The 57,671-nt window shown below is 37.6% G+C and carries 52 protein-coding genes (2 of these 52 running past the window's edge); 30 read left to right on the plus strand and 22 right to left on the minus strand.

What is annotated here, in order from left to right; genetic code table 11:
• Window positions 1-863 carry the 3' portion of an ABC transporter ATP-binding protein gene (locus tag WG904_RS03720; protein ID WP_339577942.1) on the plus strand. Its footprint begins 43 nt before the window's first position, so only the last 863 of its 906 coding nucleotides appear in the window; the start codon falls outside the window, past its left edge; the stop codon is at window positions 861-863.
• A gap of 4 nt (window positions 864-867) precedes the next feature.
• Window positions 868-1,656, plus strand: a complete 789-nt coding sequence (locus WG904_RS03725; RefSeq protein WP_339577943.1) for an ABC transporter permease — start codon at window positions 868-870, stop codon at window positions 1,654-1,656.
• 547 nt (window positions 1,657-2,203) lie between these two features.
• On the opposite strand, the gene WG904_RS03730 is transcribed toward WG904_RS03725, so the two are convergent.
• Window positions 2,204-3,526: a M20/M25/M40 family metallo-hydrolase gene (locus WG904_RS03730; protein ID WP_339577944.1), complete on the minus strand. Its 1,323-nt coding sequence runs from the start codon at window positions 3,524-3,526 to the stop codon at window positions 2,204-2,206.
• 105 nt (window positions 3,527-3,631) lie between these two features.
• Between WG904_RS03730 and WG904_RS03735 the strand changes: the two genes are divergently transcribed.
• The 4 genes from WG904_RS03735 to WG904_RS03750 all read left to right on the plus strand — a co-directional run bounded on the left by WG904_RS03735 (window position 3,632) and on the right by WG904_RS03750 (window position 8,021).
• A complete protein-coding gene (locus tag WG904_RS03735; protein WP_339577945.1) occupies window positions 3,632-5,275 on the plus strand; it encodes a M28 family metallopeptidase in 1,644 nt (547 codons plus the stop codon).
• Window positions 5,276-5,479: 204 nt separating this feature from the next.
• A complete protein-coding gene (locus WG904_RS03740; protein WP_339577946.1) occupies window positions 5,480-5,971 on the plus strand; it encodes a hypothetical protein in 492 nt (163 codons plus the stop codon).
• Window positions 5,972-6,722: 751 nt separating this feature from the next.
• The gene (locus WG904_RS03745) at window positions 6,723-7,376 is read left to right on the plus strand and encodes a sensor histidine kinase (RefSeq protein ID WP_339577947.1); all 654 of its coding nucleotides are present in this window, start codon (window positions 6,723-6,725) and stop codon (window positions 7,374-7,376) included.
• A gap of 3 nt (window positions 7,377-7,379) precedes the next feature.
• Complete coding sequence (locus tag WG904_RS03750; protein ID WP_339577948.1) at window positions 7,380-8,021, plus strand: response regulator; 642 nt, start codon at window positions 7,380-7,382, stop codon at window positions 8,019-8,021.
• A gap of 2 nt (window positions 8,022-8,023) precedes the next feature.
• On the opposite strand, the gene WG904_RS03755 is transcribed toward WG904_RS03750, so the two are convergent.
• Window positions 8,024-9,424: an MBL fold metallo-hydrolase RNA specificity domain-containing protein gene (locus WG904_RS03755; protein ID WP_339577949.1), complete on the minus strand. Its 1,401-nt coding sequence runs from the start codon at window positions 9,422-9,424 to the stop codon at window positions 8,024-8,026.
• Between the two features lie 239 nt (window positions 9,425-9,663).
• Here WG904_RS03755 and WG904_RS03760 point away from each other — a divergent pair, with 239 nt between their 5' ends.
• Genes WG904_RS03760 through WG904_RS03775 form a run of 4 tightly spaced genes read left to right on the plus strand, consistent with a single transcriptional unit; the run spans window position 9,664 to window position 13,359 of the window.
• Window positions 9,664-10,041 carry a BlaI/MecI/CopY family transcriptional regulator gene (locus tag WG904_RS03760; RefSeq protein WP_339577950.1) on the plus strand — a complete coding sequence of 126 codons (378 nt, stop codon included), beginning with the start codon at window positions 9,664-9,666 and terminating at the stop codon, window positions 10,039-10,041.
• Window positions 10,038-11,984, plus strand: coding sequence for a TonB family protein (locus WG904_RS03765; protein WP_339577951.1), 1,947 nt, complete (start codon window positions 10,038-10,040; stop codon window positions 11,982-11,984). The genes WG904_RS03760 and WG904_RS03765 overlap by 4 nt, the downstream gene beginning before the upstream one ends.
• A 12-nt stretch (window positions 11,985-11,996) precedes the next feature.
• Window positions 11,997-12,542, plus strand: coding sequence for a TonB-dependent receptor plug domain-containing protein (locus WG904_RS03770; RefSeq protein WP_339577952.1), 546 nt, complete (start codon window positions 11,997-11,999; stop codon window positions 12,540-12,542).
• A gap of 25 nt (window positions 12,543-12,567) precedes the next feature.
• Complete coding sequence (locus WG904_RS03775; protein WP_339577953.1) at window positions 12,568-13,359, plus strand: energy transducer TonB; 792 nt, start codon at window positions 12,568-12,570, stop codon at window positions 13,357-13,359.
• 104 nt (window positions 13,360-13,463) lie between these two features.
• Here WG904_RS03775 and WG904_RS03780 read toward each other — a convergent pair whose 3' ends face one another.
• The 5 genes from WG904_RS03780 to WG904_RS03800 all read right to left on the minus strand — a co-directional run bounded on the left by WG904_RS03780 (window position 13,464) and on the right by WG904_RS03800 (window position 20,277).
• Window positions 13,464-14,522 (minus strand): IS3 family transposase, encoded by a 1,059-nt coding sequence (locus WG904_RS03780; RefSeq protein WP_339578609.1) that lies wholly within the window; start codon window positions 14,520-14,522, stop codon window positions 13,464-13,466.
• Window positions 14,523-14,905: 383 nt separating this feature from the next.
• Window positions 14,906-15,676, minus strand: coding sequence for a succinate dehydrogenase/fumarate reductase iron-sulfur subunit (locus WG904_RS03785; protein ID WP_339577954.1), 771 nt, complete (start codon window positions 15,674-15,676; stop codon window positions 14,906-14,908).
• Between the two features lie 169 nt (window positions 15,677-15,845).
• Complete coding sequence (locus WG904_RS03790; protein ID WP_339577955.1) at window positions 15,846-17,825, minus strand: fumarate reductase/succinate dehydrogenase flavoprotein subunit; 1,980 nt, start codon at window positions 17,823-17,825, stop codon at window positions 15,846-15,848.
• 31 nt (window positions 17,826-17,856) lie between these two features.
• Window positions 17,857-18,531, minus strand: a complete 675-nt coding sequence (locus tag WG904_RS03795; RefSeq protein ID WP_339577956.1) for a succinate dehydrogenase cytochrome b subunit — start codon at window positions 18,529-18,531, stop codon at window positions 17,857-17,859.
• A 201-nt stretch (window positions 18,532-18,732) separates the two neighbouring features.
• Entirely contained in the window at window positions 18,733-20,277 is a 1,545-nt protein-coding gene (locus tag WG904_RS03800) for a S1C family serine protease (RefSeq protein WP_339577957.1), read from the minus strand.
• A gap of 215 nt (window positions 20,278-20,492) precedes the next feature.
• Here WG904_RS03800 and dapF point away from each other — a divergent pair, with 215 nt between their 5' ends.
• Window positions 20,493-21,272: a diaminopimelate epimerase gene (gene dapF / locus WG904_RS03805; RefSeq protein ID WP_339577958.1), complete on the plus strand. Its 780-nt coding sequence runs from the start codon at window positions 20,493-20,495 to the stop codon at window positions 21,270-21,272.
• Between the two features lie 50 nt (window positions 21,273-21,322).
• Here the strand turns inward: dapF and WG904_RS03810 are convergent, their stop codons facing one another.
• Entirely contained in the window at window positions 21,323-23,602 is a 2,280-nt protein-coding gene (locus WG904_RS03810; RefSeq protein ID WP_339577959.1) for a helix-turn-helix domain-containing protein, read from the minus strand.
• Between the two features lie 400 nt (window positions 23,603-24,002).
• Between WG904_RS03810 and WG904_RS03815 the strand changes: the two genes are divergently transcribed.
• Both WG904_RS03815 and WG904_RS03820 read left to right on the plus strand, forming a co-directional pair.
• A complete protein-coding gene (locus WG904_RS03815) occupies window positions 24,003-26,789 on the plus strand; it encodes an outer membrane beta-barrel family protein (RefSeq protein WP_339577960.1) in 2,787 nt (928 codons plus the stop codon).
• A 4-nt stretch (window positions 26,790-26,793) separates the two neighbouring features.
• Window positions 26,794-27,570, plus strand: coding sequence for a GLPGLI family protein (locus tag WG904_RS03820; protein WP_339577961.1), 777 nt, complete (start codon window positions 26,794-26,796; stop codon window positions 27,568-27,570).
• On the opposite strand, the gene WG904_RS03825 is transcribed toward WG904_RS03820, so the two are convergent.
• The 3 genes from WG904_RS03825 to WG904_RS03835 all read right to left on the minus strand — a co-directional run bounded on the left by WG904_RS03825 (window position 27,567) and on the right by WG904_RS03835 (window position 30,628).
• Window positions 27,567-28,259 carry a response regulator transcription factor gene (locus WG904_RS03825; protein ID WP_339577962.1) on the minus strand — a complete coding sequence of 231 codons (693 nt, stop codon included), beginning with the start codon at window positions 28,257-28,259 and terminating at the stop codon, window positions 27,567-27,569. The two genes, WG904_RS03820 and WG904_RS03825, sit on opposite strands and share 4 nt — an antisense overlap.
• A 4-nt stretch (window positions 28,260-28,263) precedes the next feature.
• The gene (locus tag WG904_RS03830; protein WP_339577963.1) at window positions 28,264-30,093 is read right to left on the minus strand and encodes a sensor histidine kinase; all 1,830 of its coding nucleotides are present in this window, start codon (window positions 30,091-30,093) and stop codon (window positions 28,264-28,266) included.
• Window positions 30,094-30,259: 166 nt separating this feature from the next.
• Window positions 30,260-30,628: a DUF3127 domain-containing protein gene (locus WG904_RS03835; protein WP_339578610.1), complete on the minus strand. Its 369-nt coding sequence runs from the start codon at window positions 30,626-30,628 to the stop codon at window positions 30,260-30,262.
• Window positions 30,629-30,835: 207 nt separating this feature from the next.
• On the opposite strand from WG904_RS03835, the gene WG904_RS03840 reads away from it, so the two are divergent.
• The 3 genes from WG904_RS03840 to WG904_RS03850 all read left to right on the plus strand — a co-directional run bounded on the left by WG904_RS03840 (window position 30,836) and on the right by WG904_RS03850 (window position 33,016).
• The gene (locus tag WG904_RS03840; RefSeq protein WP_339578611.1) at window positions 30,836-32,029 is read left to right on the plus strand and encodes a THUMP domain-containing class I SAM-dependent RNA methyltransferase; all 1,194 of its coding nucleotides are present in this window, start codon (window positions 30,836-30,838) and stop codon (window positions 32,027-32,029) included.
• 73 nt (window positions 32,030-32,102) lie between these two features.
• A complete protein-coding gene (locus WG904_RS03845) occupies window positions 32,103-32,351 on the plus strand; it encodes a helix-turn-helix domain-containing protein (RefSeq protein WP_339577964.1) in 249 nt (82 codons plus the stop codon).
• Window positions 32,352-32,368: 17 nt separating this feature from the next.
• Complete coding sequence (locus tag WG904_RS03850; protein WP_339577965.1) at window positions 32,369-33,016, plus strand: HD domain-containing protein; 648 nt, start codon at window positions 32,369-32,371, stop codon at window positions 33,014-33,016.
• Here WG904_RS03850 and WG904_RS03855 read toward each other — a convergent pair.
• Window positions 32,989-33,144: a hypothetical protein gene (locus WG904_RS03855; protein ID WP_339577966.1), complete on the minus strand. Its 156-nt coding sequence runs from the start codon at window positions 33,142-33,144 to the stop codon at window positions 32,989-32,991. The genes WG904_RS03850 and WG904_RS03855 overlap by 28 nt on opposite strands.
• 116 nt (window positions 33,145-33,260) lie before the next feature.
• On the opposite strand from WG904_RS03855, the gene WG904_RS03860 reads away from it, so the two are divergent.
• From WG904_RS03860 to WG904_RS03880, 5 genes are all read left to right on the plus strand, one after another.
• A complete protein-coding gene (locus WG904_RS03860; RefSeq protein WP_339577967.1) occupies window positions 33,261-34,517 on the plus strand; it encodes a putative DNA modification/repair radical SAM protein in 1,257 nt (418 codons plus the stop codon).
• Window positions 34,518-34,568: 51 nt separating this feature from the next.
• Window positions 34,569-35,345 (plus strand): TIGR03915 family putative DNA repair protein, encoded by a 777-nt coding sequence (locus WG904_RS03865; RefSeq protein ID WP_339577968.1) that lies wholly within the window; start codon window positions 34,569-34,571, stop codon window positions 35,343-35,345.
• 86 nt (window positions 35,346-35,431) lie between these two features.
• A complete protein-coding gene (locus WG904_RS03870; protein ID WP_339577969.1) occupies window positions 35,432-36,454 on the plus strand; it encodes a sensor histidine kinase in 1,023 nt (340 codons plus the stop codon).
• 96 nt (window positions 36,455-36,550) lie between these two features.
• Window positions 36,551-37,192 carry a DUF47 domain-containing protein gene (locus WG904_RS03875; protein ID WP_339577970.1) on the plus strand — a complete coding sequence of 214 codons (642 nt, stop codon included), beginning with the start codon at window positions 36,551-36,553 and terminating at the stop codon, window positions 37,190-37,192.
• A 9-nt stretch (window positions 37,193-37,201) separates the two neighbouring features.
• Window positions 37,202-38,503 carry an inorganic phosphate transporter gene (locus tag WG904_RS03880; RefSeq protein WP_339577971.1) on the plus strand — a complete coding sequence of 434 codons (1,302 nt, stop codon included), beginning with the start codon at window positions 37,202-37,204 and terminating at the stop codon, window positions 38,501-38,503.
• 88 nt (window positions 38,504-38,591) lie between these two features.
• Here WG904_RS03880 and WG904_RS03885 read toward each other — a convergent pair whose 3' ends face one another.
• The 3 genes from WG904_RS03885 to WG904_RS03895 are packed head-to-tail and all read right to left on the minus strand — an operon-like array spanning window position 38,592 to window position 41,258.
• Window positions 38,592-39,203, minus strand: a complete 612-nt coding sequence (locus WG904_RS03885) for an FMN-binding negative transcriptional regulator (protein WP_339577972.1) — start codon at window positions 39,201-39,203, stop codon at window positions 38,592-38,594.
• A complete protein-coding gene (locus WG904_RS03890) occupies window positions 39,203-40,690 on the minus strand; it encodes a carboxypeptidase-like regulatory domain-containing protein (protein ID WP_339577973.1) in 1,488 nt (495 codons plus the stop codon). The genes WG904_RS03885 and WG904_RS03890 overlap by 1 nt, the downstream gene beginning before the upstream one ends.
• Window positions 40,680-41,258: an RNA polymerase sigma factor gene (locus tag WG904_RS03895; RefSeq protein WP_339577974.1), complete on the minus strand. Its 579-nt coding sequence runs from the start codon at window positions 41,256-41,258 to the stop codon at window positions 40,680-40,682. Before WG904_RS03895 ends, WG904_RS03890 begins: the two co-directional genes overlap by 11 nt.
• Before the next feature lie 127 nt (window positions 41,259-41,385).
• On the opposite strand from WG904_RS03895, the gene WG904_RS03900 reads away from it, so the two are divergent.
• The 7 genes from WG904_RS03900 (at window position 41,386) to WG904_RS03930 (ending at window position 49,722) form a co-directional block, all read left to right on the plus strand.
• The gene (locus tag WG904_RS03900; RefSeq protein ID WP_339577975.1) at window positions 41,386-43,257 is read left to right on the plus strand and encodes a vWA domain-containing protein; all 1,872 of its coding nucleotides are present in this window, start codon (window positions 41,386-41,388) and stop codon (window positions 43,255-43,257) included.
• A 40-nt stretch (window positions 43,258-43,297) separates the two neighbouring features.
• Window positions 43,298-44,032: a DUF4197 domain-containing protein gene (locus WG904_RS03905; protein ID WP_339577976.1), complete on the plus strand. Its 735-nt coding sequence runs from the start codon at window positions 43,298-43,300 to the stop codon at window positions 44,030-44,032.
• A gap of 59 nt (window positions 44,033-44,091) precedes the next feature.
• Window positions 44,092-45,306 carry a DEAD/DEAH box helicase gene (locus WG904_RS03910; protein WP_339577977.1) on the plus strand — a complete coding sequence of 405 codons (1,215 nt, stop codon included), beginning with the start codon at window positions 44,092-44,094 and terminating at the stop codon, window positions 45,304-45,306.
• Window positions 45,307-45,381: 75 nt separating this feature from the next.
• The gene (locus WG904_RS03915) at window positions 45,382-46,662 is read left to right on the plus strand and encodes a replication-associated recombination protein A (protein WP_339577978.1); all 1,281 of its coding nucleotides are present in this window, start codon (window positions 45,382-45,384) and stop codon (window positions 46,660-46,662) included.
• Between the two features lies 1 nt (window position 46,663).
• On the plus strand, window positions 46,664-48,136 hold the full coding sequence (locus WG904_RS03920) for a DUF5687 family protein (protein WP_339577979.1): 1,473 nt from the start codon (window positions 46,664-46,666) through the stop codon (window positions 48,134-48,136).
• Between the two features lie 3 nt (window positions 48,137-48,139).
• A complete protein-coding gene (locus WG904_RS03925; RefSeq protein ID WP_339577980.1) occupies window positions 48,140-48,835 on the plus strand; it encodes an ABC transporter ATP-binding protein in 696 nt (231 codons plus the stop codon).
• Window positions 48,836-49,041: 206 nt separating this feature from the next.
• On the plus strand, window positions 49,042-49,722 hold the full coding sequence (locus WG904_RS03930) for a YiaD family glycine zipper/OmpA-like lipoprotein (protein ID WP_339577981.1): 681 nt from the start codon (window positions 49,042-49,044) through the stop codon (window positions 49,720-49,722).
• Between the two features lie 248 nt (window positions 49,723-49,970).
• Here the strand turns inward: WG904_RS03930 and WG904_RS03935 are convergent, their stop codons facing one another.
• Window positions 49,971-50,315, minus strand: a complete 345-nt coding sequence (locus WG904_RS03935) for a hypothetical protein (protein ID WP_339577982.1) — start codon at window positions 50,313-50,315, stop codon at window positions 49,971-49,973.
• 37 nt (window positions 50,316-50,352) lie between these two features.
• Here WG904_RS03935 and WG904_RS03940 point away from each other — a divergent pair, with 37 nt between their 5' ends.
• Window positions 50,353-51,366 carry a Gfo/Idh/MocA family oxidoreductase gene (locus WG904_RS03940; protein WP_339577983.1) on the plus strand — a complete coding sequence of 338 codons (1,014 nt, stop codon included), beginning with the start codon at window positions 50,353-50,355 and terminating at the stop codon, window positions 51,364-51,366.
• A gap of 22 nt (window positions 51,367-51,388) precedes the next feature.
• On the opposite strand, the gene WG904_RS03945 is transcribed toward WG904_RS03940, so the two are convergent.
• A complete protein-coding gene (locus WG904_RS03945; RefSeq protein ID WP_339577984.1) occupies window positions 51,389-52,375 on the minus strand; it encodes an alpha/beta fold hydrolase in 987 nt (328 codons plus the stop codon).
• Between the two features lie 110 nt (window positions 52,376-52,485).
• On the opposite strand from WG904_RS03945, the gene hutH reads away from it, so the two are divergent.
• Complete coding sequence (gene hutH / locus WG904_RS03950; protein WP_339577985.1) at window positions 52,486-53,973, plus strand: histidine ammonia-lyase; 1,488 nt, start codon at window positions 52,486-52,488, stop codon at window positions 53,971-53,973.
• A gap of 39 nt (window positions 53,974-54,012) precedes the next feature.
• Here the strand turns inward: hutH and WG904_RS03955 are convergent, their stop codons facing one another.
• The 5 genes from WG904_RS03955 to WG904_RS03975 all read right to left on the minus strand — a co-directional run.
• The gene (locus tag WG904_RS03955) at window positions 54,013-54,876 is read right to left on the minus strand and encodes a GIN domain-containing protein (RefSeq protein WP_339577986.1); all 864 of its coding nucleotides are present in this window, start codon (window positions 54,874-54,876) and stop codon (window positions 54,013-54,015) included.
• Window positions 54,877-54,880: 4 nt separating this feature from the next.
• The gene (locus tag WG904_RS03960; RefSeq protein ID WP_339577987.1) at window positions 54,881-55,255 is read right to left on the minus strand and encodes a GntR family transcriptional regulator; all 375 of its coding nucleotides are present in this window, start codon (window positions 55,253-55,255) and stop codon (window positions 54,881-54,883) included.
• A gap of 17 nt (window positions 55,256-55,272) precedes the next feature.
• A complete protein-coding gene (locus WG904_RS03965) occupies window positions 55,273-56,052 on the minus strand; it encodes a hypothetical protein (protein WP_339577988.1) in 780 nt (259 codons plus the stop codon).
• Between the two features lie 12 nt (window positions 56,053-56,064).
• Complete coding sequence (locus WG904_RS03970) at window positions 56,065-56,892, minus strand: ABC transporter ATP-binding protein (protein ID WP_339577989.1); 828 nt, start codon at window positions 56,890-56,892, stop codon at window positions 56,065-56,067.
• 521 nt (window positions 56,893-57,413) lie between these two features.
• Window positions 57,414-57,671, minus strand: partial view of a TonB-dependent receptor gene (locus WG904_RS03975; protein WP_339577990.1) — the end only. 2,040 nt of this gene lie beyond the right edge of the window; only the last 258 of its 2,298 coding nucleotides appear in the window; its start codon lies off the right edge, out of view; it ends in the stop codon at window positions 57,414-57,416.

The following is a 57,671-nucleotide window of genomic DNA, read 5'->3' on the forward strand; positions in this document are numbered from 1 at the left end:
TCGGGACACAAACCGTAGTTAAAAATTTATCGCTACAAGTGCCAACTGGAAGTATTTATGGGTTTCTAGGGCCAAATGGCGCTGGGAAAACAACCACCATAAAAATTTTGCTAAATCTGTTAAAGTCGCCTAGCGACCAGGTTTTCATTTTTGGAAACGACATTAACACCAATCGCATTGCCAGTTTAAAACGGATGGGTGCCTTAGTAGAACAGCCTGCTATTTATGGTCACCTAACGGGAAAAGAAAATTTGGTTAATCGCTGTTTACTTTTGGGCATCAAAAAAAGTAAAGCTGCCGAAATGCTGAATTTGGTTGGATTAACCGATGCAGCCGATAAAAAAGCGGGCAAATATTCTTTAGGCATGAAGCAACGTTTAGGTATTGCGCTTGCTTTGGTATCCGATCCAGAATTGTTATTGTTAGACGAGCCCACTAATGGCTTAGATCCAAACGGCATTATCGAAATAAGAAATTTGATGATCGAATTAGCTACTAAGCACAATAAAACCATTTTAGTATCGAGCCATTTGTTGGCCGAAATTGAACGTACGGCTACGCATGTGGGCATCATCAATAAAGGTGAGCTTTTGTTTCAAGGTACGATAGACGATTTGCATAACTTATCTAAACCTACCATCAAGTTAGAAATAGACGATGTTGAAAAAGCAACAGCGCTATTAACAGAAACTACCGAAATCCTTCACCAAAAAGGAAATACTATTACGCTAGCTTTTAATAGCAAAGATGATATCGCTAATCTTAACTCCATATTGGTTGCAAATGGCGTAAAAGTTTACGCTATTGGAACCGAAAGAAAAGACCTCGAAAATTTATTCTTAGACATTACTTCAAAAAAATAATATCATGCGCTCATTATTTGTTTCTTTAACTTCAGAATTTTATAAATCGAGAAAAACACTTGCCTTTTGGAGTGCCATATTATTGCCTTTAGTAATTTGTGTACTTATGAGTTGGGGCTTCATCAATCAAGCCACTAAATTAGCGAACGACCCGGCTATGGTATTATGGTTCAGGTACATTTCTGCAATTTTAGGGGTAATGGGGGTTTTGCTATTACCAATTTTGGTGATCTATAACACCTATGCCATTACCAATATGGAATACAAAGGAGATACCTGGAAAAGTTTGTTCTCTTTACCTCTCCCTAAGCTTTCGATTTATACCAGTAAATATATATACATTGTATTCCTAACGTTTTTAACCATGTGTCTCTTTGCGGTGTTCATTATTGGATCTGGACATGTGATTCAATTAATAAAACCGCAATTAGAATTTGGCGATTACAACCCAAACACCATTATCATTAAAGTTTTTGGAAAACTATTTTTATCATCTATCGGCATTATTTCTATCCAGTTTTTAATGAATTTAATGTGGAATGATTTCTTAAAACCCTTCGGAATAGGATTTTTAATGACCATCATGGGGATTATCACGGCTAGTGTAAACTGGAAATATGTAGATTATTTACCATATGCCTATCCAAATTTAACGGTTACGAAAATTATGGCCACCAAAGGTGACATCAGTAAAATGATAATATTTGATCAAGGGATTTACAATAGCTTAATTTACGGAGTAGTAGTTTTTGTAATTGGTTACTTCTTGGTCGCTAAAAAGACGATAAAATAAACTTGAACTTATTAAACACCAAAAATGGAAAGTTCGGTTGCGAATTGAGCGAGTAAAACGTTAAGAGAGTTAAGGCTTATTATCCTTAATTAACAAAATTCTATTGTTGTTATTTGAATTTCTATCATATAAACCATCAGTTATTTGAATTAATTAAGCTAACCACAACTTTAACCATTATTTCTTTCTCGTCTGATTTACTTTCTGCAATCATTAACGTTAATGCAACAAGCGCATTATCGGCTATCCTTTTTATACCTTGGGGTTTGATAAATTACGATTGGTTTTTGTTCCATATTGGAGAAAAGAGATTGCTTTATACTAATTGGCCGCAAACAAATGTGGGAAATACAAAATTGTTAGTCGGAGTTTATCCGGAAAATAACGGGTAAGTAGTTAACCTTCGCCAGCTACCATAAGCTATTATAACTTTGTAAACATAGGAGAAACGGAGATATTACACAGACAACTACGAATTGGTTTTGCCACTAAGACCTTGCCAGTACCCTCTGTGAAAGCCCCTCTGTGCACTCTGTGGTAAAAAAATTTATCTCCCCGGTTTCGGGATAATCACCAAACTTTCATGCCCCGCTTCATCAACTGATTGAACGCCAAAAAAGTAATTATCTTTTGAATAACCTAACGTTGCCGACGTTTCTTTCACAAAAAATTTACGCTCCCACACGGCGCTACTGGTTTCACGCATAAGCACATAATAGCCTGCCGGTGTTTTTCCTTTTGGTGCCTCCCATTTTAAAGCCGTTTTATTGGTGAGTCCAGAAGTTTGCACCACCACATTTTCGGGCTCTTGACAAGACCATGCTAAGTTGGCCATGACTGACAAATTCATTCTAGTTACTTTTTGCAAATAGGTATAATCTACATACTCGGGCAAATCCCCGAACTTAAAGCCATTTTCAGTTCGTACATCTTGGTGCTGACGGTTAAAATCTTCATTCATTTCGGTAATGCGCACTGCCGTAAAGCCTGCAGAAGAAAATGGAGTATGATCGCCCCCTCTTAAATAGCGATCTCTTCGGTAAATTAATTTAACATCGAGCTGATCTACATAGCGTTCTGCTACCTCCTTAATGTAACGTGCAGCCTGACGAGCCTGGCCATCGTTTTCTGCACCTGTTGCCCCCCCTTCACTAAACACACGTACGCTCTTATTATCTTTCAGATCCGTTTCCATTCCGTACGAATTACCTACAATATCGTTATTCATCAACAAATGAACATTCCATCCTTCTTCTTTTGCACGTTTGGCCAAATTAGTAGCACCATATAAACCTTGTTCTTCGCCCACCATGGCTACAAAAACAAGAGTGGCGCTAAACTTTTGCTTACTCATTATCCGACACATTTCCATTACTGCGGCTACGCCTGATGCATCATCATTAGCCCCAGGTGCAAAATCCTTAATGTTCATCACATTCGTAACTCGGGAATCGTAATGGCCCGAAAGCATTAGCATTCTTTTATCGGAAGGATCTGTTCCAGGTAAAATTGCAATTACATTTTTAAGTATAACGGGGGCCGTTATTCGTCGCCCATCAGCAGGTTGCATAAAGGTGTCGTAGCTTACTTGCAATCTTCCGCCACTGCTGGCGCCGTACTTTTCAAACTCAGATTTTATCCAAGTTCTTGCCGCTCCAATGCCTGTGGTTTTGCTAAGTGTATCGCTTAACGTATGACGCGTTTGAAAAGAAACGAGTTTTCTGATCACAGCTTCCAAATTCGTTGCCGAAACTTCGCTCAGCATAGTGCTGATATTGGAATCTTTGACCTCGGTTTTCTGTGCAAATAGGTTAAATCCCAAAAAAAGTGACGAAAAAAATAAAACGGTGGTGAATTTTCGTTTAATCATAAAGACATGTGTAAAAATATGAATAGAAAGGTACAACTATTTAGCAATACCTGTAAATTCACCAACAACAACGTTACTTAACTAAAACTAAAAAACTAATTAATTATGAATAAACATTTTACTTTTAGCGCATTGGCCATAGGCTTATGCTTTTCTGCTTTTGCACAAGAGCCCGTAAATTCGGCAGCTGTACAAAAAATCAGAACCGAGGGCTTAGAGAAATCTAAAGCCATGGATATTGCTTATCACATTACTGATGTATCTGGACCACGTTTATCGAATTCTCCGGGCTTAAAAAGAGCACAAGATTGGGCAGTGAAATACTTTAACGAAATCGGACTTAAAAATGTGCATCTAGAAGCTTGGGGCGAATTTGGTAAAGGATGGCAAGTTGATAAATATTATGCAGCAACTACGCTTCCTTATTATCACGCTATGATTGCCTCACCAAAAGCATGGACCCCTGGAACTAAAGGCCCAATTAAATCGGAAGTAATTTTGATTAAAGCGGATACCATTACCGATTTAGCAAAATATAAAGGAAAACTGGCAGGTAAAATTGTAATGATCGAATCGGCTTTAACACAGCCTTTAAAAAATTCATATACTGCTGATGTTGTACGTTATGATGACGCTGCATTATACAGAATGGATACCACAACCTTAAGAGCCGGAGGAGGTGGTCGTTTTGGGGGCAGACCAGGTGCTGCTGGCAATGGTGCAAATCAAAGGGCAATGATGTTAAGATTAGGTGCGGTAAGAGCTGCAATTGATAGTATGTTATTGGCCGAAAAAATTGGCTTAAGAATTACAATGGCAAGTAGAGGAAGTTATGGTACATTCTTTACTAGCAATGGTGCATCATACCGTTTAGATGCTAAACCGGTTAATCCAGAATTAGAAATGGCTCCAGAAGATTATTTACACATGTTGCGTTTATTAAGAGGTGGTGAGAAAGTAGAAGTAGAGGCTGATATAAAAACTTCATTTTATGACAAAGACCCTAAAGGATATAATGTAATTGGAGAAATACCAGGAACAGACCCTACCCTAAAAAGTGAAATTGTAATGTTAGGTGGCCACTACGATTCGTGGCATTCGGGAACGGGAGCAACGGATAATGCTGCAGGTTCTACCGTGATGATCGAGGCGATGCGGATTTTAAAAGCAATAGACTTTAAACCGAAACGAACCATCCGTATTGCGTTATGGAGTTCAGAAGAACAGGGTTTATTTGGATCGAGAGGCTATGTTGCTGAACATTTTGGCACCCCGCCATCACAAGCTACACCAGCGTTTAATGGTCGCCCAGCAAGCCCGGCAAAAGAGCTTGTGGTAAAACCAGAACATGAGAAATTAAGTGCATATTACAACTTAGATAACGGCACAGGAACCATTCGTGGCGTATATTTGCAAAGCAATCCAGCAGTTAGAGATATTTTTAAAGCTTGGTTAGCTCCTTTTGAAGATTTAGGTGCGAAAACAATTAATGTTGGAAACACGGGGGGTACCGATCACCAATCGTTTGATGCGATGAGTTTACCAGGCTTCCAATTTATTCAAGACCCGATGGATTACAATACCCGTACACACCACTCGAACATGGATACATTTGATCGTTTGGTAGAAGATGATTTGAAAAAATCTGCAACCATTGTAGCTTCTTTCGTATATCATACTTCAGAACGCGCAGAAAAATTACCACGCAAGCCAATGCCGGTAATGCCAGCTCCACGTCCAGGAAATTAACATTTAGATTTACGAAGGTTAGATTTTTTACGTTTTTCCTTTTCATAAACCAGCCCAGTGAGTTTAACTTACTGGGCTTCTTTTATACTTTAAAAAAAAGGTAATTTTACGGTAATAATTAGGGTAATTTTACGGTACACGATAGTTAGCGATTTAACGAATTTTAGCATTAACAAATCCTATCATTTAATTAAAACGCGTATCATGGAAAAATTAAGATCAACCGAAAAAAGTGTATTATTGAACATTCCATTTTTGGAAGCTAAAGAAATGGTAAATAATTACATCGATACTATTGGTAGAGATGAGCAGGGGCAATTGAACAATACCGTTTCTGTTTGGTTTAGCCTCGAACAGTTAAATGATATTACAGATTTGCTAAATGCTGAGCGAGAGGCAAGCTCCCAGCAAACACCAAATGAGGTAACTGATGGTTTAAGAATCTATTTCGCCAATTATGGCGATACTCCTCCAGAAGGACATGAGAACTATGCAGATAAAAATACAGTGGTATTAATTTCAACACATAGTGTAGAAGGCCGTCCTGAAAAACATAACGACTATTTTCAAAATATTGAAGTAGAAGTTAGAACTGAACCCTTTAATCGAGGAGGGCTTTGTCCACCCGAAAGCGGATGCGATTGTTCAAGTGATATTTTTAATGATGAAAATCTACCCCTATGTGAATTTCCATGACCCATATCATAAACATTCTTATTGAGATGAGTTGTTTGACTGCTTCGTTGTTCTTTTTGAGGAGCGATGGCACAAAATTTTCTTACCTTACGGTAAGCTACTTAACCATTGTATGTATTACTGAAATTCTTGGATTGCTGTATGTTAATTCCTTCCACAAATCGAACGCATGGATCTACAATATTTTTATCCTTTTCGAAGCTACTTATATTTCTTATGGACTATATGTAGCTTTAAAACCATTAATTTCTAATGCCATCGTTATTTGTGGTTTTGCCCTAACTATATTCTATGTTAACTATATTTTTGAAATTTTCAGGCACAGTTTCTTGAAATTTCAGACTTTAAGCATAACTATAGTGTCAGTACTATTCGTATTTATTAGTTTAATTTATTTTTATTTACTTATTAAGCAAAAAGACCCTATTAACTTAAAAATCCACCCTCAATTTTGGTGGATTACAGCAGTATTATTTTATTATTTCGGAAGCACCATTTACAATCTATTTATTCACTTTTTATATCAACATTTTCCAAAATCTTATGCCGTTTTAATTTATATTATGCTTGGTTTAAACTTACTACTTTATAGCATTTGGATTTATTCTTTTATATGCAATTCTCGTCAACGGAAATTATTGTCATCATTCTCCTAGCCACTTTTATTTTTTTGCTGGCACCGCTATTTCTTTTAATTTATATTAAGGAATACAATTCTTTAAAAGCAAAAGACTTGGAAGAAAAGCATAATATGGAATTAAAATTTGAAGCTGAAATTTTAAAAACACAAATTGAAGTACAAGAACAAACCATGCAAACTATTGCAACTGATCTTCACGACAACATTGGGCAGTTATTAAGTTTAACCACATTAACATTAAGTTCTATTAAGTTAAATGAGGCAGAAAAATCTGAAAAAAAGATAAATAATTCGTTAAGTTTACTTCACCAATCCATTAAAGAGCTACGCGATTTGGCGAGGCTGTTACAAGGCGAGCAATTGGTAGGAATTGGCTTGGGAGAAGCTATTAAGCAAGAGTTAGATCGGTTAAGAAGCGTTAGTGGTTACAAGCTTATAGTTAAAAATCAATTATTAACTAGTGAAGTTTCATCGCCAACGAAAGATCTCATTATATTACGCCTACTCCAAGAAATTATCAATAACATTATCAAACATGCAAGAGCTACCCAGGTAAACATTAGCACTTCGTTAATGAAGGAAATACTTTATTTGCACATAGCCGAAAATGGTGTTGGGTTTAATTACGAAGAAATAAAACACCAGAAAAGAGGAATTGGACTCTATTCCATCCACAAACGCATTGAAATGATTGATGGAAAAATAGAAATAGATTCGAAACCAACCCAAGGCACATTAATTACCATCGAAATCCCTTATCCCTAGGTTATGCTCCACAAAAAAACAGCCATCGCTATTGTCGATGACCATACTTTATTCCGTTCGGGATTAGCAAACTTATTAGAAGAGTTTGATGAAATTGAGGTGGTTTTTGAAGCCGTACACGGATTAGATTTTCAAGAGAAATTAAACTCCTATAGCCCTGTTAAAGTAGTATTAATGGACATCAGCATGCCCATTATGGATGGTTATACAACTACAAGGTGGTTAAAAACAAATCATCCAGACATCAATATTTTAGCACTAAGCATGTTCGAAGATGAAAAAGCAATTATCGAAATGCTTAAAGCTGGAGCAGGTGGTTATTTGCTTAAAGAATCGAAACCATCAGACTTGCTAATGGCCATCCAAACCATAAAAGAAAAAGGATTTTACATTAACGACCTTGTATCGGGCAGGTTATTGTCTTCTATTAAAAAAGACCCTATTAAAATCGTATTCACAGAAAAAGAACTCACCTTTCTGCAGCTTTGCAGTACTGAATTTACCTATAAGGAAATTGCTATTCAAATGAACGTTAGTCCACGAACAGTAGATAATTATCGAGAATCCCTGTTCGCTAAGCTTCATATTAAATCGAGAACGGGCTTAGTGGTTTATGGGATAAAGAATGGGTTGATCAGAATATAGAGCTAATCTAACTCGAACTCCTCATGAAGAGCCGGAATCGAAATATGACTAAATCCTTTATTCCTTAATTGTTGTGCAAATTTTTGTTGAACCTCATACTCTCCATGTACCAAAAACAAACGTTTAACCTTCGCAGGATCTTGGCAAGATAAAAACCTTAACAGGTCTTCATAATCACCATGTGCACTCATCGAGCGAATAGATTGCACTTCGGCTTTAACTTCATAATCATCCCGAAAAATTTCTACCACTTTTTGCCCTCCAATCAATTGCCCACCTAAAGAAGAAGGTTCACAGTAACCCACCATCAAAATGGTATTTTTCGAATTGCTGATGTTATTTTTGATATGATGCCTAACCCGGCCCCCTTCGGCCATACCTGAAGAGGATATAATTACACATGGACGAGGGTCGGCATTTAGGGCCTTTGATTCCTCTGTACTTTCAATAAATTTTAATCCTTTAAAAGCAAAAATATCATGGTCAACCGCCAACACTTTCATTACATTATGGTTATAGACTTCGGTATGGCTTTTCAGTACCGCAGTAGCTTGGGCGGAGAGCGGGCTATCTACATAATAATTTAAGTCGGGTAGTTGATGCTTTAATTCCAATCCGTTTAGCGCATATAAAAGTTCTTGCGTTCGCCCAACGCTAAATGCAGGGATGATTACTTTACCATTTTTAACTTTACAGGTGTGATTTATAATTTCGAGCAGTCTCTTTTCGATAGGTTCTAAATCCTTGTGCAACGAATCGCCATAGGTAGATTCGAGCAAGATATAATCAGCCTGGTTAAACACTGCGGGGCTTCTAAGTAGCATATCACCATAGCGCCCAACATCGCCACTAAACGTTAATTTTGTTTCCTTACCGTTTTCTCTAAGCGTTAAATGTACTGCCGCGCTCCCCAAAATATGCCCTGCATCAGTAAATTTCAAAACAATATCTTCGCTTATCCGATAATTTTCTTCATAAGCCACAACCTTCATCAATCCCATTGCTTTAATCGCATCTTGATCAGTATACAATGGTTTCTCCTCTTCTTCACCTGGGCGTAAGTGTCTATTAGCAAATTCACTATCCTGCATTTGTATCTTAGCCGAATCGAGCATTAAAATTCTCGCTAAATCCATGGTAGCTGGCGTACAATAAATAGAGCCATTAAACCCTTCAGCTACAAAACGAGGCAATAAACCACAATGGTCGATGTGCGCATGAGAAAGCACAACATAATTTACCGTAGAGGGGTGAAAGCCGAAATGTTCATTTAATCCATCTGTAATTCGGCCCATTCCTTGGAATAAACCACAATCTAAAAGAATTTGAGTGCCATTTGCTAAGGTTACCAGATGCTTGCTTCCTGTAACCGTTTGAGCCGCACCATGAAAGGCTATTTTCATATGTAGATAATATTGTTTTTAATTGTCATATGGAATACGCCATGTATCTTCATTTGTGTTTGTGCGTTTCGGCACATGGCTATTTCATATTAAAAATTGACGTTTGAAAATAAATGAAAAAAAATTATGTAAACTAAAATATTAGTTTTAGATTTATATTAATTATTTGTTTAAATTACTCAAATAATAACACCCAATTCTATAAAAACGCTCAATTAATATAAAAAACAACAATTATCATGGAAATTAAAGATTTAACAAAGGCAGAGGAACAAATCATGCAAATTGTATGGCAACTAGAAAACTCGTTCGTAAAAGAGGTAATGGATTATTTGCCTGAACCGAAACCCGCCTACAATACCGTTTCAACCATTATCAGAATACTCGAGGTTAAAGGTTTTATCGGTCACGAAGCATTTGGCAAAGCCCATAAGTATCATCCACTGATTAGCCGCGAAGAATATAAGCGTCATGCAACTGAGAAATTATTAGGAAATTATTTCGAGAACTCCGTAGAAAGCATGTTCTCCTTTTTCGTTAAAGAAGAAAAGCTTGATTTAAGCGATGTGGATGAAATTTTAAAAATGATCAATAAATTCAAAAACAGACCAAAATGAGTTGGGCGCATTATTTGCTACAGGTAAACATTTACCTGATTGTATTTTTCTGCTTTTATAAACTGTTATTGGATAGAGAAACTTATTTTATCTTAAACAGAATATATTTGATTGCATCTGGTGTGCTATCCTTAGCTATCCCCTTTTTGCGCTTCGAGTGGTTAACTACTCAACCCGTTTCGCAACAAGTATATCTCGGTGTTGATCAAATAAGTGGTTTTGTATCTCAGGCAAGTGTAATTCATCCTAGTGCAGAGAAATTTAACTGGGGTAATTTAATTGTAGCAATATATGCGTGTGGTATTTTATTTTTTATCTGTCGATTTATTTATCAGTTAATTGCAGTTCGAAAAATGTTTTATAATGTAAGTAAAGGTGCAGCATTTTCATTTCTTAACAGGAAAGCAATAGCAGATGATGTACCCGAACCTGAAACTATCGACCTTCATGAAGAAATTCACATTAAACAAAAACACACAATTGACGTGCTCTTTTTTGAGTTCTTAGCCATATTTACATGGTTCAATCCAATTATTTACGCTTACAAATACACAGTTAAAAACATCCACGAGTTCTTGGCCGATGAAGCAGCAGCAAAATTTCAGGGGGATAAGGAAATGTATTCTCTATTGCTATTAAGTCAGGCCTTTGGCACTAGGCCGAGTACCTTAACCAATGGTTTTTTTACCAAATCGTTAATCAAGAAAAGGATATTTATGTTGCACAAGCAACGTTCTAAAAAAACCGCCATCTTAAAGTATGGTTTGTTCGTTCCCCTATTTGCATTAACCCTTATTTTATCATCAGCCACTATTCGTAAAAATGATAATTTAATTGCTGTTTCCGAACAAATTCCGCTTAACAATATTAAGACTGTTGTAAGTGAAACCATTGAGGCGCCGTTACGAATTACAGCTCTTGAAATTGCTCCAACAACCTTTGATGCGACTGCATTTGGCACTACAAAAAGCTATTCAACTCACAAAAAATGGGATAATTTCTACAGATTTTTATCCAATAATATAATGTACCCAAAAGATGCGATCGATCATCAAATTCAGGGGAACGTACGTGTTAATTTCGATATAGAAGCGGGTAAAATTAATAAAGTAGATGTTGTTGGCTCTTTGGGCCACGGTACTGAGCAAGAGGTAAAGCAGAGCATTTTAGCTTTTACTAAAGACTTACCTGCTGAAGATGGAAATTATAGTTTCGTTACTGCTTTCAAGTCAAATCAGCTTAGTAGTAAGGAAGAAGCTATGGCCAATGAAGCACCTAATGGATACAATGAGCTTCCAAAAATTACGATTTCCAGCTATCCAGTTTCGGCGGTGCCAAAAAATGATAATGTAGATGATAATACCATTTATGACCATATTTCGGTAATTAACCCACCAACATATCCTGGAGGAATTGCAAAATTATATGCTTTTCTAGGCAATACCATTAGATATCCTATAACCGCATCCGAAAATAACATACAAGGAACGCTTTATATTGCTTTCACAGTAGAAAAAGATGGCGCGTTAAACGACGTTAAAATTGAAGGCAGAAAGCTTGGATATGGACTTGAAGATGAGGCCATTCGCGTAGTTAAAATGAGTAAAAAATGGAATCCCGGCATGCAAAATGGTAAACCCGTTCGTGTTAAATATAACATTCCTATAAAATTTACCATGCCAGCAGAAACGGCGAAAATAAAAGCAGCTGGAAATAAAGCTAACATCAGTGTTGCTGCCACTTCGGTTACTTTAAAAGAAAAAAATTCTACTGAACGAGCAAAGCCAATCTATATCATTAATGGTAAGAAAGAAGCTGAATTTGCTTTTAATAATTTGAAAGCTGCAACAGTTATGAGTGTAGAAATTCTTAAAGATGCCAGCGCAATTGCGCTTTATGGAAAAGAAGCTGAAAATGGCGCCATATTAATTACCACTAAATAAACCAAATAATTTATGAAACGACTTACATTCCTATCGTTAACTGCATTGATGTTTTGCATTACCACAGGTGTTAATGCACAAATCAAGAGTAGTACACCAGAGAAACCGATAGCGATTAACGTTGAAGGTGCTAAATCTTTCGGTAAAGAACCGCTTTATGTGGTAGATGGAAAAGTGGTAGGCGTTACGCTTAGCGGTTTAAGTCCTGACCAAATCGAATCCTTAACCGTTCTTAAAGATGCCTCAGCTTTTGAACAGTACGGAAAAGAAGGCGGCAACGGTGTAATTTTAATTACAACTAAAAATAAGCCCGAAGAAAAAATCGATTTAAACAATATAATCATTCGAGGAAATGGCGTCTATGGCAAAAAGCCCCTAATGGTTTTAAATGGAGAAATACTTGATCAAACTGGCATCAATGAATTAGATCCAAATAAAATTCAATCTGTAACCGTTCTTAAAGATGCTTCGGCCATAGCCTTATACGGGAAAGGGGCAGAAAATGGTGTAATTGTAATTGTTACCAAGAAAGAAACGCCCGCAATAATTAAAAACTAGTACGCTAAACTAAAACCTAAAAAAGATGAAATTAAAAATTTTCTCATCGCTACTAGCGGTGTTACTGCTCAACGTATGCGTTAGCAAAACCAATGCACAAGACAACAAAGTATACGATCATGTATCCTTAAAAAACCCGCCTACATACCCAGGCGGCATTCAGAAATTTTATGAATTTTTTGGATCCAATTTGAAGTACCCCAAGTCTGCAGTCGAAAATAACATACAGGGAACCGTATACATAACGTTTGTGATCGAAAAAGATGGTTCTTTAACTGGTATAAAGCCTGAAGGTAGAAAGTTAGGATATGGAATAGAAAACGAAGCCATTCGGGTACTTACATTAGCTAAAAAGTGGAATCCCGGAATGGTTGCAAGCAAACCAATTCGGACACAATTCAATTTGCCCTTAAAGTTTACTATCCCCAATAAGAAGCCAAATGTAAAAACTGCCACAGCCACAGCCAAAGCAACGCCCGCCCGTGTAGAACCTAATACGGTATACGACCAGGTCGCTATGGAAACACCACCAACCTATCCGGGTGGGATTGCAGCATTGTATAAGTTTTTAAGCAGCAACATGGTATATCCAAAAGCTGCAGCAGAGGCTAAAGTGAAAGGAACAACCTATGTGACCTTCACTATCGAAAAAGACGGTTCACTTACAGATATTAAAGCGGAAGGAAGAAAATTAGGCTCTGGATTAGATGAAGAAGCAATAAGAGTAGTTAAATTGTCTAAAAAGTGGAATCCTGGCCTAATTAACGGGATGCCTGTTCGCGTTAAATACAATATCCCTGTTAAATTTACGATGTAATTAAGGCTCGATTACTACTCAAAAACAAGGCAAATAGCCTGTGAAGTCCTGAAATAGGTTGACTATTTTCTGATTTTCAAATTTGATGAAAAACCTTGAACAAACTAACACTTGTTCAGGGTTTTTTTATAAGTTTTCAGTTCTACCTCCTGTTGCCCATGCATCTGTATCGGAGTCAGCATTTTGCAGCTCAGATGTGGCCTCAGACTATTATAGATGGCTATGCTCTGTTTGGCCAGTACCTTTGCTTCAGAAAGATTGTTCAGTACATCTCCGAGTCCGAATTCGCTCTTCAGTATACCATTGATGCGTTCTGCAGTCGCATTTTCATACGGATCGCCATTTTCTGTCATACTTATCATTATGCCATTCCTTTCAAGTTCATCCACATATATCCTGCTGCAGTACTGTAGTCCACGGTCTGAATGATGTATAAGCGGATGGTCATATCTGCGATTCCCCAAAGCCATTCTTAGTGCCCTGAGCGTAGATTTCGATTCCATATCGCCACAAAGTTCATAGCCCATTATCTGTTTTGAATACGCATCGGTTACAAGGTGAAGATAGCTGTTGCCGTCCTGCGTCGTATCTACATAGGTGATGTCGGAAACCCAAAGCTGTTCCGGACGTGTAAGTTTCAGGTTTGCCGTTAGGTTTGGATACTTGCGCATCCAGTGGCGGGAATTGGTGGTCTTGGTATACTTTTTCCGTTTGAATATCAGCAGCCCCTGCTCCCTTAGAAGATGGAACAATCGGTCTCTGCCAATACCTATATCCGATCTCAGCAGATAATGCAGCTTTCTGCTGCCAATCTTTGGCATCAGGCGTCTGACCAACAGTACCCTTCTCCTCACTTCCAGTTCCGTTGATTGCGATTTAAGATGTTGCTGTCTATGTTTGAAATAAGCTTGTTTGCTAAAGCCAAACAATGCACAAAACATACTCACTTTTCTGGAGTAGGTCTTGGCAAGCTCGTCAATTGTTTGGCTACGTCTTTTTTTAGGATGCTTATCCCTTCCTCTTTTTCGGCGATGGAGATCAGCTTTTGGTAGGCCAGTACCTTCAGCTTTTCTTCTGCCAGTTGTTTTTCGAGTTCTTTGATACGCTGCTTCTGTGGATCTTTCATCGGTCTGCCCAAGCTGCCTTTTTTCGGGTAGTGCAATTTACCATACTTCCGGCACCATTCCAAAACCCGGCTGTTGCCTCCAATGCCATATTTCAACTGTATCTCATCCTTGTTCAAAAGCCCGCTCTCGTAATCCTGGACTACCGCTTTTTTGAAACTCTCACTGTACTTGGGATTGGGGACAGTGATCTTCACCCTAACTTCCTGTATTTTCATATCGTTGACTTTTAATTGGTCAACTTTTTTCAGGACGGGACAGCCTTACAAAAAAGCCCTACCAAAATGGTCGGGCTTTTTTGTTTAATGTCTCCTCTGTCTCGGACATTTAAATCTAGTGATTTAATAGTTTAAAAACAAATTATTCAGTTCAATAGTTCATTTGTTAACATCATGACTAATGAGCGAATACCAATGAACCAACTACCCTTCTTCCTCACTAACAAATTTCGCCGAGTAATAATCTCTATTCATCCTGGCAATATTTTCAAGTGAAATTCCCTTTGGACATTCAGCCTCGCAAGCACCCGTGTTGGTACAGTTCCCGAAACCTTCGGCATCCATTTGTGCAACCATATTCTGTACACGTTTATAACGTTCAGGTTGGCCCTGAGGCAATAAAGCTAATTGCGAAATTTTTGCCGAAACAAACAACATCGCTGAAGCATTCTTACACGTGGCAACGCAAGCACCACAACCAATGCATGCAGCAGCCTCAAACGCAGCATCGGCTTGTGCTTTTGGTATAGGAAGGTTGTTCGCATCTTGTGCATTGCCTGTATTTACCGAAATAAAGCCTCCAGCCGCGATAACACGGTCGAACGCCGACCTATCTACAGTTAAATCTTTAATTACCGGGAAAGCCTTTGCTCTCCATGGCTCCACTACAATGGTATCACCATCTTTAAACGAGCGCATATGAAGCTGACAAGTGGTAACCGCATCTTTGGGACCATGTGGGCGGCCATTGATAAACATCGAGCACATACCGCAGATTCCCTCACGACAATCGTGATCAAATACAATAGGGTCGTCACCTTTGGTAATCAAATCTTCATTTAAAACATCAAACATTTCTAAAAAAGACATATCTGGTGAAATGTTAGACACTTTATAGTCTACCATTGCTCCTTTAGCTTGGGTGTTTTTCTGACGCCAAACTTTTAGCGTTAAATTCATGTTTCCTGTACTCATTTTTTTTAGTATTGAGTATGGAGTATTGAGTATGGAGATTAGCAGTAAATCCCTGTACGCATTACACCTTACTATTTATATCTTTTGCGCATTAATTTCGATTAAATTGAGATATTGCTATTGAATTCGTCTCAATACTCATATCTCAATACGCTATACCAGCGCCCTTCTATTTATAACTTCTTTGTGCGATTTTTATATTTTCAAACTTCAGCTCTTCCTTATGAAGTTCAAACGTTCCATCTCCTTTATTTTCCCATGCAGCTACGTAAGCGTAATTTTCATCATCACGTAAGGCCTCTCCCTCTTCGGTTTGATATTCTTCACGGAAGTGACCGCCACAACTTTCGTTACGGTTTAAAGCATCGATGCACATTAATTCGCCCAACTCGATAAAATCGGCTACACGGCCAGCTTTTTCTAATTCTGGATTGTATTCGTTTGCTTCTCCCGGAACACGTACATCGCTCCAGAAGTCCTTTTTCAATTGTTGAATTTCTGCGATAGCAGATTTTAATCCATCCGCATTACGTGCCATTCCACATTTATCCCACATAATTAAACCCAATTTTTTGTGGAAATGATCTACGGATTTAGTACCCTTAATACCGATTAATGTATCTAATATACCTTTTGCCTTGGCTTCTGCTTCAGCAAATGCTGGATGATCTGTTGGGATTGCTTTTACCGAAATTTCTTTTGATAAATAAGCACCGATAGTATATGGCAATACAAAATAACCATCTGCCAAACCCTGCATTAGCGCCGATGCGCCTAAACGGTTTGCACCGTGATCGGAGAAGTTTGCCTCTCCAGCACAATAAAGGCCTGGAACGGTAGTCATCAAGTTATAATCTACCCATAAACCACCCATGGTATAGTGAACCGCCGGGTAAATACGCATTGGGGTTTCATAAGGATTTTCGCCCGTAATCTGTGCATACATATCGAATAGGTTACCATATTTTTCTTTCACTACTTCAGTACCCAAACGCATGCACGTTTCTTTGTCGGGGTTGTGAATACCTGCTTTAGAAGCTTCGATTTTACCATAACGTTCGGTATTGGCTTTAAAGTCGAGGTATACAGCCAATTTTGATGTACCTACTCCATAACCTGCGTCGCAACGCTCTTTAGCTGCACGAGAAGCTACGTCACGCGGGACTAAGTTACCGAAAGCAGGATAGCGACGCTCTAAATAATAATCTCTTTCGTCTTCAGGAATTTCTGAAGCCTTACGGCTATCGTCTTTCTTTTTAGGCACCCAAATTCTTCCATCGTTACGTAACGACTCAGACATTAAGGTTAATTTAGACTGATGATCTCCCGAAACCGGGATACAGGTTGGGTGAATTTGTGTATAGCAGGGATTTGCAAAAAATGCACCTTGCTTATTGGCTTTCCATGCAGCAGTAACATTGCTTCCCATGGCATTGGTAGATAGGTAAAATACGTTCCCATAGCCACCTGTTCCTAAAACTACAGCGTGGCCAAAGTGGCGCTCCAATTCGCCTGTGATTAAATTACGGGCAATGATACCACGTGCTTTTCCATCAATCTTAACAACCTCAAGCATTTCGTGACGGGTAAACATTTCTACCTTACCCATTCCTATTTGGCGCTCAAGAGCAGAATATGCACCTAAAAGTAATTGCTGGCCAGTTTGACCAGCTGCATAAAATGTACGTTGAACCTGAGTACCACCAAAGGAACGGTTATCTAATAAGCCACCGTATTCACGTGCCAATGGAACACCTTGAGCAACGCATTGATCAATAATGTTTGCACTTACCTCGGCTAAACGATGAACATTTGCTTCGCGTGCACGGTAATCGCCACCCTTAATGGTATCATAAAATAAACGATAAGTACTATCGCCATCGTTCTGATAGTTTTTTGCAGCATTGATACCACCCTGTGCAGCAATGGAATGCGCTCTACGAGGTGAATCTTGAAAACAGAAGCACTTTACTTTATAGCCCATTTCGGCCAATGTAGCAGCGGCTGATGCTCCAGCTAAACCAGAACCTACTATAATTACTTCTAAACTTCTTTTGTTAGAAGGATTAACCAAAGGCACAGACGATTTAAATTTCGTCCATTTATGGGTTAATTCTCCTTCAGGTATATTTGAATTTAATGCTGACATTATCTTTAGCTTTATTCGTTCAAAAATTATTTTAAAGACCTAAGTAGATCCAAACTGGCATTGCGGCAAAGATTAAAGGGATAAGGATGGAGAACCAAACGCCTACTGCTTTAATAATTGGGGTATATTTTTTATGATTCCAACCTAAGGTTTGAAAAGCAGAAGCAAAACCATGTAATAAATGGTAGGCTAGTGATATCATCGAAAGCACATAAAGTACTACAAACCAAATGTTACTAAAGGTGCCTTTCATTACTGCATATAGATCTTCATGCCCTGCGGCATCAGTTGTTGGGATACCGGTAAAGCGAGAAACCGTCCAGAATTGCGAAAGATGTACAATTAAGAAAATTAGCAATAAGGTTCCTAAGAGGCCCATCGACCTTGAATACCATTTACTGTTGGCATTGCCATTGTTGTAGGCATATTTTTGTGGTCTAGCCGCTTGATTTTCGAAAGTTAATCGTGCGCCTTGTACAATGTGCAGTAATAAACCCGCCATTAACACGACTTCCATCGCCCGGATGATCCAATTAGTGGCCATAAAATGAGCGCCTTCATTAAAAAGTACGCCCGTATTATCAAAAAATACAAAGGAGTTTAAAAAACAATGTACCACTAAAAAAGAGATTAGAAAAAGGCCCGTGATGCCCATTATTAGTTTTTTTCCTATGGATGAGGAAAAAGCGTTTGCAATACTACCCATTAGCTTTTATTTTTTTATTCAGTTGGTACAAAAGTATTTAAAATATGATTCAAAATAAGAATACGAAATACAAAATCATCAGAAAGTGGTTATTTAGAAACATTCTAAAAAAATTGCATGTTTTCAGCTGTTCGGCGCAAGATTGGGCGCATAAAAAAACCCCGATTTTACATCAGGGTTCCTATTAACAAGTTTAAAATTTTAATTAAAAGAGAACGTATAAGAACCGTTTTCACCAACTCCAGTGATTGTAGTTTTACCATTCCCAGAAACAGTGATTGCTTTTTCTACATCGGCAGCACTATTTACTGGCTTACCATTTATCTGTGTAATTAGCAAGCCTTTTTTTACGTCGAAATAATCGAACATCTTACCAGGTTCTACATTGGTTACCACCACACCATTTGTTACCTTATATTTTGATTTCAATTCTGCTGATGCTGGCGCAAAGCTCGCACCAAGCTTAGCTACTGTAGTTCCTGTAGGCACTACTGCCATTTTTTTAGATGAGGCCAAACTAACACTACTTTCTGGCTTAAGCGTAACCACAACGTTTTTTAATGACCCGTCGGTTTTTAAAACACTTAAAGCTACCTTATCGCCAGGGCGTAGGCGACCTATTTTCTCTTGTAAATCAGGGGAATCATAAATTGCTATACCTTCTACTTTTTTGATAATATCGCCCTCTTTAATGCCTACCGATGCTGCAGCTCCATTTGGAGAAACACCGTTTACATATAAACCATTAATCTCTTTTGTTTTGTACTTATCTGCAACATCAGCATCTAAAGGCTCAAAAGTAACACCAATATAACCGCGTTTTACCCCACCATATTGCTTAAAGTCTTCCAAGATTTTCTTAGCAAGATTTACCGGAATAGCAAACCCATAGCCTTCATTTCTTCCGGTTTGCGAAGCAATTGCAGAGTTAATACCGATAAGCTCTCCATTGGCGTTAACCAATGCTCCTCCACTATTCCCTGGATTAATCGCAGCGTCGGTTTGAATGAATGCTTCTATAGATGTATTTGCAGGACGCTCAGGTTTTACTCCAGTACGTTGCATCTCCATCCATTCTTCGCGCGTCATTCCTTGATTTTGTCGATCTAAAATTCCAATACTACGTGCTTTTGCACTTACAATACCGGCCGTTACGGTGGTTTGCAAATCTAATGGGAAACCTACTGCAAGCACCCATTCGCCAATCTGTACATTATCAGAATTACCCATTTTAACAAAAGGCAAACCAGTTTCTTCAATTTTAATTAAAGCCAAATCAGTATTTGCATCTTTCCCAATTACCTTTGCCAGCACTTTACGTCTGTTCGCTAATACAACCTCGATTTTATCAGCATTATCAACTACGTGATTATTGGTAACGATATAGCCATCTGATGTTAAAATTACGCCTGAACCTGAAGCTGCCCTCGGAACACTACTTCTTCGTCCACCGCCACCAAAAAAGTCGAACAAATCTTCGAACCCGCCACCAGCTTGTTCATTGTCTACCGTTTTAGTTCCATAGGTAGTTTTAATATGTACCACTGCTGGCGAAACTGCTGCCGCTGCCTGTACAAAATCTACCGATCCTGTTGATGACACTTTAATTGGGTTATTAGCAAACATCATATTTTGCTTTTCGGTTAAAGAAAAGCTATCGTTGTTGCGCTCTAATAGTTTATAAGCGCCAATTGCAACTGCACCCCCTAAGAATGCAGTAAACACCATTAATCCTATTTTTTTCATATGTTAATATTTGTTTTTTAATTGTATTCAAGCTATCATAATCTGTGGTTACTCTTTTAAAAGATTATAATCGCCTTCAAGTTTTTATTATTCTATACCTTTACGAAAGATTTACTCAAATTTAATACCATATAAACGATATTTGTATACTTAGTATATCTGATTTTGTGTTAAAAAATGTTAAATCAAAAATAGCTCATAAAAATGAAGAATTCATGAACATGCAATTTTATAAATACCAAGGTGCAGGAAACGATTTTATTTTGATTGACCATCGTATGAGCAATTTAAAAACAATCGACAATAATCTCATAAAACAGCTTTGCGATCGCAGATTTGGCATTGGGGCCGATGGATTAATGTTTTTGCTAAAGCATGATAAATTTGATTTTGAAATGGTGTATTACAATGCCGATGGAAATCTGGGCAGTATGTGCGGAAACGGTGGGCGTTGTATCGTAGCTTTTGCAAAGTATCTAGGAATAATTGACAGTGAAGCTAATTTTTTGGCAGTCGACGGGCCACATTATGCCAAAATTTCAGCAGAAGGGAATTGGGTAGATCTACAAATGATTAACGTGAATCAAATTAATAAAGATGGAAATGCTTACGTTTTAAATACCGGTTCGCCACATTATGTAGAAGAAGTGGTGGGTTTAAAAGAGCTTGATGTCTACACAGCAGGGAAAAACATCCGAAATAACGAAACCTATAAAGAAAGAGGAATCAACGTTAACTTTGTAGAAGATAAAGGCGACCATTTATTTGTGCGCACGTTTGAGCGCGGTGTAGAAGATGAAACGTATGCGTGTGGAACTGGAGTTACCGCTGTTGCCATAGCAATGGCCAAGCACTTGCATAAAACAGGGCATATCGAAACGGCAATTGAAGTTTTGGGTGGCAACATCAATATTAAATTTGATTATGATGGGGCATCATTTACCAATATCTTTTTATGCGGCCCGGCGGAGAAAGTTTTTGAAGGGAAGTTGTAAAAGTAGTTGACCGCTATGGATCGGGCATTAAGGTGCTTCGTCTTATCGCGTTAATTACCTTCTGCCAAATGCGCAGCTATGCCAATTTTGATTTCACTGAACGAATAATCTCGCCCTAAATGATCACGCAGATCGTTAAGTTTAATCGATTTAAGTTCATTAATTGCGGTTAACAGTGTATTCAATTTTTTTGATGACATAAATAATTTTGGATCCAGCTCTTGTTTAGCCACAAAATGAGCAATGTGGGCTTCTATTGTTCCTAAAGTCATTTTACGTAATAGCGCAATTTCGTTAGGGGTTTTGCCATCCTTTATTAATCGAAAAGTGATCTCCTTTGTATCTTCTTTAATCACTTTTGGATTTTTTTGTTTTTTAGCTGCTTTTGTTTTAGCGCCAAGCTCTTCGTTATTTGGCAATCGATATGCCTTTTGAATTTGCTCAGCTCTTTTTGCCTCGTTGTATAAGCCTGTTAGGGTTTCTTTTGTTAATTCTTCACCATTTAAACTCGCCATTAACATCGCTTTAGCCTTCCGCACTTTCTTAAATTGCTCATAAGACATCGCTTCCATTTCTACCAATTCTATCAGGTATTCTTTGGTTTGCTTTTCTGCCTTGACGACTTCGATTAACTCAAATATAGAATCGCTGAGTTTTACAATTTGAGGATTAAAATAATTTTCGGCTGCAATGATTCTTTCTAAACGCAAGACTAAATTTTCGGGTGTATTTACGTGCGATAAACGTTCGATTTGCTTAAGGAACTTGTCTGCATCAGCTTTTAGAGAAATCAATTCTTGTTGCAGTTTCAGAGCCCAGGGCAAATGTTTTTGTTTTGTAGATCGCTTAGCATCTTTGGTATAGCTAAACACATGTTCGAAAACATAGTTGTCTAGCGTCTTAAAATCGAAACTTTGTAGTAGGTAATTCCTTAAAAAAGTGTCACTTTCTCTGGTTATTTGTAAGGAAAGGTTTTCTTGTTGGTCTTTTGTTCTTGCAAAGTGACTCACATTTGGATCTTGCCTAATCGTTCTTCCAGAAAGTTGAGAGGTTAACACTAATCCTTCTAGCGAGCGCAAGCGTGAAAGGGCTACATAAATTTGTCCGGGAGCAAAGGCATCTCCCAAATCAACAATGGCTTTATCGAAGGTTAAACCCTGACTTTTATGCACCGTAATGGCCCAAGCCAATTTTAAAGGAAATTGCGTAAAGGTGCCGATGAGTTCTTCCTCAATTTCGTTACTTACTTTATTGGTAGTATAGCGAATGTTTTTCCAGGTGTATTTTTCGATAAGAATGGTTTCGTTAGATCCATTGGCTTTTACTTTTATTACTTCATCGCTCAGCGAGACCACAGTGGCAATTTTTCCATTAAAAAAACGCTGTTCGCCGGTGGGGTCGTTTTTCATAAACATCACCTGTGCTCCCACTTTTAATTCGAGTGTGTGTTCTGCGGGATAAGCAGATTCGGGAAACTCCATTTCAATCGTTGCTCGATAATAATAGCTTTTTCCGTTTAGCTCATTTAGGGAACTTTTATTTAGCGCATCTGCTTTTTGATTGTGTGTGGTTAGCGTGATGTAATTATCGCTTAAGTTAGGTTTAAAATTTTCGCGATAATAATTTTGCAGTAAAGCAATATCTTCAGGCGTAACTTGATTATTTCTTAAATTATTTAACAAGTTAATAAATACTTCATCGGCTTGACGATAGATTTTTTCGAGCTCGATATAAACTGGAGGTTCTTTCTCCAAGGCTAAGGCGTCGAAGAAATAAATGCTTTTATAAAACGTACTTAATAAATTCCATTCATTCGGTTTCACAACGGGAGGAAGTTGATGTAAATCTCCTATAAATAAAACCTGTACACCCCCAAAACTTGATGCATTGTTTTTCCGAATGTAGCGTAACACCATGTCGATCGCATCGAGCAAATCGGCCCTTAGCATACTTACTTCATCAATGATAAGCAATTCTAGATCTAATAAAATGCGCCGCTTTGTCGCATTCATATTTAAATGCCTGATGATTGATTTCGGGGTATTAAAATGTTGATCAGCTGTTGCAAATTCTGCTGTTGGATTTCGAGGCAAATACGTGCCAAAGGGCAGTTGAAAAAGCGAGTGAATGGTTACGCCTGCGGCATTGATGGCTGCTATACCCGTTGGCGCCACAATTACCGCTTTTTTGTGTGTTGCAGCAATTAAATTTCGCAGAAATGTAGTTTTGCCCGTGCCCGCTTTTCCAGTTAGGAAAATATGACGAGAAGTTAAATTTATAAACTTTGCCGCAAGTTTTGCAGGCTGTTGGTCTTCAGATTCGTTTAACATTTTAAGTATACATCACAGGTTGGTGAAGATACATTTTTTGAGGCTAAACGCCTATTTTTGATCAAAAATATAGTTTTAGTGAAGGAGAATTAATGGAGATGTAGTTTTTTGTAATTTAAAGACAAATAACTTTAAAATTTACGGCCATGTGGTTGCCCGATTATAATCTGCTTCGGTAAAGGTGTAGGGTCTAAGCCTTGGCTGAAAGGTTTTAGAAAATGAAACGGCTAATTGGCTTTCATCTTGGCCAGGAGAATGATACGAATAAATCAAGAACCAAATTGAGCACTTTAGATACAATGTAACAAATGTTAAAGTTTGTTATCAAGTGTTAAATATTCACAACTAAATTTTTAGTATTAAAAGTTTAGTTATATATTTAGCCATCAAACAAACCTATATGAAGAAACTAAGCTTAGCGTTATTTTTATGCTTTTGCTGTACCTATCTATCTGCTCAAAGCCTTTTTCAAGTGAAAGGTATCGTTGCCGATTCTACAGCCAATTTAAAACTCAAAAACGCCACCATCAGCATTCTCAATGCTAAAGATTCTACCCTTTATAAATTCACCAGAGCTACGGTAAATGGCGAATTTAACATTCAGCCTATGCGGTCAGGAAATTTTATCCTATTGCTTACCTATCCTGATTATGCCGACTATGTGTACCAGTTTAAGCTAGACGAGGTTAATCCAAGTTTTAACTTTGGAACCATTAACATGCGAACTAAAGCGACCTTATTAAATGAGGTAATTATAAAAGGACAAGCCGCTGCTATAAAAATTAAGGGGGATACTACCGAATTTAATGCTGGAAGTTATACGATACAACCCAACGACAAGGTGGAGGATCTTTTGAAGAAAATGCCGGGCATTCAAATCGATAAAGACGGAAAGATAACCGCTCAAGGCAAAACAGTTGAAAAGGTTTTAGTGGATGGGGAAGAATTTTTTGGAGACGATCCCACCCTGGTAACAAAAAATTTGCGAGCAGACATGATAGACAAAGTACAGCTTTTCGAAAAAAGTAGTGATCAAGCTGCTTTTACGGGGGTGGATGACGGTAAAAAGACGCAAACTATTAATTTAAAATTAAAAGAGGATAAAAAGAGTGGTTATTTCGGCAAAGTTGATGTTGGAGCTGGCACAGATGAATTCTACCAAGCGCAGGTAATGTTTAATAAATTTAAAGCGAAACAAAAATTTTCTTTGTATGGTACTGCGGGAAATAATGGAAAAACAGGATTGAATTGGGATGATGCCAGCAAGTATGGAGGTAGTGGGGGTAATATGGAAATTTTTGATGGTGGTATTTATTTTTCTGGCAGTGGCGATGATATCGATGGGTTTGAAGGTCAATATTATGGAGAAGGGATTCCGATAGCCCGTAATGGGGGGGCGCATTACGACACCAAATGGAACGCTGATAAAGAAACCATCAATACGAACTACAAATTAGGCTCATTGGGCATTAAGGCAAATAAAAATGTGATTAGCCAAAACAACCTACCTACTGGGATTTTTAATAACACAAGCGAAGAAATGTCGGATAAATACCTATTCCGCCAAAAATTAGATGCTACGTATACCATTAAGTTAGACACCTCATCGAACTTAAAAGTAATGGTTGATGGTACATTAAAAAATTCGGATAACGTAACCGATTATAACGCAATAAGCTTGCGTGGCGACAATTCATTGCTCAATACCAGTAAAAGATCTGTTGATAATCATAGTAAGGACCAATTGTTTAACATTTCAGCATTTTATACCAGAAAACTCAAAAAGCCAGGTCGAAATTTCTCGATCAATCTGAGTGAGAAATTGAGCGACAAAAATAGCGATGGCTATCTAAAATCTAAAAATGACTTTTATGACCCTTCAAGCGTGCTAACAAGTAGTGAAATTATCGATCAATATAAAACGAACGATACTAAAACTAGCTCATTTAACTCAAACTTTACATTTAATGAACCCCTCAGCAAATTATTAACTCTAGTGGTAAATTATGGTTTTAGTTTAAGTAGTAGTCGCTCGGATCGAAAATCTTTTAATGCTTCAACTCCGGGAAACTATACGATTTTAGATCCTGAATACAGCAATGATTTTGAGGCTACACAATATACAAATCAGGGTGGGGCAATGTTTAACTATAAAAAACTTAAAACCGTGTGGAGTTTCGGCACAAAAATAAATGCTGTACGTTTTAATCAATACGAAGCGCGCTCAAATCAGCGTTATAATAGAAGCTTCCTAAACTGGATTCCACAGATAAACTATCAATATAAATTTTCCAATCAACGCTCATTGCGATTTGGCTATTATGGCTATACTAACCAACCATCGGTTGATCAGTTGCAACCTGTAAAAGTAAATACAGACCCTTTGAACATCCCACTCGGGAACCCCGATCTGAAACCTTCATACAGTAGCAATATTAGTTTGAGCTATAATTCGTATAAGATGCTCAGCAATGAGTCTATTTATATAGGTACTAACTTTGGGTTTACAAATAATCAAATCGTGAACAATACAACTACAGACCTATCAGGGAAATCAATTAGACAATCGATTAACCTTAAAGAGAAAACACCTTTAAACTTTAATGTATATAGCGGAGTTAGCAGAAAAGTTAAAGCATTAGGAGTGGACGTAGGACTGAACCTAAATGCAAGCGGAAGTACAAATTACAGCTACATTAATAGTGAACTGAATAAAACAACAAGTAGTAGATTCGGCCCACAATTTAGAGTAAGTAGATATAAGGATAAATTTGAGTTAAGTCTTAATTTTGGCCCGAGCTACAATGGACAGGAAGCATCGCTGCAAAAAGACAGAAGTAACAAGGGATGGGGAAAATCAGGATATGGAAATTTCAAAATTATACTTCCTAAAAAAGTGACCATTCAAGCCGATGCCCAATACACGTACACACCAGCTTCTGCTTCATTTAATACCAGTTTTGAGCAGGCGATTGTTAATGCATCGATAACAAAAAGTTTCCTTAAGAAGGAAGAGTTGAAAGCAATGATCAAAGTAAATGATTTACTAAACCAAAACAGTGGCTTTAGCAGGTATGCTAGTGCAAATATGATCACTCAAACCAGTTACAATAACATTAACAGATATTTTATGTTCTCACTCATTTGGGACTTTAACAAAATGGGTGGCGCACCCACTAAAAACTAAAAATATGAAGATCAAAAATATAATCACTTTAGCCTTGGCATCCATAATCTGCCAATTTAGTTATGCACAAAATATCCATTTTACAACTCAAGGAACAATAACTTTTGAGAAAAAGGTAAATATGTATGCTTTAATTACTGAACAGATTAAAAAATATCCAGATGATACTTTCGGCCCTAAAGTATTCGAAGACTATAAAAAGAATAATCCTCAATTTAAAACACTAAAAAGCACATTAACTTTTGATAAAGATCAAACTTTATTTACTCCAATTCCAGAAACAGTAATGCAATCTGGATGGTTTAATTTTCCTATGGCGCAACAGAATAACACTATTTATACACAAACAACGAATAGAACAGCTATTGCACAGAAAAAAATATATGAAGAAACCTATTTATTAAAAGATAGTACGCGAAAAATTAACTGGAAAATTACAGATGAGATTCGTACTATAGCCGGCTTTGATTGCCGTAGAGCAAATGCATTAATTATGGATTCGATTTATGTAGTGGCATTTTATACCGATAAAATTCCAGTTTCTGGCGGACCAGAATCTTTTAGTGGCTTGCCAGGCATGATATTAGGGGTTGCCCTTCCATACGAACACGTTACCTGGTTTGCAACTTCAGTAGTTGATCAACCTATTGCCGCTAATAAGTTAATTGCACCCATAAAAGGAAAAGTAGCTGATCAAAAAAAGTTGATGGATATCTTAAAGGAAGCACTTAAAGATTGGGGGCAAAGTACCCAAGAAATGTTGAAAGTGTTTACGCTTTAGTTCACCAACAACTTATACCCTTTACCATGAACATTGAGGATCTCTACTTTGGGATCCTCTCTTAAATATTTCCTAAGTTTACTCAAAAACACATCCATGCTACGGCCGTTAAAATAATTATCGTCGTGCCAGATGCTTAACAAGGCCTCTTCTCTGGTAAGCACAGTATTCTTCTTAATACAAAGCAATTGTAAAAGTTCGGCTTCTTTGGTCGACAGCTTTTGTTGCTGTCCGTTAAAATGAATCAGTTGCGTAGTATAATCAAAGGCGTACTTTCCAATCTCAAACTGAGTTTGTAACGGTTCTATAGCGGTGTTATCTTTCGAAACGCGTTTCAATAAAGCATTTATTCTTAACAGCAACTCTTCTATTCTAAAGGGTTTGGTAATATAATCATCACCCCCTAGATCATACGCCGAGGCTTTATCTTCCATCATCGCCTTCGCCGTTGCAAAAATAATGGGCACATGCTCATTGGTCTTTCTTATCTCTTTCCCTAGGGTGAAGCCGTCTTTCTTGGGCATCATTACATCCAAGATACATAGATCAAAACTATGTTTATTAAACGCTTTTAATCCTTCTTCACCATCGGCGCACAGTATCACTTCAAACTTGCCTTTTAATTGCAAGTAGTCTTGTAATAACAATCCGAGATTAGGATCATCTTCAACCAATAAGATCTTCTTCATAATTTTAATTGCTGTGTTTAAATGGTAGTGTGATTTCGAAGGTGGTGCCTTTTTCCCTTTCGCTATTTACCTTAATGGCTCCTCCCATTTTGGTTACAATATCCTGAACATAATTCAATCCTAAGCCAAAACCTTTAACATCGTGTAAATTGCCGGTTGGCACTCTATAAAACTGGTCAAATATTCGTTTGGTATGATCTCTGGACATGCCAATACCTTCGTCGGTTATGGTTAAAAAAAGCTGCTTAACGGTATTCCTAGTGCTAATGGTGATTCTAGGTGCATTGTTGCTGTATTTATTGGCATTGTCTATCAAGTTATAAATTACATTCGAAAGATGCAGTTCATCCCCCATAATCACTGCCGGTTTGGCGGCCAAATTCAACGTTACGATTGCCTCTTTCTTTTTCAACTGCAAATCCATACTATCCACTACAGCGCTCACTAGATCATTTAGATCAACAGGATTGAGGTCGAGTTTCAAGTCTTTTTTTTCAAGTCTTGCAACACTTAATACACGTTCAATATGATTACCTAATCGCACATTCTCATCATAAATAATACCGGCAAGCCTTTTTATTCTACTTTTATCTTCAGTTACTTCTGGGTCTTTTAAGGCCTCGCTCGCTATCATAATCGTTGCCACTGGAGTTTTAAACTCATGGGTCATGTTGTTGATGAAGTCTGTTTTCATTTCAGACAGTTTTTTCTGCTTGATGATGGCTAAAATTGTATAGGTAAAAATAAAAATTAGCACCAATAAAAGTCCAGCAGACGAGGCCATCGTGGCAAATAGATTTTCTAAAAGAGCAGAATTTTTATTTGGGAAACTAATGTATAACATGCCTGGGTCGCGAATTAAATCGTTGCTAAACAGGCTATGTTCGTAGGCATTATCCGCCAATGGCAATGCATCGGTATGGGATACATTTTGGTAAATGATCGTATTTTTCTCACGAACCGGGGTAATCCAATACGCATAACTAAGTGTAATGTCTTTGTTAAGCAGTTCTTTTTTGATGAGGGTATCTAAAAATTCTTTTGACGGAATTCGTTGTTTTAAGGGAATATTTGGATCGTCCATTTCAGATGCGACATCCTTTACCAGATTTAAACTTTCTTCGCCGTAAAGATTGAGGGTGTCTGCATAAAGCTGATTTAATTCCATCTGATACTTGCGTTCCGCTTTTGCATCCTCGATTTTAAATTTGGCGATTAGATCAGGGTCTTTTGATGGAAAGCCTACAAATGTTGGAAAAAAATCTTCAGGACTAAATGCAAAATATCTTATTGTATCTGGTAAGTTCCCAATTTCTAAATTTATTTTAAGTCGAGGAATATGTACGATAACATTTAATTTAACTCGGTTGCCATTGATGTCTCTGATATCCTGTATCTCCCCTAGCTCTTTCTGCTTACCTTTGGCATACATTCGATACTGTTCCTCAGTGATCATGAAAGGCTTATAAAATGTGGCTTTTATTGCGCTATCTTGAAAAACCAAGTATTCATACGCCTGCTTCTCTTGCTTAAATTTTCTTTGATTTTCATTTTCCTTAAATTTAAGTTTAAAGGCAACGATGGCATCCATCTGTCTTTTTAGTCCTTTTTCTTTCTTTTTTTGTATTTCATCGCCCCTTTTATTGATGTGAACAAAGGCATTTTTCTTTTGCACTTTATTTACTACAGCACTTAATGCAGCATTTACGTTTTGATCAAAAAGTTCGGATTTTAATTTATACGATTCCTTAATGTAATACAATTGCATTACAAAAACGCCTAGCAAAGCTAGTGTCATGAGGGCGGTTATGATCCAAAGACTTCCTTTTTTCATTCTTTCTGCATCGTAGGCTATTCAAAAATAGTTGATTAATAAAGAAACGCCTTTGTTTTAACACTTTTTAACACAGCAGCTGGCATTAAAATCGCGAAATCTACATAAAAAAATGCCGCTCCTCCTCAGAAACGGCATTGCCTAAATTGTTTTCTTAAAAAAGATCTTAGAATGGAAGGTCATCTTCCTCACCTGCTGTAGCATTAAGATCTACTGGTGGTGCATATTGTGGAGCTGCAGTTGCGGCAGCCGTATTGGTTAAGGTTGTTAAACGCCAAACCACTAAACTGTTAAAATAAGAAGTTACCCCTTCTTTATTGGTCCACGGTCTGCCACGCAGATTAAAAGAAACCTCTACTTCATCACCTTGTTTTAATGAGTCGAACAAAGCTGTTTTATCTTGCAAGGCTTCGAACCTAATGTACTCTGGATAGGTTGGGTTTTCTGCGTACTCTATAATCAAATCACGTTTTTTGAACGTTTCACTTACTTGTTGTAATGCCCCAACTTCGTGCACTTTTCCTTTAATTTCCATATCAATGCTAATAATTTCGTCTTCACTCAAATCTCCAAATTTTTATTGATATCTCAGAAGAAAAATGAATCAAGTTTTCCACAGTTTTTTTAGTATTTAGTACATTGTAAGTAGTATCCTGATTGGACGCATACCGATCTGCCAGTCTAAGCACTTCGTCTTACTACTAAATACTAAGTACTAAAACCCTATCTTTGCCCTACTATGATGCAAGTTTTCGAAACGAAAAGCAAGGTTATTATTACCTGCAATAAAAGGCTCTCGCCTTATTTACAAGATGAAGTGGTTGCTTTAGGCTATGAGATTGAGCGCTCTTTTCCGACCGGTGTTGAGTTAAACATTACGCTTACCGAGTGCATAAAATTAAACCTAAATTTGCGTTGCGCGAGCCAGATTTTGTATTGCATCAATAGCTTTAAAGCCAACACGCCCGACGAGCTTTACACGGCTTTGGTGGCTATAGAATGGGAAGAATTAATCGACTTTGCAGGTTATTTTTCAGTTACGTCGAACGTTGATAATCCTACCATCACCACCCCTCTTTTTGCCAATTTAAAGGTAAAAGATGCCATTGTAGATCGTTTTAGAGAAAAGAAAAATATCCGTCCAAATTCGGGTTCAGACGCCAATAAAACCGTGATCCATTTATATTGGAAAGACGACGAAGCGGATGTATTTATCGACACCAGTGGCGAAACCTTAGCTAAACACGGGTATCGTAAAATTCCCGGAAAAGCACCAATGTTAGAAGCTTTGGCCGCTAGCGTAGTGTTGGCCAGTGCCTGGGATCAAAAGTCTCCCTTTATTAATCCGATGTGTGGTTCGGGTACTTTAGCCATCGAAGCGGCTTTAATCGCCACAAACCGCCGACCTGGCCTGTTCAGAATGAACTATGGTTTTATGCACATTTTGGGTTATAATGAAGAAGTTTTTTTTGCGGAGCGAAGGCTATTGAAGGATCAAGTGATCAAAAATACAGCCCTCCAAATTATTGCAACCGATATTTCTGAAGATGCGATTGAAGTAAGTCGCCGCAATGCAAAAACGGCCGGTGTAGATACCTTAATTACCTTCGAAATATGCGATTTTGAAGATACTGATGTTCCAGAAGGCGGGAAAGGCGTTGTTGTTTTTAATCCCGAATATGGAGAACGTTTGGGGGTACACAGTAAACTGGAGCTAACCTATAAGCGCATTGGCGATTTCATGAAAAAGAAATGCAAAGGTTACTTTGGTTATATCTTTACAGGAAATCCCGATTTGGCAAAAAAAATCGGCTTAAAGGCCGATAAAAAAATAGAATTCTATAATGGTAAGTTAGACTGTCGCATGCTCGAATATGAGCTATACGATGGCAGTAGAAGGCCTGAAGAAGAGCGCCCTAAGCCATCTCAAGGCTAATTAACTAATTATTTAAAACCTTCTACCCCCTTTTTTCGTTAATAGGGCAAGATCATAGATTTTGCTTTATTTTATGAAAGAGAAATTAAAATTAGAGATGAAGGCGGTGGCCGGCAATATCCGTAAGGTCCGTGAGTATAGAAATTATACGCAAGACTATTTAGCCGCCAAATTAGAGATATCACAAAACGCTTATAGCAAAATTGAATTGGGCTATAGTAAAATTACATTAGACAGGCTTTTCCATATTGCCATTATTTTAGAAGTCGAAGTCATGGAACTTCTTCAATTTGATGCAGAAAAATACAATCGTCGCAGGTAAGTTTTCTATATTTGCGAATGCATCATTCTATTCAGCAAACCATCAACTTTGTTAAATTAACGCTAGCCAATGCCGAAGCTGGGCACGATTGGTTCCACATCGAAAGGGTGTTTAAAACCGCTTTAACCATCAATAGCATCGAAAAAGGTGATGAATTCGTGGTTTCATTTGCTGCTTTGCTGCACGATATCGCCGATCCAAAATTTAATGATGGTGATGAAGAAATTGGGCCAAACAAAGCGGAAGCTTTTTTAAATTCTATTAAAGTTGAGCGTGCTATTATCGACCATGTAAAACTGATTATCCAAAACATGTCGTTTAAAAATAGTTTTGATTCGGGCGGCTTTACTTCAAAAGAAATGCAAATTGTACAAGATGCCGATCGCTTAGATGCCATTGGCGCAATTGGTATTGCAAGAGCGTTCACCTATGGTGGATATAAAAATCGAGTTTTGTACGATCATGCTATAGCGCCCGTTTTAAATCATTCAAAAGAAAGCTATAAAAACACTACTGCCCCTACCATTAATCATTTTTACGAAAAATTATTGCTTCTAAAGGATACCATGAATACAGCAACAGGAAAGGCCATTGCTTTGGAGCGTCATCAGTTTATGCTTAATTATTTGGAACAGTTTTATGGGGAGTGGGAAGGTAAAAGATAAGCCAATGCACTTCCCATTCCAATACCATTTCCAATAACAGTATTAGTAGTTTGGCTATCAGCAAATAATGAAGTTGAATTTGCCATTAGTAAAACGGCAAGTAAAAGCAGTTTATTTAAAATCTTCATAAGTGGGTGTATTTAGTGAAGGTAATCATTTCCTACATCATTTTATAGCTCCAGGCTATATTTTATTTACTAATATTTTTAGTTTTAATTACTATTTTGTTAGTAAATTTTTTCCTATGTTTGATAGAATTCGTGAAAAGCTAAACCTATTAGCTGATGCTGCCAAATACGATGTGTCTTGCTCTTCGAGCGGAAGTGACAGAAAAAACACGAATAAAGGTGTTGGTAACGGGCATAGTTCTGGCATTTGCCATACCTATACTGAAGACGGCCGATGCGTTTCGCTATTGAAAATTTTATTAACCAACCATTGCATTTTCGACTGCGCATATTGCGTTTCGAGAAAAAGTAACGATATAGAACGCGCGGCATTTACGGTTGATGAGGTGGTTGCCCTAACCATGAATTTCTACCGCAGAAATTATATCGAAGGCTTATTTCTAAGTTCTGGCATTTTTAAGAATGCCGATTTTACGATGGAACGTTTATTAAGAGTGGTTAAAAAATTGCGTTTGGAGGAAAATTATAATGGTTACATCCATTTAAAAACCATTCCAGGCGCGAGTGAAGACTTGATTCGCGAGGCAGGTTTATATGCCGATCGGATGAGCATTAACCTCGAAATGCCAACTGAAGTTGGGTTAAAATTATTAGCTCCCGAGAAAAGTCACGCAGACGTGATTAAACCTTTAGATTTCGTAAACAAGCAAATTATCCAATTTAAAGACGAGAAAAAGCTGATTAAGCAGGTTCCAAAGTTTGTACCAGCCGGACAAAGCACCCAAATGGTAATTGGCGCCACACCCGAAACGGATAAAGATATTATGTATACTGCCGATGCTTATTACAAAAATTTTGCGCTGCGGAGGGTATATTATTCGGGCTATATACCTATAAGTAACGATACACGAATGCCAGTTTTAGGCACAAAACCTCCTTTATTGCGCGAAAATAGACTTTATCAAACCGATTGGCTAATGCGTTTTTATGGCTTTAACATAAGGGAGATTTTAAATGATGAAAATCCCCATCTCGAAACGGATATCGATCCAAAACTGAGTTGGGCACTAAAGAATTTACAGCACTTTCCGGTCGACATTAACACCGCAGCCTATCGGATGATCATGCGCATTCCTGGAATTGGCATTCAATCGGCCAATAAAATTATCCAAGCAAGAAAATTTGGGAAGTTAAGAATAGATCAGCTCAAAAAAATAGGTGTAGCTTATAATCGCGCTAAACATTTTATTAAATGCATCGACTCTCCTTTTCAGTTAAAGGATTTTCAAGCCCATCAAATTAAGGGATTTATCCTTTCAGAAAGTGAGAGTAAATATTTAAAAACAGCAGATAATCAGCTATTACTGTTTTAAATTTGAAAATGTGCCGATTTGAGAATTTGGAAATTAATTTTTCATGCACGTATGATAAATGAACTAATGAAAATATACCTATTCGACGGTTCCTTAGAAGGCTTACTTACTGCAGTATTCGAATGGTTTGAAAGAAAACCCGGAGACACTAAATTAATGCTAAACTCCACTCATCAGCCCGATGCCTTTTCTACTGAGTTAACAATTTATACAAATCGCGAAAAAGCAGACCGAGTATGGAAAGGCTTGCAGAAAAGGCTCGATAAAGCCTCTTTAAGAAAATTATATTGCAGCTATTTATCAGAAATTCCCGAAGCTTATAATCACATCTTCCATTTTATAGCCTACATCTTTAATCAGCCGCCCCAAGCAGAAAAAAACTACAGTAACGAGCACGTGCTTGCCATCTCGAAATATGCGAAAAGCGTTGAACGCGAAAAACACCGAATGGAAGCTTTTATCCGTTTCAAAGAAACCAAAGATGGTATTTTCTATTGTGGAATCGATCCCGATTTTAATGTACTGCCTTTAATTGTAAAGCACTTTAAAGATAGATATGCCGACCAGCATTGGCTGGTTTATGACATCAAACGAAAATACGGATTATACTATAATTTAAAAACTGTTGAAGAAGTTAATATGGATTTCAGCGATTTCGCTAAAAACAATCCCTCTTTAGTAATGGCCCCTAAAGAAAAATTGTACTCCGTCTTATGGAGAGATTATTTTAAAAGCACCAATATCGTTTCAAGAAAAAACACCAAACTGCATGTTAAACATGTACCAAAAAGGTACTGGAAATATTTAACCGAAAAAGAATTTAGTTAGATATTATCCTCAAATAGTCAAAATTAGAAAATACACTAAAATTTCCCTTTAACATTTTCTTAACCTAGAATCCGTAAATTAGCTTCATGAAACTAAGTGTACTTGTTTTAATCACAGCCCTTGCCGTGGGCCTTTCTATCGGCTTAGTTAATTTTCATTTTCAGGGTAGTTGGTATTATTTACTAATTTCATTCGGGGTCTCTTTTGTTACTAGTTTCTTGGTATTTTATTATTTATTAGAAAAATATATTTACACTAAAATTAAACTGATTTATAAGTTAATTCACAACCTTAAGCTTGGAAAAGATTTAAAAGAAGCGCTGGGCGAATATAAAAGCTCGGACCCTATAGGTGATGTAGAACAGGAAGTGAAAGAGTGGGCGGGCGCAAAAAAAAGAGAAATAGATTTGCTAAAAAAGCAAGAGCAGTTCCGTAAAGAGTTCTTGTCAAATGTTTCACATGAATTTAAAACCCCCCTTTTTGCCATTCAAGGTTACATCGAGACCTTACAAGATTGCTTAACAGACGATCCAGAAATGGCGATGAAATTTTTAAAAAAGGCCGAAAATAATGTAGAGCGGTTGAGTTACCTCATCAACGATTTAGATTCCATTTCTAAATTGGAAACGGGCGAGATGCCTATCAATTACGAAAAGTTTGATTTTGTACCCCTCGCCAGAGAAGTAATGGACGGTTTGGAAGATAGTGCAAATAGTCACCATATCAAATTATCATTTAAAGAAAAATATGCTACCCCAACACTGGTAAATGCCGACCGAGAAAAAGTGAGACAAATCTTAATCAACCTCCTTCAAAACTCCATCAAATATGGGAATGATAACGGCTCTACGGCGATTAAAATTTTCGAACTTCACGATCAGTACCTAATTGAGGTAACTGATGATGGCATCGGCATAGAAGAAAAACACCTTACTCGATTATTCGAACGTTTTTACCGCATCGACTCGCATCGTTCGCGAAAAGAAGGTGGAACAGGATTGGGCTTAGCTATTGTAAAGCACATTCTAGAAGCCCATCAACAAACCATTTCCGTTCGAAGTACACCAAATATTGGGACAACATTTGCGTTTACGTTGGAGAAGGGGTAAAAGGAGCTAACAAATCAAGTTTCGAAATTCATGTGTTTGTTAACATTAACTTAACATTGCGGTTGTAGCTTTGCAGCATATATTATTTAAATCAACATGAACAGTATTTTTAGCTTCTTTACTCCGAAAGATAAAAAATTTCAACCCTTGTTTGAACAAGCAGGAAGCAATGTTTTAAAAATTGCAGAGGCCTTATTAGTGGTAGTAACCACGAACGACATGGAAAAAAGGAAAGAAGCCATTAAAGAAGTTGAACGACTAGAACACGTTGGAGATGATATTACACATACCATCTTTATCGAATTAAGTAAGAATTTTATCACGCCATTTGATCGCGAAGATATCCATACCCTCGCCAGCGCAATCGACGATATTGCCGATTATATCCATGCTACTGCAGGTAACATCGAATTGTATCAGGTAACCAACATTGGCGATGCCATGATTAAACTCGCCGAACTGTTAGTTGAAATGTGCGGAGACCTTGAAAAGGCAATCAAAGAGTTAAGAAGCTTCAAAAACATCCGTGTAATTGCCGATGCCTGTGTAAGAATTAATAGTGCCGAGAACCAGGCCGATTATGTATGTAATCTTGCTATCGCACGTTTATTTGAATTCGAAACTAATGCTATAGAATTAATTAAGCAAAAAGAAGTTTTACAAACGATGGAGATTGCAACCGATAAATGTGAGGATGCAGCAAACGTATTGGAATCTATTTTGGTTAAAAACGCATAAGCTAAAAACATGACCTTAACCCTTTTATTTGTAATTATCGGTTTAGCACTGATTTTCGACTACATCAATGGTTTTCATGATGCGGCAAATGCTATCGCAACTATTGTAGCAACAAAAGTTTTAAGTCCGTTTCAAGCCGTAGTTTGGGCTGCATTCTTTAACTTCTTAGCCTATTGGGTATTTGGTTTTGGCGTAGCCGATACAGTTGCCAAAACTGCACATACCATGGATATTAATTTAGTGGTAATCCTCGCTGGTGTAATTGCAGCTATTATTTGGAATTTATTTACCTGGTGGTTCGGTATTCCATCGAGTTCTTCGCACACCCTAATCGGTGGTTTTGCGGGTGCTGCTATTGCGCATGCAGGCATAAATGTAGTAAATTGGTATAAAGAAGGTAAATCTGGTGAAATGCCAACAGGAGTATTGGTAATTATTGGCTTTATTGTGCTTGCACCTTTTATCGGTGCAATTGTATCATACTTTATCTCGATTTGGCTCCTGCACTCTTCGAAAAAAAGCATTTGGCCAAAAGTATTTACTTCGGTTTTAATTATAGCCACAGTATGGTTCGTTACTAAACAAATGCTTTTTTATAGCGAAATTGAAAAACCCCGTTTTGAATCCCATTTTTTAAGCGTAATACTAGAATCGCATAACATTAAATGGTTATTGGTTGCTTTTATTGTCTTATCGATAAGTTTCTTTTGCTTAATTTTTAGCAGCTTGAACTTATCGCAATCTACCGCTTGGTTACGAAAAATGCAGTTATTATCTTCTGCATCGTTTAGCCTAGGCCACGGTGGTAACGACTCACAAAAAGTAATGGGCATTATCGCTGCAGCAGTTGTGGTTTATATCCATACCAGTGGGGTAGCAATGGAGAGTTTACCAACCTGGCTTCATGTGGCCCTGCCTTCTAAAGGACCTAATGGTGAAGAAATTGCTGGACACATGCCTGCTTGGATACCCTTAGCTTGTTATAGTGCCATCGCTGCCGGGACTTTAAGTGGCGGATGGAAAATTGTGAAAACGATGGGCTCAAAAATAACTAAAGTTACCCCTTTTGAAGGAGTAACTGCTGAAACTGCAGGTGCATTAACTTTATATTTTACCGAACACTTAAAAATCCCTGTAAGTACTACGCACACCATCACCGGTTCGATTATTGGCTCGGGATTAACGAAAGGCGTTTCTGCTGTAAAATGGGGGGTAACGATAAAATTAATCTGGGCGTGGGTATTAACTATCCCGATCTCGGCTTTATTAGCAGCGATTATTTATTATATTTTGAGCTTTTTCTTGGGATAAAGATTATTTCGACTATCTCGTCTCCGCGCTCACTAGATATGACGATTTCTTCAAGTAGGAATAGACTCAAGACTATGTATTCCCGACTCTAGACTTTCTTCATGTCTTCCGCAACTTGCTGGTCGTTCGCATCGTTGCTCGAAGCTAAATGATTGATAATATTTTCCCTATTTACAGCGGGGTGGTTTTGGCTTAATTTGAAAACGCCAGTCATACTTTCTACTGAAATCTCGAAACCACTTATTGCTTTTAGGTTTTTCTCGATGTAGTCTTCGCTCATGTGATGAAATGCCGCCTTGCTTGTTTCAGGATTTTCGTAACTATTGGTTAATTCTTTAATTACTTCTCGGGTTTCTGCCTCGTTCAGCAACTTAATTTTTCCTTTAGCTTGTACAGCACTATAATTCCAGGTTGATGCAACTGCCGGATCTCGATAAACTGAAGCACTAATGTAAGCATGAGCCCCCGTAAATAAGGCTAACACATTTTCGTTTTTAGCACAGGCTTGATGATGATCCGTTTTTTTCATTACGTGACCGATAAGAACGATTTTATCTTCACGATTTTCAATTTTCACGGGAACTTGCGTAGCTACAGGATAATCGCCATCATAACCGATAAGGGTGATAAAAGAATGGGCTTGCATAAATGCGACAAGCTTATCTGTATCCTTTTCTTCGAATTGAGGGTTTTTATACATTAGAATTGAACAGATAGAGTAACAGCATTATGTCCGACTGGGCGAAAATTCCACTTGGGACCTTCTTTTACTAAACGAATGGCCTCTTCATCATGTATTTTATCTATGCCATATTGAACTTTTATATCTGAAGGACGCCCTTCCTTATCAATATCAAAACGAAGTAATACATCCTTGTAAATGTATCCGTTTTGTGTTAGCCTATTATTAGATTTCAAATACTTATTGTAAGAAGGCAAACCATCAATTGGTGTGGGTCCCCCTAACACAATGTGATAAGGTTCGGTGGGTTTTATGAGTTGCACAATAATTTCTTCGTTTGGAATCGCGTCTACTTGCTTAGGTAGATACCCCCCATGGAGAACATTAAGCTTTGGATTACCCGTGATACTATCTAATTTTAAACTAAATTCGCCATTTGAGTTCACGATTACCATTTTCCGACCTTCATTCAGCTTTACAACCGCGCCAGCAATTGGCCTATTATTTTCATCTAAAACAACTCCTTTAACAACTAGATTATTTTTTTGAGCCTCTAGCACCTTTTTATTAACCCCTTCTGCGTTAACAACCACTTCATTTAATGATTCAGCGCTTGGTCTTAATTCGATAGCAAGATTTTCATTATTTTTAACGCTTACCTCTTTAGGCATAAAACCTAAATATGCCACATTAAGTGTGGGGTTTTTTAATAGGCTATCTATTGCTAAATTAAAATGTCCTTTTTTATCTGTGGTTACGCTTTGCGAAGATTCTTTTAACTTAACCGTTGCCCCTGGAATAGGCATTTTATCGTCACCATAAACCACACCATTAATTAGATTACGTCTGTTAATTTGTATTCCCGCAACCTTTCCAGATAAAGCAGAAGCAGCTTGTTTCACTGCTAACTCCTTTTTTTTCTCCTGAGCCATTGTAGTACGTAAAGATATCTCGTCGTTTTTATTCTCCAATGAAGCTTTTGAAATATCGGCCGCTGAATTGATGGCCGTTAGGGTTGCTTTTGTGGGTTGCTTTGGTAATTTATTTGCATACCTATTCTTCTTTGTTTCACCAATCAGTTTTTCCACTTCTTCCTTTGCCTTTATGCTCGCCTTTTCCGGTTCATTCGTAGCTGCTATCGCCACTTCAACTTTTTTTGGTGCACTTGCTGCAATCTTTTCGCGGTTACTACTTTCCCTCATCCAAAACAATAAACTCACCGTTACAAAAAGCACAGCCGCAGCAGCTGCAATACTTAATCGTTGCGAAGTAATCTGCCAACGTTTAACTTCAATCGGTTTTTGAGCAATTCGCTCTTGCAATTGCTTTTGCAATAAAGATAAAGATTGCGTTCTTTTTGGCGACAAACTTAAGCCCGCTAAGGCTTCGGCCACAAATGGATCTTCGAGCGAAATTCGCTCAATCCGATGCATAGTTTTGGCATCAAGCTTACCATCCAGGTAATCTTCCAATACATCTATAGCTAACCACTCGTTATTGTTCACTGTTCTTTTCTATGCAAATTTTCAAATTCCGTTTTCCATTTTGGATATAACTCTTCACTTTTAACATATCATATCCTGTTATATCAGCAACTTCTTTGTAGCATTTTTCTTGTAAATAGAATAATTCTACACTTTTGCGCTGCTCTTCTGGTAAGGTTTCCATACATTTCTCCATCACCGTTAACTGTGTCTCTTTTGCATCGTCGATATCAAGATGCACAAAATCGTTGTTTTCCACAAAATTATCTTCTAAAGAAACGGTTGGATTTTTAGACGACTTCCGTAGGGCCATCAGACAATGATTACGCGAAAGAACATGCAGCCAACTTTTAAAGTTTTGTACCTGATGTACTTTTAGCTTTACCACCAACTCTTCAAAAATTTGCATTACCGCATCTTTACTTTGCTCTTCGTCTTTAAAATAGTTAAAGCAGACCCCAAAAACCAAATGCATGTATCGGTTATAAAGCACACCCAAAACCTCCAAATCGCCATTTAGCTTGTAGCTAGCAATAAGTGCAAGGTCGTCTTGCGTATTGTCTTTAGATGTGTTTTTTATAAACTTCAAAATTGGGTTTTTCCGAATTATTTGCTCAAGTATAAAAAATATTTTTCGATAAGGGTATGGAAATCTGATAAACCTTACATCACTATTAAAAAACCAATCACCTTTTATTCACTTAATAAACTCAATCATGAAGAAATTTTTGACACCCATTTTCCTGCTCATTCTTTTTGTAGGATTTAAAGCAGGTACGCTCCGAAACGTAAGCGGACAAGTGCTTTCTGATGCCGACGGACTAGCCATTGCTGGTGCCCATTTAAAAAGTTTTCCAAGTCAGACTTTGGCCGTTACCGATGGCAAGGGTAAGTTTACCATGCAACTACCTGAAACCGATACTAAATTAACTATCACCTATATGGGTTTTACGAGCCAGACCATAAAATTGGGGAACCAAAAGTTTATCGATGTTAAGCTTAAGGTAAACAACAACCACTTAAAGGAAGTAGTGGTTACAGCTGGGGGTATTATGCATCAAGAGGCTCTATCGTTTGTAGCTCAGAAGGAGAGTAAAAGGTACTCAGGCTTGCAAAGCAAAGTTGCAGGGATGCAAATATCGCCCGCAGCAACAGAAAGCTATGTCGGCATTAGCGAAAATGAATTCCATAACGTGAGCAAAAGCCCATTATCTACCTTCTCTATTGATGTTGATGCAGCGTCTTATAGCAATGTTCGAAGATTTATCAACAATGGCAACCTCCCTCCAAAAGATGCGGTTCGAATTGAAGAAATGATTAATTATTTTGATTACGAATACGAGCAACCAATTGGCAACAATCCCGTAAACATTGAAACGGAGTTAGCCCCTGCCCCATGGAATAACAAGCATAGATTGGTTAAAATTGGCTTAAAGGCTAAAAGCATACACACCGACAATCTACCTGCTTCAAATTTGGTGTTCTTGATTGATGTGTCTGGCTCGATGAACGCAACCAACAAACTACCTTTACTGATTTCATCCCTAAAATTATTAACCGATCAACTAAGAGCAAAAGATAAAGTAGCTATTGTAGTGTATGCCGGCAATTCAGGTTTAGTTCTTCCAGCTACCAATGGTGACGCTAAAGGGACCATTAAAGAAGCTTTAAATAAATTAGCTGCAGGTGGTTCAACTGCAGGTGGTGAAGGCATACAACTGGCCTATAAAGTAGCCAGCGAGAACTTTATAAAAGGTGGAAATAACCGAATCATTTTAGCTACCGATGGCGATTTTAATGTAGGTGCAAGTAGCGATAGCGACATGCAACAATTAATTGAACAAAAGCGAAAAAGCGGAATATTTTTAACCGTTTTGGGCTATGGAATGGGGAATTATAAGGACAGTAAAATGGAGATTTTAGCCAATAAAGGAAATGGAAATTATGCCTATATCGACAATATCAATGAAGCCAGAAAAGTGTTGGTCAACGAATTTGGTGGAACATTGTTTACGGTAGCAAAGGATGTGAAATTACAGATCGAGTTCAATCCAGCAAAAGTACAAGCATACCGTTTAATTGGCTATGAAAATAGAATGCTTAAAGACGAAGATTTTAATAATGATTTAAAAGACGCTGGAGAAATGGGTGCCGGCCATACCGTAACCGCACTTTACGAAATTATACCGATTGGTATAAAAAGTAGTTTTGCCGGGTCGGTAGATGATTTAAAATATCAAGCTACACCTAAACCAGAATTTTCATACCCAGGCAATGAAATGTTAACGATTAAATTACGCTATAAAAAACCCGATGAAAACACTAGTAAAAACCTACAGAAAGTGGTAATGGATAACGTACAAACCAATACAAGTGATAACTTTAGGTTTGCAGCTGCTGTTGCAGAGTTTGGAATGCTTTTACGTGGGTCAGATTTTAAGCAGAATAGCAGTTACGAGCAGGTAATCGCATTGGCAACTGCAGCCTTGGGCAAAGATAAAGAAGGCTATCGCGCTGAATTTTTAAAATTGGCGAAGTCTACAGCGTTAATGGCAAGAGATTTGCTTACTATTGCAAAAGAAGAATAAGGGTTAGCTGAATAAACACTAATCTTTTAAAGCAAATCATATGAAGAAGATTAGTGTTTATTTTTTTGCCGCGGTTCTACTTACATTAAGCGGTTGTGATGTGCAAAGCCAAAATAAAATCGGGAGCATTTTAAAGCAAATTCCAACCAATGGCAACCCTACTGTTTTAGAAATTGGAGCAGGCCTAAAGCAAGCATTAGAAATTGGCACTTCACAAGGTTCTGATAAACTTTCGGCGAAAGATGGATTTTTAGGAAACTTGGCCATCAAAATTTTATTTCCTCCAGAAGCGCAAAAAGTAGAGAAAACGCTACGTAGCCTTGGTTTCAATGCATTGGCCGACAATGTTATTGTAAGTATCAATCGTGCTGCCGAAGATGCTGCAAAAGAAGCCAAACCAATTTTTATTGCCGCCATTAAGCAAATGACCATTACCGATGCTACTAACATTTTGCTTGGCAACAAGGATGCAGCAACCACCTATTTTAAGCGCGTAACTACCCAACAACTCTTGCAAAAATTTGAACCTGTGATTACTACAAGTTTAAGTAAAGTTGGGGCGACTAAATATTGGAGCGATGCAGCAAGTGCATATAACAAAATTCCATTGGTTAAACCTGTGAATACGAATCTTTCAAATTATGTTGCTCAAAAAGCGATAGATGGAATGTTTTATCAAGTAGCCTTAGAAGAGTTAAAAATTAGGGAAAATATTAGCGCACGTTCTACTACTTTATTGCAGAAGGTTTTTGGTTATGCCGATACGAAGAAGTAGTAATTTGCTTTTTGCCTTAATTTAAGGTACTTTTATGCAGTATTTTACAACAAAAAACATTGGATTTTAAAGATTTTAATTTTAACCCCGAACTTTTAGAGGGTTTACTGGCCATGGGTTTTAAGAACGCTACGCCGATACAACAACAAGCCATTCCGCTTATTTTAGCCAAGAAAGACCTTATTGCATGCGCACAAACGGGGACCGGAAAAACGGGTGCTTTTTTATTGCCGATTATGAATATGCTTACCGAAAATCACGATAGGCATAATACTACCTTAATTCTTACCCCAACACGAGAATTGGCTCAACAAATCGATTTGCAGGTAGAGGCACTCTCCTATTTCACTAATATTAGTTCGTTAACTGTTTTTGGCGGAGGCGATGGCATTGCCTATGAACAACAGAAACGTTCGATGCGTGAAGGTGTAGATATTATTATTGCAACACCTGGGAGATTGATCGCTCATCTTTCGTCGGGTCTGTTAAAAATGGATCAATTAAAATATTTAGTGTTAGACGAGGCCGACAGAATGTTGGATATGGGTTTTTATGAAGACATTATGAAAATTGTTGGGTATTTACCAAAGGAACGTCAAACGGTAATGTTTTCGGCAACCATGCCGCCAAAAATTAGAAAATTGGCAGCAACTTTATTACAAGAGCCTGAGCAAATAAGTTTAGCCATTTCGAAACCAGCAGAAGGTATCAATCAGCAAGTTTACCTGATCCACGACGAGCAGAAAGTACCTTTACTTACCGAAATTCTTAAATCGACCACTTATAAACGGATTATTGTTTTTGCTGGACGAAAAGAGAAAGTGAAAGAGCTTGGCAAGGTTTTTAAAAAATTAGGCCTTCGGGCAGCCGCTTTCCATAGCGATTTAGAGCAGAAAGAACGTGAAGCCCTTATGCTCGATTTTAAAAATAGCAAGCTTGATGTAATTATTGGAACGGATGTGCTAAGCAGAGGTATCGACGTTACAGGTATCGATTTAGTGATTAATTTTGACGCACCTCAAGACCCAGAAGATTATATCCACCGTATCGGTAGAACGGCAAGAGCCGAAACTAAAGGAACAGCCATTACCTTGGTTAACAATAAGGATAAACGAAAATTATCAAATATTGAGAAGTTAATCGAACGACAAATAGAACGCATGCCTTTGCCAGAACATTTAGGCGAAGCACCATCCGCCGATGCGGCACCAGAAAGAACAGCTTATCCTAGAAAGAAGAAGTTCTTTAAGAAGAAACCGAAACCTACGGTTTAGTTGCGAGTTGTGAGACTTGGCGCTTAACTAAAAGTAAATTTCAATTTTGCCCTAAAAATTCATTACTTTTAGGCTATGCAAAACCTACCGCCATTAGCCGAACGGATGCGCCCTCAAAATTTGGACGAGTATGTAGGGCAAAAGCATTTGGTTGGTCCCGAAGCGGTATTGCGTAAAGCGATAGAAAGTGGTCAACTCCCTTCTATGATTTTTTGGGGTCCACCAGGAGTAGGTAAAACTACCTTAGCATATATCATTTCCCAAAGCTTAGATCGGCCATTTTTTAATTTAAGCGCCATAAATTCTGGTGTTAAAGATATTCGAGAAGTAATCGATAAAGCCGCTGCATTGAAAGATAGTTTCTTAGGCTTGCCTATCTTATTTATCGACGAGATCCATCGTTTCAGTAAATCGCAGCAAGATAGTTTGTTGGGTGCAGTAGAGCGAGGGCTCGTTACCTTAATTGGTGCCACTACAGAAAATCCATCTTTTGAGGTCATATCGGCTTTACTTTCTCGATGCCAAGTCTATATTTTGCAAGGCTTAAGTGAGGATGAGCTATCTGGACTTTTACAAACAGCAATAGAAAAGGATATAGTTTTAAAAGAGAAAAGGATTAAAATCAAAGAGCACGAAGCATTGATTCGCTTATCTGGGGGGGATGCAAGGAAATTACTCAATGTTCTTGAAATCGCGATCAACGGTATCGGAGGAAACGAAATTACGCTCACCAACGAAAGTGTACTAAACCATGCACAACAAAATCTTGCGCTATACGATAAAGCAGGAGAACAACATTATGATATTATTTCGGCATTCATTAAATCTATCCGTGGTAGCGACCCAAATGCGGCGGTCTATTGGTTAGCGAGGATGATCGAAGGCGGAGAAGACCCGCTATTTATTGCACGCAGATTATTGATTTTATCTTCTGAAGATATTGGGAATGCCAATCCGAATGCCTTGCTTTTAGCAAATAATTGCTTTACGGCCGTAAATGTAATCGGGTATCCAGAGGCTAGAATAATTTTATCACAATGCGTAACGTATTTAGCCTCATCGCCTAAAAGTAATGCTTCGTATGAGGCGATAAATAAAGCCTTGGCATTGGTGAAACAAACTGGCGATTTACCCGTCCCATTACCTATACGCAACGCACCTACTAAATTAATGAAGAACCTTGGGTATGGAAAAGATTATCAATATTCGCATGGATATGAGGGGAATTTTTCTCCGCAAGAATATTTTCCTGAGCAATTAAGCGGCACCAAGTTGTACGACCCAGGAAAAAACCCAGCAGAAGAAAAATTGAGAGAGAAACTAAAACAGAATTGGAAAGAAAAATACAACTACTAATATGCTATCAACTTTTTTAAATCACCAGTGGAAAGATTTTTGGCGCAGCCGAAATAGAGGAGGCAGTATTGCTGCTCAAATTTTACTGGGTTTCTTTATGCTTTATTTCTTGGCTTTGGCCGTTGCTGCTGGTTTTGGCATGCCTTTTCTCCTGCCAAAAATCTTCCCTAATCAAGATGTAATAAAAAGTTTTAATGGTTTAATCTTATACTACTTTGCACTCGATTTTTTATTGCGTTTGCAATTACAAGAACTACCAACGCTGAGTATCATTCCCTACTTACATCTAAATATCACCAAAAAAAAGATTATCAACTTCTTAAATGTTAAAGCTTTATTCTCTGGATTTAACATCATGCCTATTTTTATCTTCTTTCCATTTTGTTTCATGACGATAATTGGCTTGCAGGGTTATTTTGCAGGGCTAATGTATATTATTGCTATCCTTTCAATTACAGTATTTAACAATTATCTCATTTTATATATCAAAAGGAAATCGATTACCAACCTAATTTATACCGTAAGTGGTTTTATATTGATTGGGGGATTTGCTGCCTTAGAATATTATAAAGTAATTTCTATAATGGCGGCATCTAATTACGTGTTTAGTGCCATGGCTAGCTACCCGTTTTTAGGATTAGCTTTTACGCTTGCTGCATTTGGTGTCTTCAAGATAAATTCTGAATACCTAGTACGGAACCTTTATGTTGAAGAATTAAGTAAAAAACAAGAGAAAAAAGTAAGTACAGACTATGCCTTTTTAAACCGTTTTGGTAAAGTTGGGGAGTTGGCGGCATTAGAGTTAAAACTGATTCTTCGCCATAAGCGTTCAAAAACAACGGTAATGATGGGTTTCCTCTTTTTATTCTATGGTTTTATATTCTATAAAGAAAAAGCATTGAATAGAGATGCGTTTGAAATGATGATATTTGGTGCGATATTTATGACTGGCTTTAGTATTCTTGGTTACGGTCAGTTCATGTTTGCTTGGCAAAGTGCCCATTTTGATGGCTTATTAACCAGTAAAATGAATTTTAAGAACTACATAAAGGCAAAATTCTTACTGTTTACAATAGCTTGTACCATTACTACTGTTTTAGCAAGCTTTTATTTCTTTCTCAGTCCAAAACTTCTTTTGTTGCATGTTGCTGCCTATTTATATAATATTGGTTTTAGTACGGTTTTGGTACTTTTTCTTGCCACTTTTAATTACAAAAGAATAGACATTACGAAAAGTGCAACCTTTAATTACCAAGGCGTAGGTGCCGGGCAGTGGCTATTGATGATTCCATTTATGGCAGTGCCTTATTTAATTTTTTGGCCATTTAGCGCCATGAATAAACCCTATTGGGGATTAATTGCCATCGCGGCATTTGGCCTCCTCATGGTATTGACTCGAAATTTTTGGGTCGATATTATTTTTAAAAGATTTGAACAACAACGATATAAAATAGCCGAAGGCTTTAGAGAATAAAATATGTTAGAAATTAAGAATTTAACCAAAACCTACGGAGAAAAAACTGTAGTTAACATTCACCAATTAACTATTCGTGAAGGCGAAACGATTGGTTTAGTAGGAAATAACGGTGCGGGAAAAACTACTTTCTTCCGTATGATACTCGACCTAATCCGCCCTACCACGGGTGAAGTTTTATCTAAAGGCAAGAATGTAATGCAAGGCGATGATTGGAAAAATTATACTGCGTCTTATTTAGATGAAGGCTTTTTAATTGATTATTTAACCCCCGAAGAATACTTCATATTTATTGGGAGTTTGCATCAGTTAAGTGTTGCAGATGTAGGTAATTATTTAAAAACCTATGAGGAATTTTTTAATGGAGAAATCTTAAATAGCAAAAAATACATAAGGGATTTCTCTAAAGGAAACCAGAACAAAGTGGGTATTGCGGCGGCTTTAATGCAAAAACCAGAATTGTTGGTGTTGGATGAACCTTTTGCAAATTTAGATCCGACAACACAAATTAGGCTTAAATCGTTAATTAAATCGCTAAAAACTAAAGAACGAGTAACCACATTAATCTCCAGCCACGATTTAAATCATGTTACCGATGTATGCGATCGCATTATATTGCTAGAGAAGGGCTTAGTAATTAAAGATTTTTACACTGACGAAAATACACTAAAAGAATTAGAGGCGTATTTCTCTGAGTAAAAAATGTTGTGGGTTGCGAGTTGTGAGTTGTAGGTCTAGGCGCTTATAACTAAATCTGTACAGTAAACTAGTCAATTTTTTCCATAGATTTTATCTATATCAGCATAGATAATCTTTATTTCACGATTTATCGCATATCTGTTACAATTCTTTAAAATTGGCATTGCCTTTGAATAGATCATCTATATAAACTAAAATTCAAAGAAATGACAACTTCAAAATTTAAAATAGCTACCTTAAGTATTGCTTTATCCGTAACCGCTTTAACCTTTCAAGGTTGCGACAGTTTAACTAAAACTCAAAAAGGTGTAGGAATTGGTGCTGCAGCAGGCGGTGTAATTGGTGGTATTATTGGTAAAAAAGCAGGAAATACGGCAGTAGGTGCTATTATTGGTGCCGCGGTTGGTGGTACAGCAGGTGGGTTTATCGGAAAACGAATGGATAAACAAGCTGCAGAAATTCAAAATGCAATTCCTAATGCCGAAGTAATTAGAGAGGGCGAAGGTATTATTGTAAAATTTGATAGTGGTATTTTATTCGACTTTGACAAGTTCGCCTTAAAAGATGCCGCTAAGCAGAATATCCAATCGTTAGCAAGTTCATTAAATCAATACCCAGGAACAGATATTAAAGTAATTGGCCATACCGATAGTCGTGGTACAGAAGAATATAATATGGGCTTATCTGAGCGTAGAGCAGCAGCGGTTAAAGCTTATGCAGTTTCGCAAGGTGTACCAAGTTCACGATTAATCACCATAGGTAAAGGTTATGCAGAGCCTATTGGCGATAATGCTACTGATGCTGGTAGAGCCCTTAACAGAAGAGTTGAGATTGTTATCGTGGCTAACGATGAATTGAAAAAAGAAGCTGGTGCATCTGGCAAATAAGCTAAAGAATTTATATTTACCTATAAACGTAAAGCCCTGTTGTGATTATTTTGCAGCGGGGTTTTTGCGTTTGGAACGTTTCAATTTTAACCACCGAGTAAAGGAGTTTTACACAGAGAGTACCGAGATCAAAACTGAATTTCTCTGTTAAAATAAAAACCGTAAACACTTATAGTTTAACTATAAGCCCTTGGCGCTCTTGCCTCTTGGCGGTTAAAAAACAATAACTCTGTGTACGCTGTGTTAAACTAAGAATAAATATCCTCGAAATAATTTATCGCCAAACCTTTGAGCAACAATTCTTGCTCCATTAATGCATACGATGGAACGGGCTTTACCAACTTCCAATGTGGCCACCCATCTTGATCTAATCCTTCGAGCTCATAAAACCCCATTTCACTTAATAACCTACAGGTGGCAATGTGCATGAGTTCTTCTTTTTGACGCTTGCTATACTTACCCGGTCCTTTACCGAGCTCTTGAACGCCAATTAAAAATAAAATTACCTTTAAATCGGGTGTATCAGAATCAAATTCTTCTGCGATTTTAATTTGTAAAAGTTTCCACTTGGCATGTATTTCTGCTGGCTTCATAAGGCAAATGTACGCCAAGTTTTTTTAGCTTTGTTATATGGAAACTAAAATTAACACTGGCTTACTTGCTTTCGGAATGTCTGGAAAAGTATTTCATGCACCTTTTATCGAAGCCCACAAAGGCTTTATCTTGCGAGGTATTACCGAACGGAACACTAAAATTGCAGCAACCCATTATCCTTCCATTATCAGTTATAACAGCATCGACGAGTTAATCGCTGATGATGAAATCGATTTAGTGATTATCAACACGCCAAACTTTACCCATTTCGACTATGCAAAACAGGCATTAAATGCCGGAAAGCATATTCTGGTAGAAAAGCCATTTACTGCAACAACTGGACAAGCGAAAGAACTTTTTGCTTTGGCAAAAAGTGTAGGCAAAAAGGCATTAGTGTATCAGAACAGACGGTACGACAGTGGGTTCAATGCGGTTAAGAATGTAATTAATGGGGGCCAATTGGGTCGATTGGTTGAAGTTCATTTCCGGTACGACCGTTACAGAAATGAAATCAGTCCGAAATTTTTTAAAGAAGAACCCTACGAAGCAAGTGGTTTATTGTACGATTTAGGCCCACATCTACTAGACCAGGCCATTAGTTTATTTGGCAAGCCCGATAAATTTCATAAAACCTTAGCCAAACACCGTGTAAACACACAGGTGGATGATTATTTTACGATTCATTTAAGTTATCCGAACGATTTAAATGTTTTTTTAACCGCTAGTATGTTGGTAGCCGAAATTAAAGATGCCTTTGTAGTGAACGGAATGATGGGGTCGTTTAATAAGAACCATGCTGATGTACAAGAAATGCAATTGTTAAAAAACATGAAACCAACAGACGAAAGTTATGGAATCGAAAACCCAACAGATGCTGGTCATTTAACATTAGTTACCGAAGATGGAGGTAGAAAAACGAGCGTTATAGCCTCAGAGAAAGGAGATTATATGGGCATTTTCGATGCTGTTTATCAAAACATTGTAAATGATGTGCCTTATCCGATTACGGAAGAGGATATTTTGGTTCAGCTAGGTATCTTGGAGCATTAGTCTGAAGTCCAGAATCTCAAAACTATAAACTACCTAAAAGTGCAATTAAAAACTCCGTAGGTGCTTCGAGGTGAGGAATGTGTCCAACTCCCTCTAATTCTATTAATTTAGCTTTGGGGATTTTTGCAACGGTTTGCTTACCTAGTAATTTATATCGTCCGTGTAATGCTTGTTGGGTTGGAGTTAACAAACCTTTACCTACAATCGTTTTATCTTCTTTGCCGATGAAAAGTACGGTTGGCACTTTAAGATTAGAAAATTCGTACACAACGGGCTGCTCATATATCATCGTATAGGTTAGTGCAGCAACCTTTGCCCAACGTGGATAATCAGCACTTAATGTAACCCCAGCTGCAATGCGAACCAATTCATCATATTCTGGCTTCCATAGGGTGAAGTAAGAATTGTAATAATACGCTTTTATACTTTTTGCGGTTGCTTTTAACTCCTTTTGATACTGTTGTTCAGTAGTAATATAAGGCACAAACGTTTTATAATCTTCCAATCCGATCGGGTTTTCTAATAAAAGCTTTTCTATTCGTTCAGGATAGCGCAGTGCAAAACGGGTGGCTAACATCCCGCCCATAGAGTGACCCAGAATACTGGTTTTTTGGATTCCTAAAGAATCGAGCAATCGTTTATTCCATTCGGCCAACTGGAGAAAACTATAGGAAATAAGTGCTTTTGAAGACTTACCAAACCCGATCTGATCTGGAGCAATTACTCTGAAACCAACATTCGTTAACGTTTGAATAACTTCGGTCCAATAGTAACCTCCAAAATTTTTCCCATGAAATAACATTACTACTCTTCCATTTGCTTTACCCGTGGGGGCAACATCCATGTAGGCCATTTTAAGATCCTGATTTTCTACATGGATGTTAAAATAGTGAACTGGATAGGCATATTTTACACTTTCTAAGGTAATGGAAAGGGTATCTGGTTTTTGTGCTGTTGCGCTGAAAATCGACAACAACATTGAAACGGCAATTAAAAAGGTGAATTTCATTACTAGAATAACAAATGCTATTCCCTATTGTGTTTAAAATTTACACCTTGCATCTTCCATTTTCCATCTTCCATCTATTATCCCTACTTTTGCACACCAAATAGAAGTACATGACAGTTTACGAAATCGGCTCGGGGCAATTATCACTTTCGGTTATAAAAGACATCTCAAAAATTAAATTATCAGCGCTTGCTATCGAGCGGATTAAGAAATGTCGCAACTATTTAGACGATAAATTAAGTACTAATGAAGATCCAATTTATGGGATTAATACGGGTTTTGGGTACTTGCAAAACGTAAAGGTCGACAACGAAAATTTAACTCAACTACAACACAATCTTTTATTATCCCATGCGTGTGGAACTGGATTAGATGTGCCTTTACCGATTGTAAAACTCATGCTTTTATTAAAAATACAATCGTTAAGTTACGGTCATTCTGCAGTTGCTTTAACTACCGTACAACGTTTGGTCGATTTTTATAATCACGATATTTTACCTGTAATATATACGCAGGGCTCTTTAGGGGCTTCGGGCGATCTAGCACCGCTAGCACATTTAGCTTTGCCTTTAATTGGCGAGGGTGAAGTATGGCATAAAGGAAATAAAATAAGTACAACTGAACTGTATGCTGAGTTAAATTGGGAACCGCTTACCTTACAAAGCAAAGAAGGTTTAGCGCTAATTAATGGCACTCAATTTATGAGTGCATACGGTACATTTTGCCTATTAAGTGCACAACGGTTTTCGGCATGGGCCGATGCCATTGCTGCTATTTCTATCGATGCATTTAATTGTAGAATCGATCCCTTTTTAAATTTAAGTCATATTATTAGGCCACATGCCGGACAAATTGCTACTGCAGCAAACATTTCTAGTTGGTTGGAGGGCAGCGAATTAATTGTTAAAAAAGATAAGCAAACACAAGATCCGTATTCGTTCCGTTGCGTACCACAGGTGCATGGAGCAAGTAAAGACAGTATAAATTATAGTCAGTCGGTTTTCGAAACGGAGATGAATTCGGTAACCGATAATCCGAACGTATTTCCGGATGAAGACTTGATTATTTCAGCGGGGAATTTCCATGGACAACCTTTGGCCTTAACCTTAGATTTTTTAGCAATGGCCTTGTCCGAGTTGGGTTCTATCTCAGAGCGAAGAACTTTTCAGCTTATTTCTGGAACACGAGGCTTACCCCCTTTTCTGGTGAAAAATGCGGGGTTAAATTCGGGATTAATGATTAGCCAGTATACCGCAGCCTCCATTGCAAGTGAGAATAAACAATTGTGTACACCTGCTTCGGTAGATAGTATTGTAAGCAGCAACGGACAAGAAGATCATGTAAGCATGGGTGCAAATGCGGCTACAAAATGTTTACGTATTTGCGAAAATGTAGAACGGATTTTAGCTATAGAGCTGTTAACAGCCACACAAGCACTAGAATTAAGAGAAGAAAAATCATCGGTTAAAATTGGAAAATTGGTGAGTGAATATCGTAAAGTGGTTGCCTTTAATGATGCCGATCGGATATTGTCGAGAGATATTAAAGCGAGTGTTGAGTTTATGAACAGCTACATTTTAAACCTCGCAGGTTCCTAGCAAAGTGGCCAGTTAAACCTGCGAGGTTTAATGATGAGATTACCTTTTATACATCTGATTTAAATTAACCGCTGGCATTTGCACTTTGGTTTGGTCAGAAAAGCTACCTGAGCATTGATCAACTTTTATGTTTTCGAATTTAACATCAGCTTCATTAAGCGTTTTGATAAATAGTTTTTTGATAAAGTACTTTTTATCTTTTTTATTATCAGATCCATTAAGTTCGATCTCCGTTTTTCCTGCTGCCGTAATGGATAAGCTATCGTAAGAACTTTCATCGCTCTTAAAATTCGTTCCATTCAAGTTAACATTCAAAGATTTTACCTTAATTTCATTTACATCCAAGCTCTCCACTTCATCAGTGGTAATGTTTAATGCGTTGAGGGTTATATCCTTATTCAGTCCAGCACTTTTTATTTTTCTCAAATTTAACTGAACCGAATCTCCCGTCACATCGAAATAAAGTGAGTTCGCATTAGAAATATTCATTTGTTTGAGGTTCTTACCATAAACATGTATAGTGATGTACCTATTACCTCTTTCGTTGCGCTTCATGTTAAAAGCTATCTGTAATTGGCCCTTTTCATCCACTTTAAAGTTGATGGAATCCTTTAATTCTTTCGGAACTTTTACCCCGTAATTTTCATCTTTAACAAAGTTGATGTAAAGTCCATGTTGCTTAGCATCTTCAACATCTATCGATTCGAATGCCGTAGAAATGGCTTTACTTTCCATATTTTCTGTGGGGGTGTTAAAATTCTTTTCAGATTTTGAAACTACATCTACCTGATCGGTATAACTTCCCTTTTTATATTTTACTGCAGATACATAAATCATTCCCATTAATGGAATTAAGATTAATGCTGATGCGAACGCTATTAATAATTTATTACTTGTCTTCATGTCTTTACGATTTAAAATTTTCTTTAACAAAAGTGTTATAGCGGGCTTCCAGCTCATCAAACCCAATGTTTAGCAAATACACATTTCGGAAAACTACTGGAAGTTCATCGTCCATAAATTGAGTTTTCCGATAGCTTTTAACATTCTTTAGGGCTTCAGTGGCCACAAAAAAACCTACTCCCCTTTTGTTCGTAATAATGTCTATATTTTGCAGCAAATCGTAGGTACGCATCACTGTATTTGGGTTTACCTCGAGTGTAACGGCTAACTCCCTTACCGACGGCACTTTATCGTCTACCTTCCATTTTCCGAGCAAAATATGTTCACACACAAATTCTGCGATTTGAAGGTATATTGCCTTATTATCTCTAAATTCCATATCTATACCATTTAAAATTAAACTTCTTTTTCTTTAAGGCGCACATAGGTAATTGCCCAGAAAATTAGGGTAAGTACAACCAATAAAACCGTCATCCACAATTCTGCACTATCCTTTTCATTAAAAAAATGCCTTGAGTTTTCGTTAACTACCTGGATCCGACCTTCGAAGAGTAACTTTGCAGATTTCGCGATAATCGCAGTCCAAATTCCAGAGAAAATCATTACACAGATGGCCGTTTTAATGTAATGGAATTTTTCGAAGTAGATAGATCCTAATAAAAATATGCTAGTAACGAAAACTGGCGCCAAATAAAGAGGTTGAAATACATCTTCATTGTACTGCTCAAAGAAGTAGCGCATACTTTGATCATCGTTTTTATAAAGTGCCCGGATCTTAGCAACGAAAGCTAAATCAACCAAGTAAAATAGTAAGATATAACTTAAAACGCTTAATATAGCAGTAAAGAAAACTCCTCCTACAAATTTTTCGAAGGTTGAAGCGGGCAGCATTAAATCTATGATGGCTTTCGGTTTTTGTCCCAAATGTGCAAAATAAGTACTGGCGATAACGCTAACGAATATGAAACCAAAGATTAAAAACAAAGGAACCCTAAAATTCAAATTGCGCTCGTTAAATGAGGTTTCTTCTCTTAAAACCGACCATAGACTAAAGCCATAAAAGGTAAGAATTACGCCTAGCACCACTGCCAAACTAATCAGATAAATCTTCCCAAATTCTAACCACTGTCTTTTCAACAGAAGGCCAAAACGTTGAATACTAAATGTGTTGTTCATGTCTGTTTGTGTTTAGTTAAAAATTGGTTTTAATTTATTTTTTTCAGCAAGTATTGCATTAAATAACAATTCGATGTCTAACTTGCTATCTTCTTGGTGATAATTTGGCATCACTACATTATATCCAGCTAAAGATGGTTCGGAATAGATTACCGTTTCATCGAGCTCTTTTACTTTCTTAAAGCATAATTTATTAGTGATTTCTTCTACTGATGCCTTTAAAGCAACGCTACTTTCGTCGAGCATAATCACCGTGTCGATTAAATTATCTAAATCACGTACTTGGTGAGTAGAAATGATAATGCAACGATCGTCTGTCATGGCTGTGGCCATAATTTTTCGAAACTGTGCTTTCGACGGAATGTCTAAGCCATTGGTGGGTTCGTCCATAATAACCAGTTTCGATTGTGTAGCGAGGCCAAAGGCAATGATCACTTTCTTTTTTTGCCCGTAACTCATGTTGATGAGTTTCTGCGCAACGGGAATGTCGAACTCCGCCAGCAAAGCGGTAAAATAAGGGTGATCAAAGTTTGGATAAAAAGCGGCATTTGCTTTTACAAAGGCGTCGATTTTTACTGATGGCAAGTAAAACTCTTCTGGAATAAAACAAACCTGCTGCAACAATTCAGGCTGGCGCTTAGCGGGGTCGAAGCCCAATACGTCCATCGTTCCACTTTCGGCGTAGACCAAGCCAGCCAGGTTTTTTAATAAACTCGATTTGCCAGCGCCGTTCTTTCCGAGTAAGCCATAAATATGACCTGCGCTTAACTGCATGCTCATATTTTTGAATAACAGTTTGCCTTTGCTGTACCCAAAATTTAGGTTGTTGATTTTAATCATGCTCTACTGTATTAGTTAAATAATACACTAAAGTATGGCGATATTTTGGAACTACCAAATTTTTTTGAAAAAATATTTTTTTTCGGCTCATTGCCAAATGTGTTTCTAAACTTTTTCTTGATAAAAAGTTTAACAATCTTGAAGCGCAGCGGAAAGCATGAATACCAATGAAAATATAAGTACTAATGAATAAATCAAGGGTGTCCCAAAATCGTCATATCGAGCGAGCGCAGCGACGAGATAACTTTAGAATTTTATTATAGACCTCTCGTCGCTGCGCTCACTCGAGGTGACGACATTAACTAAAAAAGCCGCGAATGCTCCGATTAATAATCAGCGCATCTGCGGCCTTGACTTTCAAAAATCGTCCAATCGAACGAGTGTAACGAGGAGATATCTAAAGAGTTTTACTATCGGCCTCTCGTCGCTACTCTCGCTGTTTTGTAAATAAGCATCAAGCTATAATCGTCATTCGATGACGAAGATGTTCAGCCCAAAAACTCACCACTCGGAACTCACAACTATAACGGCACGCTAATTCCGAAACTCACATTGCGGCCTTGATTATAAATGCCTGCTGGTTTATATCTGCTTAAGTGATTATAATACAATTTATCACCAAGGTTTTGACCGGTAATCCACACACTAATTTTACCATTTTTTACTTTAAATGCGGTTCCAATACCCGCGTCTAACAACGCATAGCCATTCGTTTCTGTTTCGAAGCTATCGAAACGATTTTGCTTAAACACGTTACTTAAACCAATTTTAATAAAACT

The sequence above is a fragment of the Pedobacter anseongensis genome (assembly GCF_037482965.1).
Taxonomy (GTDB): domain Bacteria; phylum Bacteroidota; class Bacteroidia; order Sphingobacteriales; family Sphingobacteriaceae; genus Pedobacter; species Pedobacter anseongensis.

What these genes read in the sequence shown, in the direction of transcription:
- WG904_RS03725 (WP_339577943.1), top strand. Translation starts at nt 868, where the DNA reads ATGCGCTCATTATTTGTTTCTTTAACTTCAGAATTTTATAAATCGAGA.
- WG904_RS03730 (WP_339577944.1), bottom strand. Translation starts at nt 3,526, where the DNA reads ATGATTAAACGAAAATTCACCACCGTTTTATTTTTTTCGTCACTTTTT.
- WG904_RS03735 (WP_339577945.1), top strand. Translation starts at nt 3,632, where the DNA reads ATGAATAAACATTTTACTTTTAGCGCATTGGCCATAGGCTTATGCTTT.
- WG904_RS03740 (WP_339577946.1), top strand. Translation starts at nt 5,480, where the DNA reads ATGGAAAAATTAAGATCAACCGAAAAAAGTGTATTATTGAACATTCCA.
- WG904_RS03745 (WP_339577947.1), top strand. Translation starts at nt 6,723, where the DNA reads ATGGAATTAAAATTTGAAGCTGAAATTTTAAAAACACAAATTGAAGTA.
- WG904_RS03750 (WP_339577948.1), top strand. Translation starts at nt 7,380, where the DNA reads ATGCTCCACAAAAAAACAGCCATCGCTATTGTCGATGACCATACTTTA.
- WG904_RS03755 (WP_339577949.1), bottom strand. Translation starts at nt 9,424, where the DNA reads ATGAAAATAGCCTTTCATGGTGCGGCTCAAACGGTTACAGGAAGCAAG.
- WG904_RS03760 (WP_339577950.1), top strand. Translation starts at nt 9,664, where the DNA reads ATGGAAATTAAAGATTTAACAAAGGCAGAGGAACAAATCATGCAAATT.
- WG904_RS03765 (WP_339577951.1), top strand. Translation starts at nt 10,038, where the DNA reads ATGAGTTGGGCGCATTATTTGCTACAGGTAAACATTTACCTGATTGTA.
- WG904_RS03770 (WP_339577952.1), top strand. Translation starts at nt 11,997, where the DNA reads ATGAAACGACTTACATTCCTATCGTTAACTGCATTGATGTTTTGCATT.
- WG904_RS03775 (WP_339577953.1), top strand. Translation starts at nt 12,568, where the DNA reads ATGAAATTAAAAATTTTCTCATCGCTACTAGCGGTGTTACTGCTCAAC.
- WG904_RS03785 (WP_339577954.1), bottom strand. Translation starts at nt 15,676, where the DNA reads ATGAGTACAGGAAACATGAATTTAACGCTAAAAGTTTGGCGTCAGAAA.
- WG904_RS03790 (WP_339577955.1), bottom strand. Translation starts at nt 17,825, where the DNA reads ATGTCAGCATTAAATTCAAATATACCTGAAGGAGAATTAACCCATAAA.
- WG904_RS03795 (WP_339577956.1), bottom strand. Translation starts at nt 18,531, where the DNA reads ATGGGTAGTATTGCAAACGCTTTTTCCTCATCCATAGGAAAAAAACTA.
- WG904_RS03800 (WP_339577957.1), bottom strand. Translation starts at nt 20,277, where the DNA reads ATGAAAAAAATAGGATTAATGGTGTTTACTGCATTCTTAGGGGGTGCA.
- dapF (WP_339577958.1), top strand. Translation starts at nt 20,493, where the DNA reads ATGAACATGCAATTTTATAAATACCAAGGTGCAGGAAACGATTTTATT.
- WG904_RS03810 (WP_339577959.1), bottom strand. Translation starts at nt 23,602, where the DNA reads ATGTTAAACGAATCTGAAGACCAACAGCCTGCAAAACTTGCGGCAAAG.
- WG904_RS03815 (WP_339577960.1), top strand. Translation starts at nt 24,003, where the DNA reads ATGAAGAAACTAAGCTTAGCGTTATTTTTATGCTTTTGCTGTACCTAT.
- WG904_RS03820 (WP_339577961.1), top strand. Translation starts at nt 26,794, where the DNA reads ATGAAGATCAAAAATATAATCACTTTAGCCTTGGCATCCATAATCTGC.
- WG904_RS03825 (WP_339577962.1), bottom strand. Translation starts at nt 28,259, where the DNA reads ATGAAGAAGATCTTATTGGTTGAAGATGATCCTAATCTCGGATTGTTA.
- WG904_RS03830 (WP_339577963.1), bottom strand. Translation starts at nt 30,093, where the DNA reads ATGAAAAAAGGAAGTCTTTGGATCATAACCGCCCTCATGACACTAGCT.
- WG904_RS03835 (WP_339578610.1), bottom strand. Translation starts at nt 30,628, where the DNA reads ATGGAAATTAAAGGAAAAGTGCACGAAGTTGGGGCATTACAACAAGTA.
- WG904_RS03840 (WP_339578611.1), top strand. Translation starts at nt 30,836, where the DNA reads ATGCAAGTTTTCGAAACGAAAAGCAAGGTTATTATTACCTGCAATAAA.
- WG904_RS03845 (WP_339577964.1), top strand. Translation starts at nt 32,103, where the DNA reads ATGAAAGAGAAATTAAAATTAGAGATGAAGGCGGTGGCCGGCAATATC.
- WG904_RS03850 (WP_339577965.1), top strand. Translation starts at nt 32,369, where the DNA reads ATGCATCATTCTATTCAGCAAACCATCAACTTTGTTAAATTAACGCTA.
- WG904_RS03855 (WP_339577966.1), bottom strand. Translation starts at nt 33,144, where the DNA reads ATGAAGATTTTAAATAAACTGCTTTTACTTGCCGTTTTACTAATGGCA.
- WG904_RS03860 (WP_339577967.1), top strand. Translation starts at nt 33,261, where the DNA reads ATGTTTGATAGAATTCGTGAAAAGCTAAACCTATTAGCTGATGCTGCC.
- WG904_RS03865 (WP_339577968.1), top strand. Translation starts at nt 34,569, where the DNA reads ATGATAAATGAACTAATGAAAATATACCTATTCGACGGTTCCTTAGAA.
- WG904_RS03870 (WP_339577969.1), top strand. Translation starts at nt 35,432, where the DNA reads ATGAAACTAAGTGTACTTGTTTTAATCACAGCCCTTGCCGTGGGCCTT.
- WG904_RS03875 (WP_339577970.1), top strand. Translation starts at nt 36,551, where the DNA reads ATGAACAGTATTTTTAGCTTCTTTACTCCGAAAGATAAAAAATTTCAA.
- WG904_RS03880 (WP_339577971.1), top strand. Translation starts at nt 37,202, where the DNA reads ATGACCTTAACCCTTTTATTTGTAATTATCGGTTTAGCACTGATTTTC.
- WG904_RS03885 (WP_339577972.1), bottom strand. Translation starts at nt 39,203, where the DNA reads ATGTATAAAAACCCTCAATTCGAAGAAAAGGATACAGATAAGCTTGTC.
- WG904_RS03900 (WP_339577975.1), top strand. Translation starts at nt 41,386, where the DNA reads ATGAAGAAATTTTTGACACCCATTTTCCTGCTCATTCTTTTTGTAGGA.
- WG904_RS03905 (WP_339577976.1), top strand. Translation starts at nt 43,298, where the DNA reads ATGAAGAAGATTAGTGTTTATTTTTTTGCCGCGGTTCTACTTACATTA.
- WG904_RS03915 (WP_339577978.1), top strand. Translation starts at nt 45,382, where the DNA reads ATGCAAAACCTACCGCCATTAGCCGAACGGATGCGCCCTCAAAATTTG.
- WG904_RS03920 (WP_339577979.1), top strand. Translation starts at nt 46,664, where the DNA reads ATGCTATCAACTTTTTTAAATCACCAGTGGAAAGATTTTTGGCGCAGC.
- WG904_RS03925 (WP_339577980.1), top strand. Translation starts at nt 48,140, where the DNA reads ATGTTAGAAATTAAGAATTTAACCAAAACCTACGGAGAAAAAACTGTA.
- WG904_RS03930 (WP_339577981.1), top strand. Translation starts at nt 49,042, where the DNA reads ATGACAACTTCAAAATTTAAAATAGCTACCTTAAGTATTGCTTTATCC.
- WG904_RS03935 (WP_339577982.1), bottom strand. Translation starts at nt 50,315, where the DNA reads ATGAAGCCAGCAGAAATACATGCCAAGTGGAAACTTTTACAAATTAAA.
- WG904_RS03940 (WP_339577983.1), top strand. Translation starts at nt 50,353, where the DNA reads ATGGAAACTAAAATTAACACTGGCTTACTTGCTTTCGGAATGTCTGGA.
- WG904_RS03945 (WP_339577984.1), bottom strand. Translation starts at nt 52,375, where the DNA reads ATGAAATTCACCTTTTTAATTGCCGTTTCAATGTTGTTGTCGATTTTC.
- hutH (WP_339577985.1), top strand. Translation starts at nt 52,486, where the DNA reads ATGACAGTTTACGAAATCGGCTCGGGGCAATTATCACTTTCGGTTATA.
- WG904_RS03955 (WP_339577986.1), bottom strand. Translation starts at nt 54,876, where the DNA reads ATGAAGACAAGTAATAAATTATTAATAGCGTTCGCATCAGCATTAATC.
- WG904_RS03960 (WP_339577987.1), bottom strand. Translation starts at nt 55,255, where the DNA reads ATGGAATTTAGAGATAATAAGGCAATATACCTTCAAATCGCAGAATTT.
- WG904_RS03965 (WP_339577988.1), bottom strand. Translation starts at nt 56,052, where the DNA reads ATGAACAACACATTTAGTATTCAACGTTTTGGCCTTCTGTTGAAAAGA.
- WG904_RS03970 (WP_339577989.1), bottom strand. Translation starts at nt 56,892, where the DNA reads ATGATTAAAATCAACAACCTAAATTTTGGGTACAGCAAAGGCAAACTG.